This is a genomic window from Paraburkholderia sp. BL17N1 (assembly GCF_003634175.1).
In the GTDB taxonomy this organism is placed as follows: Bacteria; Pseudomonadota; Gammaproteobacteria; order Burkholderiales; family Burkholderiaceae; genus Paraburkholderia.
In genome coordinates this window covers 3,782,295-3,839,251 of the sequence record NZ_RBIW01000001.1, presented here as the reverse complement: position 1 = coordinate 3,839,251, position 56,957 = coordinate 3,782,295, and the positions used below count along the sequence as shown (strand labels likewise).

Below are 56,957 nucleotides of genomic sequence, written 5' to 3'. Positions count from 1 at the left end.
TCCGTTCGACGGCGTGATTCTGGCTCACTCGAACGAGTCCGAATGGAAGGCGTTCCGCAACAACCGCAACAACGAAGCACTGCTCGACCGGATCTTCGTGGTGAAGGTGCCGTACTGCCTGCGCTATGGTGAAGAGATCAAGATCTACGAGAAGCTGCTGCGCAATTCGTCGCTGGCCAATGCGGTGTGCGCGCCGGGCACCTTGAAGATGATGGCGCAGATGTCCGTGCTCACGCGCTTGCAGGAGCCTGAGAATTCGAGCCTCTTCTCGAAGATGCAGGTGTACGACGGCGAGAACCTGAAGGACACCGATCCGAAGGCCAAGTCTTATCAGGAGTACCGTGATTTCGCGGGCGTGGATGAAGGGATGACCGGCGTGTCGACCCGCTTCGCGTTCAAGATTCTTTCGCGCGTGTTCAACTTCGACTCGACCGAGGTCGCGGCCAATCCGGTGCATCTGATGTACGTGCTCGAACAGCAGATCGAACGCGAGCAGTTCCCGCCGGAAACGGAACAGAAGTACCTGTCGTTCATCAAAGACGTGCTCGCCTCGCGCTACGCGGAGTTCATCGGCAAGGAAATTCAGACCGCTTATCTGGAGTCGTATTCCGAGTACGGCCAGAACATCTTCGATCGCTATGTGACGTACGCGGACTTCTGGATTCAGGATCAGGAGTTCCGCGACCACGACACCGGCGAGAGTTTCGACCGCGCGGCGCTGAACGCCGAACTGGAGAAGATCGAAAAACCGGCGGGCATCAGCAACCCGAAGGACTTCCGCAACGAGATCGTGAACTTCGTGCTGCGTGCGCGTGCTGCCAATGGCGGGAAGAATCCGGCATGGGTCAGCTACGAGAAGCTGCGCGTGGTGATCGAAAAGAAAATGTTCTCGAACACCGAGGAACTGCTGCCGGTGATTTCGTTCAACGCCAAGGGCTCGGCGGAAGAACAACGCAAGCACGAAGACTTCGTCAATCGCATGGTGACGAAGGGCTATACGCCGAAGCAGGTGCGCTTGCTGTGTGACTGGTATCTGCGCGTGCGCAAGTCGTCATGATGCGCATTGCGTGCCGCCCGCGCGGTCCGACCGCGTGGGCACCCTGCGAGGCGCAAGCTGCATGGACATAACGTTGCCTTGGGCAGCTACGTCTCGCAAACGCGATATTACAGCGGGAGACCGGGCGTGCTTCATCAAATCATCGACCGCAGGTTAGCAGGCAAGAACAAAAGCATTGCGAATCGCGAACGTTTTTTGCGTCGCGTTAAGAACTATATTCGTCGCGCCGTTTCGGAAGCCGTGCGCGACCGCAGCATCAAGGACATTCAGAACACCCAGAGCATCACCATCCCGCGCAAGGACATTGCGGAGCCGTCGTTCCGGCATGGCCCAGGCGGCAAGCGGGAAATGGTGCATCCGGGCAATTCCGACTACATCCGCGGCGACAAGATCCAGCGCCCGCAAGGGGGTGGCGGCGGAGGCGGGGGCAATCAGGCCAGCAATGAAGGCGAGGGTCAGGACGACTTCGTGTTCGAGTTGAGCCGTGAAGAGTTCATGCAGTATTTCTTCGACGATCTCGAACTGCCGCGTCTCGTCAAAACCCATCTGCTTGCCGTGCCGACGTGGAAAAGCATCCGCGCGGGCTGGGCTGCCGAAGGCACGCCGAACAACATCGACGTGGTCCGTTCGCTGCGCAGCGCGCTCGGCCGCCGCATCGCGCTCGGGGCGCCGCTCGTCAACCAGTTGCACGAGATGGAGCGGCAACTGGAGGTCATGAAAGCCGATCCCGACGACCGGCGCGAGGACATCAAACTGCTCGAAGAAGAGATTCACCATTTGCGCGGTCGTATCTGGCGGATTCCGTTCATCGATCCGTTCGATCTGCGCTACGTGAACCGCGTGAAGCAGCCCACGCCGTCCAGCCAGGCCGTGATGTTCTGTCTGATGGATGTGTCCGGTTCCATGGACGAGCAGCGCAAGGACCTCGCCAAGCGCTTCTTCATCCTGCTGTATCTGTTCCTCAAGCGTAACTACGAAAAGATCGAAGTGGTGTTCATTCGCCACCACACGCGCGCCGAAGAGGTCGACGAAGACACGTTCTTCCATTCGACCGAAAGCGGCGGCACGGTGGTGTCGAGCGCGCTGGAACTGATGCAGAAGGTAATGGACGAGCGTTATTCGCCGACTGAATGGAATATTTACGGCGCTCAGGCGTCGGACGGCGACAACTGGACCGACGACTCGCCGAAGTGCCGCAAGATACTCTCGGATGACATCCTGGAGAAGGTGCGCTATTTTGCGTATATTCAGGTGACGCCGGAAGAGCAGAATCTGTGGCTGGAATATGCGCAGCTGGCATTGAGCCAGCCGCACATGGCGATGAAGAAAGTCGAGACCGCGGCTGACATTTATCCGGTGTTTCGCGAGTTGTTCGAAAAGCAGGCGGCTAATTCATGACGAACAGGCCCCTGCACAACGAAGTGCGCGGCGAGCCGGCGAACGGCGCGCCGGAGCACGGAAAAGGCGTGCCGCAGCAGCAACAGTCGGGGCATGCCGAGGCGAGGGCGGACGATACCGGAACCGCCGCAGCCGGAGCAGTCGACACCGCTGCAGCACGGGGACACACCGGAACGCCCACTCAGGGGCAAAGGGAAGTCCGTATGAACGTAGCCGATAGACGGCCTCTGCCGTGCCCGTCCGACTGGACCTTCGAATTGATCGAAGAGTACGACTCGCATATTGCCCGTGTTGCAGAGCAATATGAACTCGACGTGTATCCGATCCAGCTCGAACTCATCAGCGCCGAACAGATGATGGATGCGTACGCGTCCGTCGGTATGCCGGTGAACTACCGCCACTGGTCGTTCGGCAAACACTTTCTCTCCACCGAAAAAAGCTACCGTCGCGGGCAGATGGGGCTGGCGTACGAGATCGTCATCAATTCGAACCCCTGCATCGCGTATCTGATGGAAGAGAACACGATGACGATGCAGGCGCTCGTCATCGCCCATGCGGCCTATGGGCACAACTCGTTCTTCAAGGGCAACTATCTGTTCAGGCTGTGGACGGATGCGCACGCGATCATCGACTACCTTGTGTACGCGAAGAATTACATCGCGGAGTGCGAGGAGCGTTTCGGGCTCGACCGGGTCGAGGAGCTGCTCGATTCCTGCCACGCGTTGATGAACTATGGCGTGGACCGTTACAAACGTCCGCAGAAGCTGTCGCTGCAAAAGGAGTTTGCGGCGCGCCGCGAACGCGAAGCCTATCTGCAGTCGCAGGTGAATGAACTGTGGCGCACCTTGCCGACCCGGCATACGCCGCTGCCGGAGGAAGTCGAGGAACGCTATCCACCGGAGCCGCAGGAAAACCTGCTGTATTTCGCGGAGAAAAACGCGCCGCTGCTGGAGCCGTGGGAGCGGGAAGTGATCCGCATCGTGCGCAAGGTCGGCCAGTATTTCTATCCGCAACGGCAGACCCAGGTGATGAACGAGGGCTGGGCGACTTTCTGGCACTACACCTTGCTCAACACCATGTACAACCAGGGCAAGCTGGAAGACGGCTTCATGATGGAGTTTCTCCATTCGCACAGCAACGTGGTCTACCAGCCGCCGGTCACGAAACCGTACTACAGCGGTATCAATCCGTACGCGCTCGGTTTTTCGATGATGAGCGACATTCGCCGCATCTGCGAATCGCCCACGGAAGAAGACCGCAAGTGGTTCCCGGAACTGGCGGGCAGTCCGTGGCTCCCGGCCATGCACTACGCGATGCGCAACTTCAAGGACGAGAGTTTCGTCGCGCAGTATCTGTCGCCGCATCTGATCCGCGAAATGCGCCTCTTCTCCGTGCTCGACGACGACATGCGCGATGCGCTCGAAGTCTCGGCCATTCACGACGACAGCGGCTATCAGTACGTGCGTCAGGCGCTGTCGCGGCAGTACGACATGCATCACCGCGAGCCGAATATTCAGGTGTGGGCGGTGAACACGCGCGGCGACCGGAGTTTGACGCTGCGGCACTTCATGAGCGACAACCGGCATCTTTCCGGCGATAGCGACGAAGTGCTCAAGCACATGGCGCGGCTGTGGCAATTCGACGTGTATCTGGAAAGCGTCGATGAGAATGGCACGGTTCGCAAGCGTTACGAGTGTCGTTATGTGCCGCCGGCGGTGAGAGTGTGACCGGCTGCCGCAGTGCAACGCAGCGTGATTGATGTGTTGTGACCCAGAGAAGCCAGCTTTCGAGCTGGCTTTTTTCTTGGCTGCCCGACCGCGATCAGGCCGATTCTCAACACTGCCGCGCCGCAACAAGACGGATGGCGCGCATTCGCGGGGCCCTAACAAACTCCCATCTTTGCCTTGCGGTTCTGTAAAATTCGCGCACGCGTGCGACGACGTGCCGGCAGGGCACTTCGCCGCGCGTGATGAAGGCGGCGCCAAGACCGCTACCTCCGTTCAAAGATAAGGAAAGAGACCAGCATGACCGACCTAACCGACCAAACCGTGGCCTCGGCTCACGACACCCGGCGCCGCATCTTCGCGATCGTTGGCGCTTCATCAGGCAATCTCGTCGAGTGGTTCGACTTTTACGTGTATTCGTTCTGCGCGCTGTACTTCGCACCGGCGTTCTTCCCGAGCGGCAACACCACCACGCAGTTGCTCAACACGGCGGGCGTGTTCGCCGCCGGCTTCCTGATGCGTCCGATCGGCGGCTGGTTCTTCGGTCGCCTTGCCGACAAGCACGGCCGCCGCACCGCGATGATGGTGTCGGTATTCATGATGTGCGGCGGCTCGCTCGTGATCGCTGTGCTGCCCACCTACGCGCAGATCGGTGCGCTGGCGCCGGCGCTGCTGCTGGTCGCGCGGCTGTTCCAGGGCTTGTCGGTGGGCGGTGAGTACGGCACCAGCGCGACCTACATGAGTGAAGTCGCGCTCAAGGGCCGGCGCGGTTTCTTCGCGTCGTTCCAGTACGTCACGCTGATCGGCGGGCAATTGTGCGCGCTGCTGGTGCTGGTGGTGCTGCAACAGACCCTTTCCACCGAAGAGCTGAAGGCGTGGGGCTGGCGCGTGCCATTCGCAATCGGCGCGGTCGCGGCACTGGTCGCGCTGTATCTGCGTAAATCGCTCGACGAAACCACCACCGCCGAAACGCGCCAACGCAAGGAAGCCGGCACGCTGCGCGGCCTGTGGCTGCACAAGGGCGCGTTCATGACGGTGCTCGGTTTCACGGCCGGCGGCTCGCTGATTTTCTACACGTTTACCACCTACATGCAGAAGTACCTGGTCAACACGGCGGGCATGCATGCGAAGACGGCCAGCAACGTGATGACCGCGGCGCTCTTTGTCTACATGGTGATGCAGCCGGCGTTCGGCGCGTTGTCGGACCGCATCGGCCGCCGTCGTTCCATGCTGTTCTTCGGCTTCTTCGCGACCATCGGCACCGTGCCGCTGTTGCACGCGCTGAAAGACGTGACGAGCCCGTATGCGGCCTTCGGTCTGGTCGTGGTGGCACTCGCGATCGTCAGTTTCTACACGTCGATCAGCGGTCTGATCAAGGCGGAAATGTTCCCGCCGGAAGTGCGGGCGCTCGGCGTGGGGCTTTCGTATGCAGTGGCGAACGCGATCTTCGGCGGCTCGGCGGAGTATGTGGCACTGTGGCTGAAGTCGGTCGGCAACGAGTCGATGTTCTACTGGTACGTGACCGCGTTGTGCGCGGTCGCCGGTCTCGTTTCGCTGCGCATGCGCGATCCGTCGAAAGAAGGGTATCTGCGTCTCGAGCCCTGAATCTTTGAAACGCGGTCCGCTCGCGCGAAAAGTATGTTCGGGCGATGCGTGAGAACGGCGGTCAGCGGTTAACCCTGGCCGCCGTTTTTTATGCGCGTGAGCAGTCGGAGCAATCCGACTGCTCATCGAAAGCAGATCGCAGGCTCACGCCACGACGATCTCCGTGCCCAACGCATGCAGCAGATCGCGCAGCGTCTCGGCCTGCGCCATTTTTGCGTCGCTGCGTAGATGAATCTGCAGCGCCCGCCCCGCAATTCCGTCGACGGGTTGCGCGAGCCATAACTCCACTGCGAGGCCCAATCCTTCAGGCTGGTTGACGACGACAGGTTCGATCACACGCGGCTTGAAACAGGCACTGTCGGACATGCGAGTTACCTCGAGACTGGTGTAGGTTCGCTCTCATCGTAATCAGTGCGCCACACCGGACCAAGCAACAAATCCGCGATTGCTTAGCATTGGATGCTTAGCACAAAACACGCTTATTGCGCGGGGCATGCAGGCGTTCCGCGCCGGTGGCGTGCCGTCAGACCGGTTCCGAACGATCGCTGACCAGTTCGGAGACGAGTTCCTTCACCACGGCGGCCGGATCCGCGGCCACAATGGGTGCGGCCGCCACCGCGGCGCTCGCGGCCGTCGCGACGGCCTGCTGAGGCGCGCTGAGCGCGCCACGCGCAAGCATCAGAAGATGATAGTAAAACCGTGCGCTCAAGCCGTAGTTGTACGCGAACAGATGCGTGAAGGCGACATTGAACCCTGCGAGCACCTGACGATTCCTGGCGTGGATAGACACCACGATCGGCGCGAGCCGGCGCAATGCCAGCTTGCGCGACGGCTCCAGTTGCGCCGGCAGCCGCAACGCCTTGACGTACGCATACGCGCTGACCGTCGCCGCGACCGCTGTGCCGCGCGTGCTATGCGAGATCGAGCTTGCCGTCTTTCGATACACCGAAACATAGTCGTGCAGATAGAACACCTCGCGCGCGGCGAGACAGAGTTCGGTGCCGAACACGAAGTCGCAGCACACGCCGTACTTTTCCGGGTAGCCGATCCGCTTCACCAGTTCGGCGTTGGCCATCCAGCCGTTATTCGGAAACATCTGGACCAGACCGGTTCGGCCCGGCAGGGACTGCAGGCCCTCGGCGTCCTTCGTACGCCGAAATGCGGCGTTCAGGTCCGCGCTCGCCTGGAAGTCGATGGCGCCGCCGTGATCGGCTTCATACTGATCGCCGAATGCCACCTCGAGCAGCGGGTGAAGCGTCCATAGCGACACGAGCTTGTCGACGCCGTCCGTGGTGAGCAGGTCGTCGTCGTGGATCAGCAGGATTTTGTCGCCGCGTGCGCGCTCGAACAGGCTCGCGACATTGCCCGCCTGGCCGAGCGGCGGCTGATTTTTCACGTAGCGCAGGCGCGGTTCGCGCGCATAGCGCGCTGCGATCAACCGCTCAGTGCGCGCGTCTTTCGAGTCATCGCCGATCACGATCTCCAGATTGTCGTAACTCTGCACAAGGCACGAATCGATGCACGTCGCGATCAGCTCAGGACGATTGCAGGTCGGCAGACAGATCGAGACTTTAGGGCGGTGGGAGAGAGTCGGGGAGATGGACATTAGCGTCGCCTTTGTTATCTGATGAGGGGCGGCAGCGGGTCCGCCTGGCGCACACGTCGCTGCAAGCAGAAAAATAGTCCATCACGCGGGAAAAATAATCGGTAAAAAACAGGAAGAAATGTTTGGCTTATGAAAGCCGTCAGAAGGGAAAAATTTATGCGGCATCGCTGTTTAAATATAGCAAAGCCGCTCCTGGATTGATGCTAACCATTTCAGCCAACCGGCGGCTCGCCCTCGCCCGGCTTTTTGCCGGGCCGGTCCGACGGCGCTTGATCGCGGCTTGCGTCGTCGCGTTCGGGCAGCTTGCTCTTTTCGTTGTCGCTGTGCGCGGCGGGTTGCGGATGCTCGACGTCGGCCGGTTTGTCTTTGGCGCTTTGTTTGGTTTCGCTCATGATCCTCTCCTGGGTGGATGACATGAGCATTGCAGCAAGCGGCAGACCTGGGCGCGTGCCTGGCGTTGCGGTCGGGTCTGGCCATCGCTGCGCGGAATTACAAACAAGCCCTTGACCCGTGCCCCCATTCAGCGCAACGTGGAACGAGAATCCTATAGTGCGGGAGTACGACATGTCCCTCAACTTCCCGAATCCCAGCCGCAGCTACGACGCCTCGCATCACTGCGTGAATTTCTGGGGCTACGACAACGCGCGCGAAATCGCCTTCGCCGTCAACCGTTCGGTGATTTCCAATCTGAGCCCGAGCGTGGGCTCAGACGAACCGGCGGTGCTCGCCGCGTTCGACCAGCATCGCGAGCAGATCCTCACGCTCGCGCGCGGCCTGTACCTCGGCGGCCCGCAGAACCGTTACACGATCTCCTGACGCGGCGCAGCACGTCGTGCCGACGCGCGGGGCGCGACCGAACGCGGGCTCAAGCCGCTGTTTCGCGTGGGGCGCCGCCGGTCAGCGAGACGACGAAATCGTAAAACGCCCGGACCTTGGCCGGCGGATGATGCCGCGAAGGATAGAGCGCATACAGCGGATAAACCTCGTCGCCCCAATCGGGAAATAGCTCGACGAGTTTTCCGCTCGCCATCAACGACTCGGCGCCGAGCGAGAGAATTTGCGCGACGCCCTGGCCGGTCGTGCAAGCGCTATGCAGGGTGCCCACGTCGTTCACGGTCAAACGGCCCTGCGGCGTGATCACGATTTTCTTGCGGCCGCGATGAAATTCCCAACTGAACGGGTAGCCCGTGAGCGGATCGCGGAACTTGATGCAGACATGCTTGCCGCTTTCGAGTTCGGCCGGATTCGCCGGGTGCCCGTGCTTCTTCAGATACGCCGGCGCGGCCACGGTGAGGATCCGCGTCTCCAGCAGTTTGCGCGCGATCAGCGTCGACACCGGCGGATCGCCGAAACGGATCGCGAGATCGAATCCGTCGCCGACCAGATCGCCCATCTGGTCGCGGGTGATCAGTTCGAGCTGCAGATCGGGATGCCTGTCGATGAAGCCGCCCAACCGTGGCCCGAGCACGAGGCGCGAAAAGAACGGGTCCATGTTCACACGCAAACGTCCGCGCACGGCGGTCGCGCCCTGCGCGGCGGAAGCCGCCGCTTCTTCGAGGCCGCCCAGCAACGGCACGATCTGCTCGTAGAAGCGCCGCCCTTCGTCGGTCAGCGTGACCGAACGCGTGGTGCGGTCGAAAAGCCGGATGCCCAGACGCGCTTCGAGCCGCGCGACCGAACGGCTCACCCCGGATTGCGACATGTCGAGCGCAACGCCAGCCGCCGCAAAACTCCCGGAATCGACAATCGCCGTCAAGACGCCCATGCCGTTCAGCATGCGCTCGTCAAATGGCATGTGATAGTCCTTTGTTATTTACTAATGCGTGACATGCTAACGCGAAAGTCCGTTTGAATTCACATGCCGGCTCGGGCAAACGCCGCCTGGTAAGGCGGACGAATGATGTCATGTCATGAGTGGAATGACAGTCAGGCTATCGCGTCAATTGAGCGGCGGGAGTTAGTCTGTTGATGTTCGCCCGAAGCACCGAGTCATGCGATTCTCGTCATGCATCAGGCATATTCGGATTCAGTTGGACTGAACAACGGAGAACACGCCATGTCGCGCATTTTTATTACCGGTTCCGCCGATGGTCTCGGTCAAATGGCCGCGCGTCTGCTCGTCGAGGCCGGCCACCAGGTGGTGTTGCATGCGCGCACTGCCGCGCGCGCGGACCAGGCACTGCAAGCCGTACCGCAAGCGGAAGCAGCGCTGATCGGCGACCTGTCGGGCATCGCGGCCACGATCGCGCTCGCCGGGCAAGTCAACCGGCTAGGCCGTTTCGATGCGGTGATCCATAACGCGGCGGTCGGCTATCAGGAACCGCGCCGGATTGCCACTGTCGACGGCTTGCCGCATGTCTTCGCGGTGAATACGCTGGCGCCTTACATTCTCACCGCCTTGATCCAGAAGCCGCGGCGGCTCGTTTATCTGAGCTCCGGGCTGCATCGCAGCGGCGACGCGAGCCTCGACGATCTAGCCTGGGAGCGGCGTCCCTGGCGGGGCACAGCGGCGTACTCGGACTCGAAACTGCACGACGCGTTGCTGGCGTTCGCGATGGCGCGGCGCTGGCCGCAGGTGATGTCGAATGCGCTGGAGCCGGGTTGGGTGGCGACGAAAATGGGCGGTCCGGGCGCGCCGGACGATTTGCAGGCCGCGCCGAAAACCCAGGTATGGCTTGCCGTCAGCGACGAGCCGGAGGCCACCGTCAGCGGCGCGTACTTCTATCACATGAAGCGCTGCGAGACACATCCGGCGGTTCACGACGTTGCCGTTCAGGAGCGTTTGATCGAGGCGTGTGCGGGGTTTTCCGGCATCCGCTTGCCGGACTGACGCAAGCGCCGAATCAGCGGCCCGCGCCCTGCGTCGCTTGCCGGCCCACCGGGCGCGAGGCAGGCGCTTCGTCGAGGTGACGAAACACCCACGCCGACACCAGCGTGATCACACCGACGCACAGGAAGGCGAGCCGAAAACCGAGCGCGGCCGATCCGACTTGCGCCGAGAAGAGATTCACCAACCCGCCGCCGATCGACACGCCCAGCCCGATAGCCAGCATCTGCACCATCGAAAAGAGGCTGTTGCCGCTGCCGGCGTCTTCATGCGAGAGGCCTTTGAGCGTGACGCTGTTCATCGCTGCGAATTGCATGGAGTTGGCCGCGCCGAACACCGCCAGGATCGCGATCTCGACCACGAGCGGCGTGCCGCGCGTAATCAGTGCGAACGCAACGATCGACGAACCGACGATGATCGTGTTGACCAGCAGGAAGGCATCGTAGCCATAGCGGTGCACGAGCGGCGCGATCCAGCGTTTGGCGACGGTGCCGGCGAGCGCCGCGGGCAGCATCATCAGACCGGAATGCAGCGGCGAGTAGCCCAGTTGCAATTGCAACAGCAAGGGCACGAGAAAGGGCACGGCACTCGAACCGATGCGGCACACCAGGTTGCCGATCAGGCCCACGCTGAAATTCGGCTCGCGAAAGAGCGACAGTTTGAAGAGCGGATTGACGCGGCGTCTCGCATGCGGAATGTAGGCGAGCGCGCTGGCGACGGCAAGGGCGAATAGCGCCACCGACCATGCCGCGCGATGCGTTGGCATCGGCGAGTCCACGGCGAGCGAGAACGCGATCATGCACAACGAGAGCAACCCGCAGCCGACGAAGTCGAACGGCGGCGCCTTTGCTTCGCCGTGCAACGGCAAGAAGCGCTGCACCGCATATAGACCCACGGCGCCGATCGGCACGTTGATGAGGAAAATCCAGTGCCACGTGATCGCCTGAACGAACCAGCCGCCGAGCGTCGGCCCGGCGATCGGCCCCAGTTGCCCGGCCACCGAAATGAACGCGAGCGCCGCGACATACTGGTCGCCCGTGACGCTGCGCAGGACGGCGAGCCGCCCGATCGGCAGCAGCATCGAGCCGCCCACGCCTTGCAGCACGCGCGCCATCACCAGTTGACCGAGCGTGTGCGCGCTCGCGCAGCAGATCGAGCCGAGCACGAAAACGAGAATAGCGGCGAAGTAGACCCGCCGCGTGCCGAAGCGGTCGGCGAGCCAGCCCGAGGCGGGCGTGAGCATCGCCATGGTCAGGGTGTAGGCGACCACGATCGGCTGCATCGCGAGCGGCGCGACGTGCAGGCTGTTGGCAATCGACGGCAATGCGGTGTTGACGATCGTCGTGTCGAGCGACTGCATGAAAAAGCCGGCGGCGACGATCCAGAGCAAAGCGGTCCGGGAAGAATCCTTGGTCATCTTTCAACGGCGCAGCGAGGCGGCAGCATGAGCGGCCGTCTCGACGCCGGGCATTCAGTGGGGGCGACCCAGTCATCATATTGACATCCTCGTCAATCGGGAACCCCGCTAAGAGTATTGACTGTTATCGACTTTACCAATGAGCGGCGCGACAATGCCCCATGCTCAATCCCATCTGGCTCAAAACTTTTTCGACCGTCGCGGCCTGCCACAGCTTCACCGAGGCGGGGCGGCGACTCGACTTGACGCAATCGAGCGTCAGCGAACACATCCGGCGGCTCGAGCAGAGCGTGGGCCGGCGCCTGTTCGTGCGCGACACCCATTCGCTCGCGATGACGCCCGACGGTGAAGCCATGCTCGCGCACGCCAGCGTGATTCTGCAGGCGCTCGCGCGGGCCGAATCGCAGTTTCGCGCGCCGCGTCTGAAAGGCCGCGTGCGGCTCGGTTCCTCGGACGACGTCGCGCTCGGTCCGCTGCCCACCGTACTCGCCGCGTTTCGCGACGCGCATCCGGATGTCGAACTGGAAATCACCATCGGCATGACCGGCAAGCTGTATGAACTGCTCGATGCGGGGGCGATCGATCTGCTGGTCGGCAAGCGCCGTCTCGGCGACAGGCGCGGCGTGCCGCTCTTCACCGGGCGGCTGGAGTGGCTGGCGCGCGCCGGTACGCTGGTCGACTTGAGTCAGCCCTTGCCGCTGATTCTGGTCGCCGAACCGAGCGTGACACGCGCCGTCGTGCTCGACGCGCTCGCCGAGGCGGGATTCAGTTGGCAGTTGGTGTGCACGAGCAGCAGCCACGCCGGTTGCATCGCGGCCGCGCGCGGCGGCCTCGGCATTACGGTTCGTCCGCAGTATCTGGCGGCACGCGGCCTTGCGGCGCCCCTGAACACGGCGAGTCTGCCGACGCTGCCATCGGTGGAATTCATCGCGCTGGCGGCGAAGCGGCTTAGCCGGCCGGCGGGCACGCTGCTGCAATTGCTGCACGACAGCGATTTGCGCGGATCGTGGATCGGGGAATAGCGGCGAGGCGTGCGACGCAAGGATCGACGCCATGCATTGACATGACGGCGAAGGATCGCGCACCGGCATAGCGAATCCGCGTGGTGCGTGCCGCCGCTTTCCAACCGAAGCGGACTGAACTGAATTGTTTGTGAGCGCGTGCCGCTTAGGCGGGCAGCTTGCGGAACGAAATCGCGAAGCGGTTCCATGCGTTGATCGCGGAAACCAGCAGCGTCAAATCGACCAGTTCTTCGTCGCTGAAGTGCGGGCGCACCGCTTCCCAAACGGCGTCGGGCACGTGCTCTTGCGATACCAGCGTCAGCGCTTCCGTCCATTCGAGCGCGGCGCGTTCCCGGTCCGTGAAGAACGGCGTTTCGCGCCAGACCACCACGGTCGCCAGACGGCGGTCGGTTTCGCCGCCCTTGCGGGCGTCGGCAGTGTGCATGTCGACGCAGTATGCGCAGCCGTTGATCTGCGAGGCGCGCAGACGAACCAGTTCCGTCAGCGATTTTTCGAGCGCCGATTTGCCGATGCGTTCTTCAACGCCGATCATGGCCTTGATCGCGGCGGGGTTGGCTTTGTAGAAGTCGAGACGTTGTTCCATGATTCACTCCTGAGTTGGGTTGGACGCATTCCGTGATGCGATGGGGGAAGATTAGGCGCATGACTGGCTTCGGGAAATGACCGATTATGGTTATTTTCAGGTAACCACTTTGACGCGGTGAGCGGGCGCGCACGCGGCCCGCCGAGCGTCCTTACCGACCGTAATGGCATCGTTGCCGCGCATCGGCCGATTCGGTATGGTGGGTCATTCACCCATCTACCCATCCGAAGAGATCGCGCATGACTTCCGCCGCAGACCAGCAACCGCCGCCGATCCGTACCGACGTCCTGATCGTCGGCGCCGGCCCGGTGGGGCTTTTCGCCGCTTTCGAGGCGGGCGTGATCGGCCTGTCCTGCCAGATCGTCGACGGGCTCGACAAGATCGGCGGCCAATGCATCGAGCTCTATCCGGACAAGCCGATCTACGACATTCCCGCCATTGCGTCGTGCACCGCGCGCGAACTGGTCGAGCGACTGCTGGCGCAATGCAAGCCGTTCGATCCGCCTATCCACCTCGAACAACGGGTCGAGTCGGTCGAGCAGGGCAGCGACGGACGCTGGACGGTACGTACCGGGCGCGGCCTCGTGTTCGATGTCGCGGCGATCCTGCTGGCCGCCGGCAACGGCGCGTTCGTGCCGCAAAAGCTGGCCTTGGCCGAAGCCGTACCGCTGGAGTCGCGTCATGTTCACTACAGCGTGCCGCGTCTCGCGGACTTCGCCGACAAGGTCGTGGTCGTGGCGGGCGGCGGCGATTCCGCGCTCGACTGGGCGCTGGCGCTGCGCAAGGTCGCGCGCCGGGTGACGCTCGTGCATCGGCGCAGCGGTTTCAGCGCGGCTGATTCGAGCGTCGCGTCGATGCGGCGCGCGGTCGAGGCGGGCGAGATGGACTTTATCGTCGGCGCGATTGCGGGACTCGACGTCGAAGGCGATGCATTGAAGTCGATCACGTTGCGACATATCGACGGAGAGACGCAACTCGCGGCCGAGCATCTCGTCGCGCTCTATGGACTCGTTGCCGATCTCGGGCCGATCGCGCAGTGGGGGCTATCGATTCACGCGGGGCGCGTCGATGTCGATACGTCGAACTATGAGAGTTCGCGGCCCGGCATCTTCGCGGTGGGCGACATCGCCAATTATCCGAACAAGCAGAAGCTGATTCTGTCGGGCTTTCATGAGGCATCGCTGGCGCTGCGCCGAGCGTACTCGTACGCTTACCCGGACAAAAAGCGTGTGCACGTGCATTCGAGCTACGACGCGAAGCTGGCGGAAAAGGTCAGTGCCGCCGGGTGACCATTTCGCCGAGATAGCGGTTTTCTGATTGATCCAGCCGGCAGTAACCGCAGGCCACTACCGGCTCTTTTCCACACGCCGCTTATTTCCCGGCGGGTTGACTCGCGGCCGCGGCCGCGCTGGCTTCCTTGTCCTTCTTCTTGGCCTCGTGATGGCCGATCGCGCAGCCGGCCGCCGCGCCCGCTACGCCATGGTCACCCGCGACGTGGCCGGCCACGCCGCCCACTACCGCGCCTTTCGTACAGCCTTCGGCTTGCACGGCAGTGCAGGTGAGTGCCAGCGCGGCACTGAGAGCGAGGGTAATGAATGCCTGTTTCAATTGCGACTCCTGTTGTTTGATGATGGTGCGATCACGGAGTAGCAATTGCGGGGCCCGGCGATCCCGCCAGCGCTTTTCTCGACGCGGACTCTGGCGCCGGGCCGTTCGCGCGGACCTCAGGTGAAACCATAGGCCAAGCGGGCGATGATTGGCGGTGTATGCTTTTGGCCGTAGCCCTTATTTCCGACCACAATGAAACCGCTTGATGTCCCTTCCGCCAGCGAAAACGGCCAGCCCGTCACAGTCCCGGCCGCGGTCCGCCCGGGCGCGGCTGTCGAGGTCGACTACTGGGCGCTGCTGCAGGCAATCGAAGACTATGCGATCTTCCTGCTCGACCCGACCGGGCTGATCATGAGTTGCAATGCGGGGGGCCACAAACTGACGGGTTACTCAGAGCAGGAGATCATCGGCGAGCACTTTTCGCGCTTCTATACCGAGGAAGCCGTGGCGCGCGGCTGGCCCGCCTACGAACTGCAACAGGCGTCGCTGACCGGCCGTTTCGAAGACGAAGGCTGGCGCAAGCGCAAGGACGGCACGACCTTCTGGTCGAATGTCGTGATCACGTCGATGCGCAACGACGCGGGCATACTCACCGGCTTTGCCAAGATCACGCGCGATTTGAGCGCGCAACGCGAGTACGTGGAGGCGCTGCGGCAAAGCGAGGAGCGTTTCCGTTTGCTGGTCGACTGCGTGAAGGATTACGCGATCTTCATGCTCGACCCGCAAGGCTACGTGGTGAGCTGGAATTCGGGCGCCGCGCGCATCAAAGGCTATACGCGCGAGGAAATCGTCGGCCGGCATTTCTCCACCTTCTACCTACCTGAGGAAGCGGCGGCCGGCAAGCCCGCGCGCGAACTGGCGATTGCCCGGCAGCTCGGCCACGTCGAGGACGAAGGCTGGCGCGTGCGCAAGGACGGCACGACGTTCTGGGCCAACGTCGTCATCACGGCGGTGCATGACGAATCGAACCGGCTGCGCGGCTTCGCCAAGGTCACGCGCGATCTGACCGAGCGGCGTCAGCGCGAAGAACTGGAACGTTCGGGCGAGCGCATGCGCCAGTTTCTCGCGACCCTCGCCCATGAGTTGCGCAATCCGCTCGCGCCGGTACGCAACGCGATCGGCGTGATGCAACTCGAAACCGGTGTGAGCCCCACAGTGGCACGTTCGCGCGACCTGATCGACCGGCAGGTCACGCACCTCACGCGGCTCGTCGACGATCTGCTCGACGTTGGCCGGATCATGTCGAACAAGGTCGAGTTGCGCTTCGGCCGTGTCGATCTGGCCGAGGTCATGGCGCGCGCGATCGAGGCGGCCCGGCCGTTCACGGATGCGCACGAGCAGCGGGTCGTCCAGCATAGGCCCGACGAGCCGGTGTTCGTGCGCGGCGACATGACGCGCCTCGTGCAGGTGTTGCAGAACCTCTTGCACAACTCGGCAAAATTCTCGCCGGTCGGCAGTGCCATTGATGTCGCGGCGCGAGTCGACTACCAGATGGCCGTGCTCGAAGTGCGCGATGCGGGTTGCGGCATTCCTGTGCGCTCACTCGACAAGATCTTCGAACTGTTTGCTCAGGAAAAGGACGGGCAGAATACGGGCGAGGGCGGTCTCGGCATCGGCCTCACGTTGTGCAAGTCGCTCGTCGAGATGCACGGTGGCAGCATTATCGCGAGCAGCGAAGGGCCGGGCTGCGGCAGCACCTTCACGCTGAGTCTGCCGCTGGCTGCCGCGCTACCCGAAGCAACGGGCGATGAAGCGAACGCGGCGAACACCGAAGTCGCGCCGCTGCGCATTCTGCTGGTCGATGACAATCGCGATTCGGCCGACAGTCTCGCCATGCTGCTCGAACTCAAAGGCCACGAGGTGCGCATCGCCTACGAGGGCGAGCAGGCGGTGCTGATCGCGCCGCGTTTCGCGCCTCATCTCGCGGTGATCGACATCGCGATGCCGAAGATGGACGGCTACGAGACGATTGCGGCGCTGCGCGTCATGCCCGCGCTTGCCAACACGCGGTACGCCGCCATGACTGGCTTTGGCCACGCGAGCGATCGCGAGCGTACCCGCGAAGCCGGTTTCCATGCGCATCTCGTGAAGCCGGTCGGACTCGAACTGTTCGATGCCCTGCTGGCCGACGTGGAAGCGCGGCGCAGCGAACGCGGTCCCGACTAGCCGTTCAGGCAGGGCGCGCTTCCCTCATACCAGAGCGGTGTGACGACTTGCGCGCCTGGGCATTCCCGATTCCTGAAGAAAGGTGTTGCGCGTTCGGGCGTCCGGCGTTCGACTTCCGATGTTCGAGGCACGCCACTTGCTGTGGGTCTTCTGTGCGCGGCGGCCCTTGAGAGTCCGCCGGCAGTCGATGAACAGCTTCAGGGAGGCACGATGCTCGATACGCGTGGCCGTACGGCCGGCGCCAACGCGCGGCCGCCGCAAAACGCCGGCATGATCGCATCTCGCGATTGCCATGTCGGGGCGGGCGGAACGCCCAAGGACGCGAAACCTGCCGCGTCGCCCGACAATTTTCTGCGTGATACGCGTTTCGATTCCGGCGACCCCGTCGCGCTCGGCGATGTGTTGCGCGCGCTGGTCGAGCGCGGCTACGACCGTGCGCCTGACATGCCCTTGCCTGGGCACGGCGAAACGCTGGTGCGCTGGCGTACCCTGGCTGCAGTGGCCGCGTGCGATCTCGGGCTCGTCAAGCTGTTTGAAGGACACACCGATGCGCTCGCGATTCTCGCCGAGCTGCGAGGCGCCACGCCGCCCGCGGGAAGCCGCTGGGGCGTCTGGGCCGCCGAGCCGCCCGATGCGCGCGTGCAAGCGCTCAAGGTAGGAATCCGAAGCGATGGCGAAAACCTTCGCCTCACCGGCACGAAAGCGTGGTGCTCGGGCGCGGGTGTGGTCACGTATGCGCTCGTTACCGCATGGTTGGACGATGAGCCGGTGCTGGCGGCCGTCGCAATGAATCAGCCGTCCATCTCGATCGACACGTCGAAGTGGCAGGCGGTCGGCATGCAGGCCACCGCAAGCGCGGACGTGAGCTTCGACCAGGCATCGGCGACACTCGTGGGCGGCGCGCATGCCTATGTACGGCGCCCCGGCTTCTGGCACGGCGGCGCCGGCATCGCCGCGTGCTGGTATGGGGCCGCCGCGCAGATCGCGCGCATGCTGCGCGCCGCGTGCACACGGCGCGCGGATCCGCATTGGCTTGCCCACCTCGGCGCGGTCGAGGTGGCATTGGCCGGCGCGGCCGCGGTATTGCGCGAGACCGCCGCGCACATCGACGCGAATCCGCTAGCCGACTCGCAGCGCGAGACCCTGCGCGCGCGCCTGGTGGTGGAAGAGGCCTCGACGGCCGTGATGAATCACGCTACGCGTGCGCTTGGCGCCGGCCCGTTGTGCCGCGACGCGCGCTTCGCACGTGCGCTGGCGGATCTGCCGGTGTTCCTGCGGCAGAGCCACGCGGAGCGCGATCTCGCTGCGCTCGGTGAGCTGATCGCCGCAGCGGAACCCGCCGACGGTCGTGACGGTCCTGATGCCGGAGGTGCCCCGTGGATGCTCTGACGTCATACACGGAGGGCCGCTGACATGAGCTCACCGGCTACCTACTTCGACGAACTCTATCGACACAGCGACGATCCGTGGAAGTTGCGCGAAGGCTGGTACGAGAGCCGCAAGCGGTCGTTGACGCTCGCGTTGCTGCCGCGCCCGCGCTACCGGAGTGCGTTCGAACCCGGCTGCGCCAACGGCGAACTGACCGTCGAGCTGGCGAAGCGTTGCGACATGCTGCTCGCGGCGGATCTGCATGAGCGCGCGGTGCAGCTTGCACGCGAGCGCGTTGCCGACGCGCCGCACGTCCGCATCGAACAGCGCACGGTGCCGCGCGAGTGGCCGACCGAGGCCGGGCCGTTCGATCTGATCGTGATCAGCGAATTCGCCTATTACCTCGATTCCGCGGAGCTGGAAACGCTGGCTGCTCGCATCGCCGCCTCGCTGACCACGGACGGCACGCTGCTCGCCTGTCACTGGCGCCGGCCCTTCGCCGAAGCGCTGGAATCCGCCGATGCCGCGCATGCGCTGTTCGACACACGCTGCGGACTCACGCGTCTCGCACATCACGATGAAGCCGATCTGCTGATCGACGTCTGGTCGCGCGACGCACGCTCGGTCGCGCAACGCGAGGGGCTCTTATGATCGGCGTGATCGTCCCGGCGCATAACGAAGAGGCGTTGCTGGCGCCGTGCCTCGCTGCCTTGATCGCGGCCTCCCGCCATGAAGATCTGGCGGGCGAAACGGTGCGCATCGTGGTCGTGCTCGACGCATGCGACGACTTCAGCGGGGCGATCGCACGGGCCTACGGCGTCGAGACGCTGACGCTGAAAGCGCGCAATGTCGGCATTGCGCGCGCGGCGGGCGCGGACTTCCTGCTGGCGGACGGCGCGCGCTGGCTCGCGTTCACCGACGCCGACAGCCGCGTCTCGTCAGGCTGGCTGGTGGCGCAGCTGTCGCTGGAGGCTGACGCGGTGTGCGGCTCGATTGCCGTCGACGACTGGACCGCGCATCCGCACAGCGTGCGCGAATACTTCCGCAAGACTTACGTGGATGCCGACGGTCATCGTCACATTCACGGTGCGAACCTCGGCGTGTCGGCCGACGCCTATCGGCGCGCGGGTGGCTTTCCGCCGCTCAAGTGCAGCGAAGATGTCGCGCTGGTCGACCGGCTGATCGCGATTGGCGCGCGCATTGCGTGGAGCGCGGCGCCGCGCGTGATTACGAGCGCGCGCGCAGCGGCTCGCGCTCGCGGCGGCTTCGGCGATACGCTTGCGGCGTGGGCGGCCGCCGGATAAAGGCGCCGCCTGCTACAACAGGAGGGCGACAGGATGGAGGCGTTTTTGCTGCTGTTCGGTCAAGGCAGGATGATCGACCCGCTGCAGATGGCCATGCGCTCGATTGTCGTGTTTCTGATCGCGCTGGTGCTGATCCGCATCTCGGGCCGGCGCTCGTTCGGACAACGCTCGCCATTCGACTCGGTGGTGGTGATCCTGCTTGGCGCGACGTTGAGCCGGGCCATCGTCGGTGCGTCGCCGTTTATTGCCACGGTCGTGGCGTCGTTCGCGATCGTCGTCTGCCACCGGGCGCTGGCGTGGGTATGCATGCGCTCGCGCGCGCTGGAGCGGCTGGTGGGCGGCGTCGAACGCGAGGTGTTCAGCAACGGCGAATTCAACGCGCGCGAGATGGACGCGGCATTGATCAGCCGAACCGACATTCAGGAAAGCGTGCGGCAGAAAACCGGTTCACGTTCGATGGAAAACGTGGCCGCGGCGATTCTCGAACGCAATGGCGAAGTGAGCGTGATCCGCAAGAAGGCGTGACTCGAACCGGTCAGCCCCGGCCACCGCGCGCGATTTCTTCGCCGGCTCCACGCGGCATGCGCAGCGTGACCGGAATCGACGCGAACGAGCATAGTCCAACCACCAGAAATGCCGGCCAGAAATCCGACCATGTGATGCCAGGATGCCCATGCAGCACGCGTGAGATCTGCAGCACGATGCCGCCGATCGTCACGCCGAGGCCAAGCGACATCTGCTGCACGACGCTGCCGAGACTCGTGGCGCGGCCCACGTCGCGGCTCGCGATTTCCGCGTAAGTGAGCGAGTTCAGACTCGTGAATTGCAGCGCCGGAAAGAAGCCGCCGAGCAGCACGATCACCCAGATGATCCAGGTCGGCGTACCAGGGAAAAACAGTCCGCACGCAGCGATCGAGAGTCCCGACAACGCGGCGTTCACCACCAGCACCGAACGGAAACCGAAACGATGCAGCACGCTCGAGGCGACGGTGCGCATGAACATGCCGCCGAACGCGGACGCGCAGGTGATCAGGCCGGATTCGAACGCGCTCATGCCGTGGCCTTCCTGCAGCATCAGCGGCAACAGGAACGGCAGCGCGCCGAGGCCGATCCGGAACAACGAACCGCCCAGCACACTCGCCTGGAACGTGGGCACCTTGAAAAAGCGCAGGTCCAGCAGCGGCAACGGGACGCGCTGCGCGTAGGCGACATAGGCCGCGAGCAGAACCGCGCCGCACGCGCACATGCCGAACGCGTCGCCGTTGGAAATCAGTTCGCCGCCGACCAGCGACAGCCCGAGCAGAAGCAGCACCGCACCCGCCGCCGACAGAAAAAAACCGATCCAGTCGAGCGGGCCCGGGTCCGGTTCGCGCGTGTTGGCGATGTGCTTGTTGGTCAGATAGATGCCGAGGATGCCGATCGGCACGTTGATGAAGAAAATCAGGCGCCAGTGCAGATAGGTGGTGATGAAGCCGCCGAGCAGCGGTCCCGCGGCCGGGCCGAGCATCGCGGGAACGCTCAGATAGTTCATCGCGCGGATGAAGTCGGCCTTGTGCACCACGCGAAAGATAATGATCCGCCCGACCGGCACCATCATCGCGCCGCCCACGCCTTGCACGAAGCGCGCGAGCGTGAAGGTGGCGAGAGAATTCGACGCGGCGCACAGCAGCGAACCCGTCACGAAGATACCGATCGCCGTGCGGAAGATCGTGCGTGCGCCGAACCGGTCGGCGAGCCAGCCGCACACGGGGATAAACACGCCCAGTCCCAGCACGTAGCTCGTCACCGCGATTTTCAGCGTGACCGGATCGCGCCCGAAGTCGCGCGCCATGGCGGGTAGCGCGGTCACGATCACGTTCGCATCGACGCTTTCCATGAACATCGCGCACGCGACGATAAGGGGCGCAATCAGGGCTTTCTGGACGGCGGTCATGAAGGCGGGCTGCGGCGAACGGTCGCGGGCAAAGGGGTCATTATTGCACCTGTACGGTGCGGTTTGTTAATAGCGCGGCGGCCGATGCCACCCTTTTTAAGTCGGGCGACCGGCCATGTGACCGTCATGCAACAGTCGGTCGTTTTATTGATATTTGTTGCAGTGCGGCAGGAGGCGGTTATAATCGGGTTATTGCCTAGGTATAAACCCTATACAGGAGTCCGCCATGAACACCGCTTCCAACGCTTCCGCCGTCCGCGCTACCGTCGCCGCCAACAGCACTTTCTTCGGCAAGCTGCGCGCCTTGGCCCTGCATGCCCTGAACCTGCATCTGCAAAACTGCGCCGTAATCGCCGAGGCGCATCGCCGTCCGGAGTAAGACAAAGGCCGCGCGCCGCATGCGCTGAGTGATAGAGCAGGGCGCTGACATGCGCCCCGTCTGTCATGCGCACGTCGCCACGGCTTTGCATTATTTCTGCGTCATTTATGCCCGCGAGCGCTGCGATGTCACCGCTGCCCGGCGGCATGCACAGCGAGCGCTGAGCGAACCGATTCCCCATTATTCGAAAATCGTTGCAGCGGCGGCACGCGCATATCGCGCGCTGTGTGCGGGGCTTTCGTCACGCCGGTCGTGTTTGATCTCGTACGGTATCTGGGCCTTACATCGTGGCCTGAGTCAGTCGCGGGCGCGGCGCGACACCTTCGCTACGGTCTTGCGTTCCATGGTCGCTCGCGTCGCGAGCGCGCTCATCAACAGCGCCATGGACACCAATCCGACCAGATACACGCCTGCCATCATCCAATCCTGTTCCGCCATCTTCTTTCTCCTTCAAGTACCGAATTTCACCCGGCAAATGCGCCGCGTTTCACTGAGCTATTGCTCTCGATTACGGCACGCGAAGAGAAAATCTTGATGCTGCGCTTCCATGGTTCGAGCGATACAGCGTGCGCGCACGCTCGGCGCCATGTCGAATCTTCATTCGCGGCGCGTAAATAGCGTTTAAACTTCAGCCCCCTGTCAGCTACCGGGCGCGTCCCGTCACAGCCCAATCGGCAATATCGACCGTTTTATTCGCGCATATCGCCGCAGCGCGCCGCGCGGCGCTTTCAGCTCCGAAGGCCGGCTAAGGTTAAACCCCGCAATCCGGCTGACGCTGTCAACCTTTTTACCCCAATGCCGTTATCCATTTGTAATCGCCAATAACCGGCGATGCCGCGGCAGACGATCCGTCGTCGCAACAGTTCCACGCAAGGCCCAGCATTGACCATGTTCCATCGATATAACTATAAATTCGACCGGCTAGGCGCGATGTTCGACCGTGCATCGAAAACGCTTGGCAACCGGGGACTTCTCTCGCCCCTGCTCGCACTCGTGATTGGCGCGTTGCTGCTGGTCGTCTTGCAACATCTCTCGCAAGCAGTCGACTATCGCTCGGTGATGCATGAGTTGCGTCGGCTGACGGCCGGCGAATGGAGCGCCGCGCTCGGCGCCACCGCGCTCAGCTATGTGGCGCTGGTCGGCCGCGATGCCGTCGGTTTGCGCTATCTGGGTGCGCTCGTGCCGCGTGTGGCGCTGTGGATCGGCGCAACGGCGGGCTCGGCGCTCGGCAACGCCACCGGTTTCGGCGCGCTGACGGGCGGCGCCGTGCGCGCGCGCGTCTACGGCGTGGCGAGCGTCACGCCCGCGCAGATCGGCCGCATGACCGTGTTCACGAGCGTGTCGCTCGCGCTCGCACTGGTGTTGATGACGGCGCTCGGCATGGTCGGCGTGGCCGGCACGCTCGCACCGATGCTGCATCTCGAACCCGTCACGCTGCGTTGGATCGGCATGGCGCTGCTCGCCGTGCTCGCATCGGCCGCCGCCGCGTGTCGCCGCGACACGCGCCCGGTTCGCACGCGGTGGCAGTGGCTCTCGTTCGATATCCCCGCGCGCCGCGACCTGCTCGCGCAAGTGGCGCTCGCAGTGCTCGACGTGGTGGCCGCCGGCCTCGCCTTGTGGGCGCTGCTGCCGCATGCGGATGTGAGCTTCGTGACCTTCATCACGGTCTACGCCGCGGCCATGCTGCTCGGCATGATCGGCCACACGCCCGGCGGCGTCGGCGTGTTCGAAGCGGCGATGGTGTTCACGCTGAACGGCAGCGTGCAAACGCATCAGATGGTTGCCGCCTTGCTCGCGTATCGCGCGATTTACTTCGGTGTCCCTTTGATCGTTTCGGCCGCGCTGCTCGCCGGTTTCGAAGGGCGCGCGCTGAAAAGCCGTTTGCCGCTGCAATATGCCGCTGCGGCGTCCAGGCTCGCGCCGCTGTTTCTGAGTCTCGTCACCTTCGTGGTCGGCGGCATGCTGGTCATTTCCAGCGCGACGCCCGCGTTCTGGCAACGCATTTACATACTGCGCGACGTGCTGCCGCTGTGGGTGCTCGAAAGTTCGCAGATGCTTTGCAGCGTGCTCGGTGTGCTGCTGCTGTTCGTCGCGCGTGGTTTGATGCGCCGGCTGGACGCCGCATGGTGGATGACGCTGCTGCTCGCGGTGCTGAGTCTCGCGTTGTCGCTGACCAAGGGTCTGGCGTTCGTGGAAGCCGGGGTGCTCGGCATGCTCGTCGTGTTGCTGCTGTCCACGCGCCGGCGTTTCAACCGTCATTCGTCGCTGTTCGCCGAGCGCTTTACGGCGGGCTGGCTGGTGTCCGTCGCGATGGTGCTGATGCTGGCCACGTGGGTCATGCTGTTTGCTTTCCGCGACGTGCCGTATACCCGCGACCTGTGGTGGCAATTCGCTTTCGACGAACGCGCGCCGCGTGCGCTGCGCGCGACGCTCGCCGCAAGTGTGTTCGCCGCGACATTCTCGTTCTGGCAGCTGCTGCGTCCCGCGCCGGGGCGCTTCGTCAAACCGGCGCCGGCAGATCTGCACGACGCGGCGCGCATCGTGCGCGCGCAGGAACGCAGCGACGCCGGTCTCGCGCTGATGGGCGACAAGAGCTTCCTGTTCTCCGAGTCGCGCGAGGCTTTCCTGATGTACGCGAAATACGGCCGCACGTGGGCCGCTTTGCACGATCCGGTGGGTCCGCGCGAAGAGTGGGCCGGCCTGATCAGCAAGTTCGTCGCGCTCGCCCACGCGCACGGCGGGCGCGCGGCGTTCTATCAGGTGCGCGCCAACGCCTTGCCGCTTTACCTCGACGCCGGTCTCACGCTGATGAAGCTCGGCGAGGAAGCGCACGTCGTGCTGGACGATTTCGACCTGAAGGGCTCGCATCGCGCGCACCTTCGCTATGCGTTGAAGCGTGGCGAGCGCGATGGCTTCACCGTCGAAGTGATCGATCAGGCGAACGTGCCCGCATCGCTCGAGACGCTGCGCGAGATTTCCGACGGCTGGCTCGACAGTCGCGACGCGCGCGAAAAGAGTTTTTCAGTGGCGGCCTTTACGGACGAATATCTCGCCGCGCAATCGGTGATGCTGGTGCGCCAGAACGGCGAGCCGGCTGCGTTCGTCACCTTCATGACGACCGACCTGAACACCGAAGCGACCGTCGGCGTGATGCGTCATGTGGAAAGCGCGTCGCCGTATGCCATGGAATATCTGTTCACGCAGCTGGCGCTGCATCTGAAACAGGCGGGTTTCCGCTCGCTCAGTCTCGGCATCGCGCCGCTCTCCGGCATGCAACCCACGCCGCTCGCGTCGCGCTGGCATCGGTTCGCCGGCATCGTATGGCGCTTCGGCGGCCGTTTCTATAACTTCCGCGGACTGCGTGCTTTCAAGAGCAAGTTCCAGCCGCATTGGGAGCCGCGCTATCTCGCGGCGTCGGGTTCGGTCGGCGTGTTCTTCACGCTCGCGGACCTGTCATTGCTGGCAGGAGGCCGGCGTTCATGACATTGCATTCGTTGTTCAAGCTCGTTCTCGCAACGAGCCTCGTGACCGGCGGCGCACTCGCGCACGCGGCAACCACCACGACTACCACGACCACCACGGTGCCCGGCGGCCGCTATGGCGACGTCACGGTCACTCAGCCAACTGGTCCGTTGCGCGGCTTCGTGGTGCTGTACTCGCAGGCGAGCGGCTGGAGCGCGGCGGACCAGCAGAGCGCCGACGCGCTCGCCAGGGCCGGTGCGTTGACCGTCGGTGTCGACACGGCTCGCTACGCCGCCAATCTGGTCGCGAAGAAAGAGGCCTGCCATCAACTGGTGGGCGATGCGGAAGCGTTGAGCCATCAGCTCGAACGTCAATCGCGATCGAGCCATTATTTCGCGCCGATCGTCGCGGGTACGGGCCAGGGCGCGACGCTCGCCATGCACGTGCTCGAACAGGCGCCGTCGAATACGATTGCCGGCGCGGTCGCGGTGGACGCCGAACACACGCTCGATGCACGCTTTCAGCCATGCCCGCCGGACCCGACGATTATCCGCGACAAGGTGCCGGGTTTCGTCGAAAAGGCGGCCACGGGTAACGCCGATCGCGCGCGCCTCGTCGCGTTGCTCACGCCGCATTTGCAGGCCGTGTCGACGAGCGACGACGACGTCTCCGATCTGCCGCTCATCGAACTGCCGGCGGCGCATCCGAACGGCCTGATGGCCATCGTGATTTCCGGTGACGGCGGCTGGCGCGATCTCGACAAGACGATCGCGCAGGCGTTGCAGAAAGACGGCGTCTCCGTGATCGGTTGGGACAGCCTTCGCTATTTCTGGAGCGAGAAGCCGCCCGCGCAAACCAGCCGCGACCTCGCGCGCGTGATGCAAACCTACGGCGCGCGCTGGAACGCGCAGCATATCGCGCTCGTCGGCTATTCGTTCGGCGCGGATGTGATGCCGTTCGCCTATAACCGTCTGCCGGAAGCGTTGCGCGCGAAGGTAGCGCTGATCGCGCTGCTCGGCTTCGCGCCCGATGCCGATTTTCAGATTCGCGTGGGCGGCTGGCTCGGCATGCCGGCCAGCGACAAGGCGTTGAAGGTCCAGCCGGAATTGACGCGCGTGCCGCCCGCCATCGTGCAGTGCTTCTACGGCGAGAACGAGAAGGACACCTTGTGTCCGACGCTGACCAAAAGCGGCATCGAGGTGATCCGCACTTCGGGCGATCACCACTTTGGCGGCGATTACAACTCGCTTGAAAAGCGCATTCTCGGCGCCTTCAGGAAGCAGAGCGGCGTGCATTGATCGTCGCATCGCGCATGGCAATCAGCAGGATTGACAAAGCGCCTCAAGTCAACGAAGATGCAACGCATGAACTGCCTCGACATCCGTATTGCGCTGATTATTAGCATCATTCATCGAATGGTGGGTTAGCGCGCGTCTGATAGCAGTGACACATAACCCGCCCCACGAGGCGGGTTTTTTTATGTCCGCTTGCAGCCTGCCTCCTGGTGAACTCTCCGATGATTCGTCCTTGCCGCACAGGAGCTTGCCTTGTCGTTACACCAATTCAAACAGGTGGCCGTTACCGCTGATAGCGTCGCGCTTCGTCACGACTACCTGAAAAAAACCCTGACCGCGCGCGTGTACGACGTGGCCCGCGAGACCGAACTCGAACGCGCGCCGAATCTGTCGGCGCGTCTGCGCAATCCGGTCTATCTGAAGCGCGAGGACAACCAGCCGGTGTTCTCGTTCAAGGTGCGCGGCGCGTACAACAAGATGGCGCATATTCCTGCTGAAGCGTTGGAACGTGGGGTGATTACGGCGTCGGCGGGTAATCATGCGCAGGGCGTGGCGCTGTCGGCGGCGCGCATGGGCGTGAAGGCGATCATTGTGGTGCCGGTGACCACGCCGCAGGTCAAGGTCGATGCGGTACGCGCGCACGGCGGCCCCACCGTCGAAGTGGTGCAGTTCGGCGAGTCGTATAGCGACGCGTATGAGCACGCAGTCAAGCTGCAGGAAGAGCGCGGCCTGACCTTTGTGCATCCGTTCGACGACCCGTATGTGATCGCCGGGCAAGGCACCGTCGCAATGGAGATTCTCAGCCAGCACCAGGGGCCGATTCACGCGATCTTCGTGCCGATCGGCGGCGGTGGACTGGCGGCGGGCGTCGCGGCGTACGTGAAATCCGTGCGCCCGGAGATCAAGGTGATCGGTGTGCAGACCGATGATTCGTGCGCGATGGCCGCGTCTCTGAAGGCCGGTGAGCGTGTCACGCTGAACGAAGTCGGTCTGTTCTCGGACGGCACGGCGGTCAAACTGGTCGGCGAAGAAACCTTCCGCCTGTGCAGCGAATATCTCGACGACGTGCTGCTCGTGAATACCGACGCGCTATGCGCCGCGATCAAGGACGTCTTCCAGGACACCCGCAGCGTGCTCGAACCCGCGGGCTCGTTGGCCGTGGCCGGCGCGAAGCAGTATGCGGAGCGCGAAGGCATCGAGAACCAGACGCTGATCGCAATCACGTCGGGGGCGAACATGAACTTCGACCGCATGCGCTTCGTGGCCGAACGCGCCGAAGTCGGCGAAGCGCGTGAAGCAGTGTTCGCCGTGACAATCCCCGAAGAGCGCGGCAGTTTCCGCCGCTTCTGCGAACTGGTCGGCACGCGCAGCGTCACCGAATTCAATTACCGGATTGCGGATGCGAACTCCGCCCATATCTTCGTGGGCGTGCAGATCAGGAATCGCAGCGAGTCGGCGCAGATCGCGGGCGCGTTTGAGGCGCACGGCTTCGCCACCGTCGATCTGACGTTCGACGAACTCTCCAAGCAGCACATCCGCTACATGGTCGGCGGCCGATCGCCTCTGGCGCACGACGAACGTCTGTTCCGTTTCGAGTTTCCCGAGCGGCCGGGTGCGCTGATGAAATTCCTTTCGTCGATGGCGCCGAACTGGAATATCAGCCTGTTCCACTACCGTAACCAGGGCGCGGACTACAGCTCGATTCTGGTCGGCATTCAGGTGCCCGAAAGCGAGAACGCGGTGTTCAACCAGTTCCTCGCCACGCTTGGTTATCCGAACTGGGAAGAGACGCGCAATCCGGTCTACCGACTGTTTCTGGCATCGTAATTTGGCTCGGGGTTTACCTTGATCTGGCGAAACGCTGCGCGAAAGGTGAGCCGTCGAGCGAATGGGCCACAAGCCTCGTCTGGACGGCGTTAAGGCTCAATTCCGCCTACCGGCGGCATGCGGCTGATCAAAGCTTCTATCTCTAAATTAAATACAGTCTATCCGCCATATCGCGTTGCGCGATACCGTGCGTGATCGTCAAACTGGGTGCAAATCTAATGTCGCATTCAGGAGACGACTCATGCGTACCCAAGTTGGCATCATCGGTGCCGGGCCTGCGGGCCTGCTGCTTTCCCATCTTCTCCATCTGCGCGGCATCGACTCCGTCGTGCTGGAGTCGCGCAGTCGCGATCAGATCGAATCCACCATCCGCGCCGGCGTGCTCGAACAAGGCACGATGGATCTGCTGACCGAAGCCGGTGTCGGCGCACGGATGAAAGCGGAAGGCGCACTGCATCACGGCTTTGAACTCGCTTTCGAAGGCAAGCGGCGCCGCATCGATCTGACCGGACTCACGGGGCATTCGATTACGGTCTACGCACAGCACGAAGTAATCAAGGATCTCGTCGCGGCGCGTGTGTCCGACGACGGCAAGCTGCGCTTCGGCGTCTCGGAGACGTCGATTAACGGCATCGATACCGATAAGCCATCGATCCGTTATCGTCAGGACGGCGAAGCTTATGAACTGCAGTGCGATTTCGTGATCGGCTGCGACGGTTCGCAAGGCGTGTCGCGCGCAGCGGTTCCGCAGGCGTTGCGCAAGGATTTCGAACGTGTGTACCCGTTCGGTTGGTTCGGTATCCTGTGCGAAGGGCCGCCGTCGTCGGACGAATTGATCTACGCGCGCCACGAGCGCGGTTTCGCGCTGATCAGCACGCGCTCGCCGAACGTGCAGCGCATGTATTTCCAGTGCGATCCGAAGGATTCCGTCGAGAACTGGTCCGACGACCGCATCTGGGCGGAACTCCATGCACGAGTCGACTCGCACGACGGCCAGAAGATTATCGACGGCAAGATCTTTCAGAAGAACATTGTCGGCATGCGCAGTTTCGTATCGAACACGATGCAACATGGCCGGCTGTTTCTCGCGGGCGACGCGGCGCATATCGTGCCGCCCACCGGCGCGAAGGGAATGAATCTGGCGGTGGCCGATGTGCGCGTGCTGACCGAGGCGCTGAACGCGTTTTACGTGGAGAATCGCACGGATCTGCTCGACGGTTACAGCGCGACTGCGCTCAAACGCATCTGGCGCGCCGAGCATTTCTCGTACTGGATGACCAGCATGATGCACCGTATCGAAGGCGCGTCGCCTTTCGAGCAGCAGCTTCAGGTGGCCGAACTCGAATACGTGACGACGTCGCGCGCGGCGGCCACGGCGATGGCTGAAAACTACGTCGGCATCGCGGGCGCGCAGGCGTGAGCGGGCAGGGCGCGCATTGAGTCATGTGCGGAGTGGCGCGCCCGTCATTTGCGCGGGCTGAACATCGCGCCGGCTTCTCGCTGTAAGACCAGCCGGCCGACGGGCGCGCTAATCTCGCGATACGTCACGCTTGGGGGAATTGACCTGGCCGGATTCGACGCAGGTGAAGATCTTCGAAAACTATTCATAGGGACGCACCTCGCGCTGTCATTTTGCCAGGGTAAGCTGTGCCTTCGGTGCGTTCTCAAAATAGGGGCAGAGGTCGATGCGGCGTGTGATATTCAACCAGAAGGGCGGTGTGGGCAAATCGACCATCGTATGCAACCTGGCGGCTATCAACGCCAGCGAGAACTTGCGCACGCTGGTCATCGATCTGGACCCGCAAGGCAACTCGAGTCAGTATCTTCTTGGCAAGCAGGCCAGCGATCTCAAGCCCAACGTCGCGGACTTCTTCGAAACGGCCTTGAGTTTCAGTTTCAGGCCGACGCCTGTCTCGACGTTCATTCACCCCACGCCTTTCGAGAATCTCGATGTGATGCCTTCGCATCCCGACCTCGACACGCTGCACGGCAAGCTCGAGTCGCGCTACAAGATCTACAAGCTGCGTGACGCGCTGAACGAACTGGACGAGTACGACGCGATCTACATCGACACGCCGCCGGCGCTGAATTTCTATACGCGCTCCGCACTGATCGCAGTGGAACGCTGCCTGATTCCGTTCGATTGCGACGACTTCTCCCGTCGCGCGCTTTACACGCTGCTCGACAACGTCAAGGAGATTCAGCAGGATCACAACGCAGGGCTCGAAGTCGAGGGAATCGTGATCAACCAGTTTCAGCCGCGCGCGACTCTGCCGCTTCAACTGGTCGAGGAACTGATCAGCGAAGGCTTGCCTGTGTTGGAGTCGCGGCTGTCGACGTCCGTGAAGATTCGCGAGTCGCACCAGTACGCGAAGCCGATGATTCACTTCGATCCCCGTCACAAGCTCGCTCAGGAATTTGTGGCGTTGCATCGGGAATTGATTGGATAGCGAACGCCGCGGGTTGTGAATGTGATAATCCGCCACGTTCTCTAGCTAACGAGGTATGGCAATGCAGGTCTACGGCAGACGCAATTCGATCAACGTGCAGAAAGTGCTGTGGTGTCTCGCTGAACTGGGTTTCGAAGAAGGCCGGGAGTTTTCGCGGATCGACGCGGGACTGGAGTACGGTGTGATCGACACGCCGCAATATCGTGCGCTCAATCCGAATGGCCTGGTGCCGACGCTCGTCGACGGAGAGAGCGTGTTGTGGGAGTCGAATACGATTGTCCGTTATCTGGCCGCGAAATATGACGCGCAGACGCTCTTGCCTTCCGAACCGGCTGCCCGTGCCGACGTCGAGCGCTGGATGGACTGGCAGCTCGGCACGCTGTGGGCGACGTTGCGCATCACGTTCCTGGGACTGACGCGCGTGCCGGAGGCGCAACGCGACTACGACGCCATCAAGCGTTCGTATCGCGAAGCAACGCGGCTTCTGGGCATCGTCGACGCGATCCTCGGAAGGCACGACTATCTCGCGCAGGATCGCTTTACCGTGGCCGATATCGGCGTCGGTCTCGCGGCGCATCGCTGGGTGCAACTGACTGAACGGTTTCCGGACACCCTGGGGGCGCAGCAGCCGTTGCCTTCGCTGGATCGATGGCTTCGAGCGATCAAGGCGAGGCCGGCGTTTTCCGCGGCGGTCGCTTCTTAAGCGGCTATCTGGGCGGCTAATGGTGACGCGTGGTTCGGCGCCAGTCATCGGCATTAAATTCCGTTTAAGGCGGGCGCACGTGCAGGCTTCTGTGGCCACACTCATCCCACCTCCACGTTGATCGCCAAAAAATCTAATCATTGCCGCCGGAATCCCAACCCGGCCGCCTCCCTGATTCATCTCCTTCCATTCCCCGCTGACTCCGGGTCAACCCGCATTGCCAGGCCATGCTCTCGCGCCTATCTTTCTACATCATACGTATGACTTAGAGAGTATATCGTGGCAACCTTGCACAGGCAGGTCCTGAACCAGATGGGCGAGCAGATCTGTTCAGGCAAGTTCATGCCCGGCGACATTCTTCCCGCCGAGCCCGTGCTTGCCGAGCAGATGCAGGTAAGCCGCATCACTATCCGCGAGACGATGAAGTCGCTGTCCGCCAAGGGCATGCTTCAGGTGCGCCGCCGCTATGGGACGGTCGTGCTGCCGCGTTCGCAATGGCAGTTGTTCGACCCGGACGTGATCACGTGGCGGGCTCGGGCGGGCGCAGTCGAGCCGGGCCTCGTCGAAGATCTGATGGAGTTGCGCCTGATCATCGAGCCGAACGCGGCGCGGCTCGCCGCGAAACGCGCGAGCGCGGAAGACCGCGTCGCGGTTCGGCGCGCGTTCAAGTTGATGGAGCGCGCGGTCGCCGGGCATGGCGAATACGTTCCCGCCGACCTGGCGTTTCACGGCGCCATTCTCACGGCCTGCCACAACCAGTTTGTCCAGCAGATGCAGAACGCGCTGTCGGCGATCCTGCGCACCAGCTTCGAACTCAGCTCGGAGATCGAGGGTGGGCCCGCCCGTTCGCTGCCCATGCACGAGGCGCTGTGCGTCGCGATCGAGCAGGGCGACCCCGTGGCGGCGGAGCAAGCCGTGCTGACGCTGATCCATCGCGCCGAGCAGGACTTCGAGGACCGCGCCGCGCTCGATCGCAGCGCTAACGAGAAGCCGGTTTGACGAGTCGCCTTAGCCACGCAACACGGCCATGCGAGGCGGCCTCTTAGGCGGGCCGTCCAGCAGCGGCGCCGCTGCATCCCCAACCCATTTATCGCGACTGTCATGACGGCACGCGAGGGGCGCACTCGCGCCTTGTTATCGAACATCGAGAGGACACGTGCATGACACAGCTATTCGATTTGAGCGGGCGCACGGCGCTCATTACCGGCTCGGCGCGCGGCATCGGCTTCGCGTTGGCAGAAGGCCTCGCTGACGCCGGCGCCGGCGTGGTCCTGAACGGCACGCGCGCCGATACCGTGGCTGAAGCCGTCGAGCGGCTCCGCGCGAAAGGCTTGAACGCTCAAGGCCGCGCGTTCGACGTGACCGACGAAGCCGCCGTCGCCGATGCCTTCGCGCAATGGGACAAGGAAGGCGTGCAGGTCGACATCGTGATCAACAACGCCGGCATCCAGTTTCGCAAACCGCTCGTCGATCTGGAACTGCGCGACTGGCAGCGTGTGATCGACACCAACCTCACGAGCGCATTCATTGTCGCGAAGCAGGCCGCGCGCCGCATGATCGCGCGCGGCACGGGCGGCAAGATCATCAACATCGGTTCGCTGACGAGCGAGGCCGGGCGCGCGACGGTCGGCGCCTATACGGCGGCGAAAGGCGGCATCAAGATGCTGACCCGCGCCATGAGCGCCGAGTGGGGGGGCGCGAACATTCAGGCCAATGCGATCGGTCCGGGCTACATCCTGACCGACATGAATAAGCCGCTGATCGAAAACGCCGCGTTCGATGCGTGGGTCAAGAACAGCAATCCTTCGCAACGCTGGGGCAAGCCTGAAGAACTGGTCGGCACGGCGGTGTACCTGGCGTCGCCGGCATCAAGCTATGTGAACGGCCAGATCATATACGTGGACGGCGGCTGGCTGGCCGTGCTGTAACGACAGATTCGCGCGGGCAGAGCACAACAAAAACACCGCGTTCGCCAGATAGTAAATATGCCGTACCGATCCGGAGACATCATGGAAAGCGTCAAAGCCGTAGCGCCCCAAAGATGGTGGTATCTGATGCCCATCATCTTCATCACCTATAGCCTTGCCTATCTCGATCGCGCGAACTACGGCTTCGCCGCCGCGGCGGGCATCGATCGCGATCTCGGCATCACGCACGGCACGTCGTCGCTGATCGGTTCGTTGTTCTTTCTCGGTTACTGCCTGTTTCAGGTGCCCGGCGCGATCTACGCGCAGCGCAATAGCGTGAAGAAGCTGATCTTTTTCAGCCTGATTCTCTGGGGGCTGTGCGCGGCGGCCACCGGCATGGTCAGCAACATCCCGATGCTGATGGTGCTGCGCTTCGTGCTCGGCGTGGTGGAGGCGGCCGTCATGCCGTCGATGCTGATGTACATCAGCCGCTGGTTCACCAGGAGTGAACGCTCGCGTGCCAATACTTTCCTGATTCTCGGCAATCCGGTGACGGTGTTGTGGATGTCGGTGGTGTCGGGCTATCTGGTGCGCAGCTTCGGCTGGCGTGAAATGTTTGTTATCGAAGGTGTGCCGGCGCTCATCTGGGCGGTCGTGTGGTGGTTCACGGTAAAGGACCGCCCGGCCGACGCGATCGGTCTGATCAACGCGTGCGGCGCGCTCGGTGCGTTCGCCGGTTCGTGGGTGGTGGGGTATCTGAACGTCGCGACCGGCAGCCCGGCGGCTTCCTTTATTTTCATGGCGGGCGGCCTGCTGTCGTCTGTGATCCTGATGATGACCGTGCCGGCGAATTCCGACGAACATGCGAAGCGCGAAGCCGCGCTGCCGCTGCAGCGCACGCAACACTAGTCGATCGAACTGATTGGCTGAAACCTGGCAGATAGAGCATGGCAACCCTGGTTACCGACGTAAAAGTCATCCTGACCGCGCCGGAAGGCATCAACCTGATCGTCGTCAAGGTGGAGACGAACCAGCCCGGTCTGTATGGCCTTGGATGCGCGACTTTCGCTTACCGGCATGTGGCGGTGCAGTGTCTGATCGAGGAATATCTGCGACCGCTGCTGATCGGGCGCGATGCGGACGCGATCGAGGAACTCTGGCAACTGATGCATCAGAACGCGTACTGGCGCAACGGACCGATCGAGAACAATGCGATCTCCGGTGTCGACATGGCGCTGTGGGACATCAAGGGCAAACTGGCGAACATGCCGCTCTACCAGTTGTTCGGCGGCAAGTGCCGTGAAGGCGTGCCGATCTATCGCCATGCGGACGGCCGCGATCTGAACGAATTGTGCGAGAACGTTCAGAAGTATCGCGAGCAGGGCATCACGCACATTCGCTGTCAGAGCGGCGGCTATGGCGGAGCCGGTTTCGGCAGGGCGCCGGCGAGCGCGCCGCAAGGCGCGGCGGACGGCGTCTATCTCGACAGCCGTAAATACATGCGCGACACGCTCAAACTGTTTGACGGCATTCGCAGCAAGATCGGTTTCGACGTCGCGCTGTGTCACGACGTGCATGAACGTTTGAAGCCGGTCGAAGCGATCCGCTTTGCGTGCGAACTGGAGCGGTACGAACTGTTCTTTCTCGAAGACGCGATCGCGCTGGAGGAGGGTGAATGGATGCGTCAGTTGCGCGCCAAAACGACCACGCCGCTGGCGCAGGGCGAGCTATTCAACAACCCGTACGAATGGCGCTTCCTGATTACCGAGCGTCTGATCGACTTTATCCGCGTGCATCTCAGCCAGATCGGCGGGATTACCGCGGGACGCAAGCTGCAGATCTTTGCCGAGCAATTCGGCGTTCGAACGGCATGGCACGGCCCCGGCGACATGTCGCCGTTGGCGCATGCGGCGAATATTCATATCGATCTGGCCGCGCGCAATTTCGGCGTCCAGGAATGGTCGGGCATCGAGCCGCCGAATTTCGTGATCCAGGACCTGAAGGGTCCGAGAGCAGCGCTGCTCGATGTGTTCCCCGGCCTGGCCCAGTTCAGGCAGGGTCACGTCTACGCCAACGACAAGCCGGGTCTCGGTGTCGATATCGATGAAGCGGAGGCCGCGAAATATCCCTGCGAAAATAGCGTAACGACGTGGACGCAAACGCGCCTGAAAGACGGCACGCTACAAACGCCGTGAAATCCCCACTCTGACGTAATGGTGTGCGTGGACACTGGTTTGGCAACAGGATCCGTGCATGGACGCTCCAACGTCGCGCCGCAAAACGCAACTATGCGGGCGATGCAGAACAGTCTCTCCGCTGCTGCACGACAAACGGCGAATTCCGAGCAAATGAATTTGAAAACCACTCGCTGGACAGCCGTTTTTCATTGTAGTGGCAGCAGCAACAGTGAATTCAGGATTGGCGGATTTATCCCGCCGCGCTGGCCGCCTACACTCAATCTACCGCTGCAACGACAGCCCTTGCCGCAGCGCGTAGAAAGACAATCTCTGGAGGTGGTTTCATGAAGTCGCTCATTCAAGCCGTTGCGATCGCCGTTGTTCTTGCCGCGCCGATAGCTTCGTTCGCTCAGTCGTCCAATGAACCTGTATCGCAAGGCGCGCAGACGCAAGCCTCGGGTCATCAAGACCCGGCTCAGGCCGGCAACAGCGGATATGGTTCAGCCAGCGCAGGCACGTGGCAGGCAGGTCAAGGCAGCGATACGACGGTTAGCTCCTACTCGCCGCCGATTCACAACGCGCGTTAAGCATTTCACGAAGCGCGCGGCGAGCCCATCACCGCGCGCGAAACTGAATCTCTTCTTTTATGGCGCGCGCAACAGAGTCATCTCGTTGTGCAGCAGCGCCAGCAAATCATCATCGCTAGGCCGCGTGCCCCAATGCCGCGCGCCCGCCACTGACGCAATTGCGATCCACGAGTGAGGTGGAAACCATTCGCGCAAGAGTGTGCCGTTCTGACGCAAACACAATTGGCCGGTCTGTTCGCTGTATTCGGCGCAGATCAGCGTGTCGTCGATGCGCGCGGTGACTCGTCGTGGATCGCTGCGTAGCAAGTCGTCGCTCCTGCAGAACGTGTGGCGCGAATGCGTGCGCGGCACGGCCGCGTCGTCGACGCGGCCGCGGCTTTTGCATCAATGATCGCCGTGGCCATGGCCGTGATCGTGATCATCGCCATGGCCGTGATCGTCGCCATGACCATGCCAGCCGTTGTCGTGACCGCGCCAGTCGCCGTGCGGACCACGCGCTTCATACCAATCGCGTCCGCCGTGATGACGCTCTTCCCATTCGCGCCGTTCCCAGTAGCGGTGACCGTCGTAATACCGTTCGCCGTACCAGCCCGGACTCACCACGACCACCGGCGGAGCCGGAGCGTAGACCGGCGGTGGCGGGGCATACACGGGTTCGGGCGCATAAACGACGCCTGGAACGCCGATGTTCACGCCCACATCGACGTGGGCCAGCGCGACCGACGAAGCGCCGATTCCGAGACCCGCGACGATCGCCATGGACAGCCAGCGGTTTTGTGATTGCTTCATATTTTAGTTCCGGCTTCTACGATGATGAGTGGAAAGTCTTGCGCGTGTCGTGCTCAATAACGATCGTGATAGTGGTTGTGGTAGCCGCCTTCCGGGACCACGATGCAGCCGCCCAATGCACTGCCGAGTGTGACGGCCAGAATGACCAGCGCGAAAATTCTTTTCATGACATTGCTCCCGTTTCCTTGTGACCCGAACTCTACTGAGCCGCGGCATTACCGGTGTGTTTGTGTGTAACAGGACGTGTCGATTGCGATGTATGCGGGCAATCCATGCGTCGCGTGAATAGCGTGCGTCGAGACGCATTGAGCAGAGGCGGCTCAGCGCGCAGTCTGACGCGCAAGCCATTGAACGCATTGTGGAAAGGTCGGCGTGGCCGGGCGTCTCGCGTTTGCGGTGCGTCGAATCGCGCGTGTATCGACGGCCATTGGGTATGCCGCGGCGCATGTCGTAGCGGCTATGCCATGCGGATACATTCGGTTGCAGACTCACTGTGCAGATCCGCGTTCCCGGCCGATTTATCGAGCCGGCAGTGCGCGCCTGTGCGTTGGCGCGATACCCGAGCCTCGATAGCAAACATGAGCGACAGCATCGTGACGATATCGGCGCCATCGCGTCTACGCGCGATCCTCATTCCGTCGCCTGTGATAAGGACATGAAAAACAAGTGTTTTACGCGCGTCGCCGGGACTGGTTAGATCGCTGGATCGGCTGACCGTCAGCCACTTCAGTTCGATCGCAATCTTGCGGTCAGCGCTGAGCTTTCTCGTCCTCAATCGTCCTCAATCCGTCCTCACACCGGGAGTGGCATAGCATGTCGAATCTGAGTCTCGCGACGTCCAACGCACTGGACATTCATCCCGTCACTGGCCGCATCGGCGCGGAAATCCGCGGCGTACGGCTGTCGAGCCAACTCGAAGCGGCCACCGTCGAAGCGATTCGCGCGGCGCTGGTACGTCACAAGGTGATATTTTTCCGCGGCCAGACGCATTTGCAGGACGCCGATCAGGAAGCCTTCGCCAGGCTGCTCGGCGAGCCGGTTTCGCATCCCACGGTGCCGGTGGTGGACGGCACGGACTATCTGCTCGAACTCGACTCGCATCGCGGCGGCCGCGCCAATTCATGGCACACGGACGTGACGTTCGTCGACGCTTATCCGCAGGCGTCGATCCTGCGTGGCGTGACGATTCCGGAGGTGGGTGGCGACACGGTGTGGGCCAACACGGCCACGGCTTACGACGATCTGCCGCCGCCGCTCAAAGCGCTCGCCGATCAGCTCTGGGCCGTGCACAGCAACGATTACGACTACGCGAATCACACCAGCGTCGGCGAGCGTGGCCGCGATGCCGAGGCGATCAGACGTCACCGCGAGGCGTTCGTCTCGACGCGTTACGAGACCGAGCATCCGGTCGTGCGCGTGCATCCGGAATCCGGCGAAAAGACGCTGATTCTCGGGCACTTCGTGAAGAGTTTCGTGGGTCTCGCGCCGAGCGCGTCGGCGCATCTGCTGGAACTGCTGCAAGGTTACGTGACGCGTCTCGAGAACATCGTGCGCTGGCGCTGGCAGGCCGGCGACGTCGCGATCTGGGACAACCGCGCGACCCAGCACTACGCGGTCAACGACTACGGCGACGCGCACCGCGTGGTGCGCCGCGTGACGCTGAAGGGCGATGTGCCTGTGAGTGTGGACGGCCGCCGCAGTTTCACGCGCAGCGTGCAGCCGAATCCGACGGCCAAGGCGGCCTGACGGCCCGTCGATCTAACGTTCAGCCCGGCTCGGCGGCGATCTGTTGCGGCGCGGCCGCTTGCCGATAACCGAGCCGCGCCGAGATCGCGAGGCCCGCCTTCCTGAGCAGCGCGACATAGTGCGACTTCGTGTCGGCGCCGCAGCGCATGGTCGGAAACGAAATCGACAGGCCGGCGATCACGCGGCCGAAGCGGTCGAACACCGGCACCGCGAGGCACCGCAGACCTTCTTCCTGTTCCTCGTTGTCCTCGCCGTAGCCTTGCTCGCGCACGTGCGGCAGAATGTTCAGCACGGCCTCGGCGGAAGAGAGCGTCTTCTGCGTCGACTTGCGGAATTCGACGTGCGAGAGCACTTCGCGCGCATCGGCCGGATCCATCCACGCCAGCAGCACCTTGCCGATCGCCGTGCTGTGCAACGGATTGCGCCGGCCGATGCGCGACTGCATGCGTAGCCCGTAGTCGGCGTCGATCTTGTGAATGTAGATGATGGCGTCTTCGTCGAACGCGCCGAGATGCACCGCCTCGCGCGTCGCTTCACCGATGCGGCGCATTTCCACGTCCGCCTCGCGCACCAGATCGACACTTTCCAGCGCCTTCGCGCCGAGTTCGAACAGGCGGATGGTCAGCCGGTAGCGCTCCGTTTCCACTTCCTGCGTGACGTAGCCGAGCGCTTTTAGCGTCTGGATTACGCGATGCACGGTGGTCTTCGACATGCCGAGCCGCTGCGACAGTTCGCTGATGCCGATCTGTCCGCTGTCGCCAATCGCGCCGAGAATCGCGAAGACGCGGCCGATGGACGAGGCCGATTCGCCCTTGTCGCCGCAGTCGGCATTCTCCGCGTCTTGCGCTTGTGGGGCGCCGTCGTCCTTGCGCTGTTTGCCTGCTGATGCCATTTCCGTCTTCCCTGTCTATCCGTTCCAGTGCCGTTCCCGCAAGTCGCTGGTATTTCCCGGCGCGTGCGCCCGTGAGGCGTCGGGAGCATACCGCGTCCTGCGCCCGCTGCCGGGTCAGCGAGCGAGCCAGCCGCCGTCTACTGCCAGTGTATGCCCATGCACGTAGTCCGAAGCCGCCGACGCGAGGAATACCACCGGCCCCGCGAGATCGTCCGGCGTGCCCCAGCGGGCGGCCGGGATGCGGCTCAGAATCTCGTCGTTGCGCTGTGCGTCGTTGCGCAGCGCGGCCGTGTTCGCGGTCGCCATGTAGCCCGGCGCGATCGCATTGACGTTGATGCCTTGCGCCGCCCATTCGTTCGCGAGCAGCCGCGTGAGACCGAGCACGCCGCTTTTCGACGCCGTGTATGACGCGACGCGGATGCCGCCCTGAAACGACAGCATCGACGCGACGTTGATGATCTTGCCGCCGCTTTGCTGCTTCACGAATTGCCGCGCGGCAGCTTGCGAGAGAAAGAACAGGCTCTTCAGATTGACGTCCACCACGGCGTCCCAGTCGGCTTCGGTGAAATCGAGCGCGTCCTCGCGGCGGATGATGCCCGCGTTGTTCACCAGCACGTCGATGCGGCCGAACGCTTCCACAGCGGCGCGCACGATGTCCTCGACCGGCGCGATCGAGCCGAGATCGGCGCGCACGTCCGCGAAGCGTCGTCCGCAGGCTTCCACGCGCGCGGCGGTGTCGCCGGCGTCGGCGCGGCTCACGCCGACGATGTCGCAACCGGCCGCGGCAAGCGCGACCGCCATGCCGGCGCCGAGCCCCGTATTGCTGCCGGTGACAATGGCGACGCGGCCGGTGATATCAAAGGGATTCACGATGTTCGATGCCATGTCGCGCGGTCGTGGTTGCTGTTGTGAAAAGGGCGGTCCATCAACGCAAATCCCGCACCGCGATGTGATCCATATCGCTGAACACCTGGTTTTCGCCGACCATGCCCCAGATGAACGTGTACGCCCGCGTGCCGACGCCGGAGTGAATCGACCAGCTCGGCGAGATCACCGCCTGTTCGTTGTGCACGAGAATATGCCGCGTCTCGTTCGGCTCGCCCATCATGTGAAAAACGGCGGCGTCGTCGGCGACGTTGAAGTAGAAATACACCTCCATGCGGCGTTCGTGCGTATGGCACGGCATGGTATTCCACAGGCTGCCCGGTTCGAGTTTCGTCATGCCCATGGAAAGCTGGCAGGTGGGCAGCACTTCGGGAACGATGAACTTGTAGATGGTGCGGCGGTTGCTCGTGGCGGGGTCGCCGAGCGTTTGCGGCGAGGCTTGCGCGAGCGAGATGGTGCGGGTCGGATACGACGTGTGAGCGGGCGCGCAGTTCAGATAAAACTTCGCGGGGCGCGCGGCGTCGTCGCTGCCGAAGGCGATGGACTGCGTGCCTTGGCCGATGTAGATCGCCTCTTCATTGCGTACCGCGTGGCGCGTGCCGTCCACGTCGACCCAGCCGTCGCCGCCGATATTGATCGCGCCGAGTTCGCGCCGCTCCAGCAGATAGCTCACGCCTATAGCCTTGCCGACGGAACCGGGCACCTCGACCGCGCGCGCCACCGGCATCGCGCCGCCGACGATGATCCGGTCGATATGGCTATAGGTCAGCTTCAGCGCATCGCGCTCAAACACCTGATCGACCAGAAATGCCTTGCGCAGCCCCTCGGTATCCAGCGTCTTCGCGTATTCGCTGTTGATGGCCTGTCTCACTTCCATTGTTCCGTCTCCGCTGGGGTTGTGGGCTCGACTGTAGCGCAGAAATACAGTTTCGGAACAGCGGTCCGAAAATATTGCGATGCCGCATCATGACTGACAAGGCTTTGGGAGAACGCTCGGGTAAACGATGAGCTAGATTTATCAATGAAACGGAACAGCGTTCCTATCACGGTGCTATATTGCGCCGAAAGGGAGCAGCCCGGCGCGAGAGCGGGACATTACCCAGGGTGAATTACCCGATAACTGGACGCGAAGTCCATGGAGGAGGCATGAAGCTCAAGAAGGCCATCGACCGCATTCCTGGCGGCCTGATGTTGGTGCCGTTGCTGCTCGGCGCTTGCGCCCACACATTTGCGCCGGGCGCGGGCAAATACTTCGGCTCGTTCACCAATGGCTTGATCTCCGGCACCGTGCCCATTCTGGCGGTGTGGTTCTTCTGCATGGGCGCGACCATCGACCTGCGGGCGACCGGCACGGTGCTGCGCAAGTCGGGCACGCTGCTGGTGACGAAAATGCTCGTGGCGTGGATCGCGACCATCATCGCCTCGCACTTCATTCCAATCGACGGCGTCAAAGCCGGACTCTTCGCCGGCCTCTCGGTGCTGGCGATCACGACGTCGATGGACATGACCAACGGCGGTCTCTACGCGGCCGTGATGCAGCAGTACGGCACCAAGGAAGAGGCGGGCGCGTTCGTGCTGATGTCGATCGAATCCGGCCCGCTCGTCAGCATGATCATTCTCGGCGCGACCGGTGTGGCGTTCTTCGAGCCGCGCCTGTTCGTCGGCGCGGTATTGCCGTTTCTGGTCGGCTTCACGCTGGGTAACCTGGATGGCGAGCTGCGCGAGTTCTTCGGCCGTTGCGTGCATCCGCTGATTCCGTTCTTCGGCTTTGCGCTCGGTAACGGCATCGACCTCAGCGTGATCGTGAAGAGCGGCTTGCCGGGCATCGTGCTGGGTCTCGGCGTGATCGTCGTGACGGGCATACCGCTGATTCTCGCGGACCGCTGGATCGCGGGCGGCAATGGCGCGGCGGGACTGGCGGCTTCGTCGACGGCAGGGGCCGCAGTGGCGAATCCGGCGATCATCGGCGAGATGATTCCGAGCTTCAAGCCGCTGGTGCCGGCCGCGACGGCGATGGTCGCGACGGCCTGTCTGGTGACTGCGATTCTGGTGCCGATCCTCACGGCGATGTGGGTACGCCGGCATCATGCGCGCGACGCGTTACACGAGGAGTTCGCAAGGGCAGCGGCAGGCAACGCGCCGCCCCTGAATGAACGGGACGTCCATGTGTAGCGCAGCAAAGGCGGCTCGCTTTCGCTCTAATCGAGAAGCGTAAGCGGGCCGTGCGCCGGTGGCTTTGTTATCGCGCCAGGTTTGCTTCGCGCATGTTCCCGCTGAAGCGGCCGCAGCTCCACGGTCTTGCCAGTCAACGTGGGTTGCATGAGTCCTGAAGTCGTATCGTTCATGACAATAAAAAAGTCCGCGAGCAACGACTCGCGGACCCAGTACGGTGGTGTGAAAACAGGCGGCGATAACGCCGCCCGGTTCCGCCTTAAACCGACATCACCGATACCGCCTTGGTGACCAGATAGCCTTCCATTGCTTCCGGACCGCCTTCCGAACCGTAGCCCGAATCCTTCACGCCGCCGAACGGCATTTCCGGCGACGGCGTGGCCGGCTGGTTGATCCACAGCATGCCGACTTCCAGTTGTTGCGACAGCAGATGCACGTTGGTGAACGACTTCGTGAACGCGTAACCGGCCAGACCGTACGGCAGACGGTTGGCTTCGGCGATTGCTTCCTCGAGCTTGTCGAAGCCGCGGATCGCGGCGATCGGGCCGAACGGCTCGTTATTGAACACGTCCGATTCGAGCGACACGTTGGTCAGCACGGTCGGCGCAAAGAAGTTACCTTCCGAACCCACGCGTTCGCCGCCCGTCTCGACCTTGGCGCCCGTCTTGCGCGCGTCGTCGAGCACCTTGCTCATTGCCGTCAGACGACGGGCGTTGGCGAGCGGGCCGAGTGTGGTGCCTTCGGCGAGGCCGTCGCCCAGCTTGAGGCCTTCAGCATGCTTCACCAGCGCCGCGGCGAACTCTTCGCGAATGCTGTTGTGCACCAGGAAGCGCGTCGGCGAGATGCAGACCTGGCCGGCATTGCGGAACTTCGCGCCGCCCGCGGCCTTCACGGCGAGCGCCACGTCGGCGTCTTCGGCCACGATCACCGGCGCATGACCGCCGAGTTCCATGGTGGCGCGCTTCATATGCGCGCCGGCCAGTGCCGCCAGTTGCTTGCCGACCGGCGTCGAGCCAGTGAACGTCACTTTGCGGATCACCGGATGCGGGATCAGGTAGCCCGAAATTTCAGCGGGATCGCCGAACACCAGACCGACCGTGCCCGCCGGCACGCCGGCTTCGACGAAAGCCTGCAGCAGTGCCGCCGGCGACGCCGGGGTTTCTTCCGGCGCCTTGACGAGGAACGAGCAGCCGCATGCGAGCGCCGCACTCAGCTTGCGCACGACCTGGTTGACCGGAAAATTCCACGGCGTGAAGGCGGCGACCGGGCCGATCGGTTCCTTCAGCACCAGTTGCTGCGCCGCGAGGTTGCGCGACGGCACGATGCGGCCGTAGACACGGCGGCCTTCGTCGGCGAACCATTCGATGATGTCCGCGGCCGCCAGCACTTCGACGCGTGCTTCGGCAAATGGCTTGCCTTGCTCGAGTGTCATCAGGCGGCCGATGTCCGAGGCCCGCTCGCGCACCAGCGCGGCGGCTTTGCGCATGGTCGTGGCGCGCTCGTTGGCCGGCACCTTGCGCCAGGCTTCGAAGCCGCGTTGCGCGGCGGCCAGCGCGCGGTCCAGATCGGCGATGCCGGCATGCGCCACTTTGCCGATCGCTTTGCCGGTAGCAGGATTGATGACGTCGAGGGTTTTGCCGCTGGCGGCATCGCACCACTCGCCGTTGATCAGAAGTCGGGTATCGGTGTAGTTCGAGGTTGCCATGCTGAAGTTCCTATGTAGGGGAAAACGACAAGGCCGCGCGGTCGTGAAATATTGGGCTGGACCTGCGCGGGCCCTGGATGGACTGCCGATAACCAGACAGTTTATCTGATTGCATCGAATCGCACCGGCGGGCCGCCGGCTATGGCGCGCGGCACGCGTCTTGCGACGGCGTTGTCGCGGCGTCGAAAAAACGGGCAAAGCAACGCCGCGCAAAGAAGCGTAGAGTCGAGCGGCGGAGGCAGAATCCGGCGCACCCGCGGCGGCGGGCGAAGCTCGGCGAAAGCAGCCCAATCAACCCAGATGCACAGAGGAATCGACATGCCAACCGGTACAGTGAAATGGTTTAACGACGCGAAAGGTTTTGGTTTTATCACCCCCGACGACGGCGGCGAAGATCTGTTCGCGCACTTCTCGGAGATTCGTTCCGAAGGTTTCAAGTCCTTGCAGGAAAACCAGAAGGTCAGCTTTGAAATCAAGCAGGGGCCGAAAGGCAAGCAGGCGGCGGATATCAAGCCGGTCTGAGGTCATGGCCGGTGCACACGCGCAATGCGTGCGCGCCGGCCATCATGGCGCGTCACCCACACATAAAAAAGCGCCTCGTTCACACGCGTGACATGAAGCGCGGCGAGCGGGATCGCCCGCACGATCCTCTCTAGCACATCTAATCCGACGCCTGTTTCGAAGCACATGAAACAGCGCCGCCGGCATCGTCAGCGGCCATATTTTCCTTAAGGTTTCCTTCAGCTTTGCTCCGTAGTATTTGCGCGACTCCCGCCTCCCGGCGGGCAATAGTTCCGATAGTTTGTCGACAGAGAACTGAAAGCGCCAACTCAAGGCTTGCTGGAGCATCCATGAAAACCCTGTTCTTGCAGGCGCCGTCGTATGACGGCTTCGATGGTGGCGCGGGTTCGCGCTATCAGGCCAAGCGTGAAGTCCGCTCGTTCTGGTATCCGACGTGGCTCGCGCAGCCCGCGGCACTCGTGCCCGATAGCCGCGTGCTCGACGCGCCCGCCGACGGCGTGTCGGTCGAGGCCACGCTCGACATCGCGCAGCACTACGATCTGGTGGTGATCCACACCAGCACGCCGTCCTTTCCCACCGACGCGCTATTCGCCGAAGACCTGAAAAAGCGCAAGCCGTCGCTGCTGATCGGCATGGTCGGCGCCAAGGTGGCGGTCGATCCGCACAATTCGCTGACCGCGAGCGAAGCGATCGATTTCGTATGCCGCGAGGAATTCGACTTCACCTGCCAGGAAGTCGCCGAGGGCAAACCGCTCGCGCAGATCAAAGGCCTGAGCTACCGCAACCGCGACGGCTCGATCGAGCACAACGAAGCGCGCCCGATTCTCGAAGAGATGGACGAGCTGCCGTTCGTGGCGCCCGTGTACAAGCGCGATCTGAAGATCGAAAACTATTTCATCGGCTATCTGAAGCATCCGTACGTATCGATCTACACGGGCCGCGGCTGCCGTTCGAAATGCACCTTCTGTCTATGGCCGCAAACCGTGGGCGGGCATCGCTACCGCACGCGTTCGGTCGAGAACGTGCTGGAAGAAGTGAAGTGGATTCGCGACAACATGCCTGAAGTCAAGGAGATCATGTTCGACGACGACACCTTCACCGACTTCAAGCCGCGCGTCGAGGAAATCGCTCGCGGCCTCGGCAAGCTCGGCGTGACGTGGTCGTGCAATGCCAAGGCGAACGTGCCCTACGCGACGCTCAAGATCATGAAGGAAAATGGCCTGCGCCTGCTGCTGGTCGGCTACGAATCCGGCGACGACCAGATCCTGCTGAACATCAAGAAGGGCTTGCGCACCGATATCGCGCGCCGCTTCAGTGACGATTGCCGCAAGCTCGGCATCAAGATTCACGGCACCTTCATTCTCGGCTTGCCGGGCGAAACGCAGGACACCATCCAGAAGACGATCAAGTACGCCAAGGAAATCAATCCGCACACGATCCAGGTGTCGCTCGCCGCGCCGTATCCGGGCACGACGCTCTACAACCAGGCGGTCGAAAACGGCTGGCTCGAAGAGAACAAGGTGATCAATCTCGTGAGCAAGGAGGGCGTGCAGCTCGCGGCGATCGGCTATCCGCATCTGTCGCGCGAGGAGATCTACCATCAGCTCGAAAACTTCTATAAGCGTTTCTATTTCCGCCCGTCGAAGATCTGGGAAATCCTGCGTGAGATGCTGACGAGCTGGGACATGATGAAACGGCGCCTGCGCGAGGGCGTCGAATTCTTCCGTTTCCTGCGCGCCCACGAGGCGTGAGCGCCGCGCACCTGCTCGCCGTCACGCTGGCCTATGCGTGCGCGGCGTGCGCGGTTTTCGGCGTCGGCTACACCGTGCTCGCCGGCGCGTTGATCGGACGGTTCTTCGCGCGAGCGGTATCCGAGCCGACTGCCTTTCCGCCGGTCACGATCGTCAAGCCGCTGCACGGCAACGAGTGGGCGTTGCTCGCCAATCTGTCGAGCTTCTGCCGCCAGGATTATCCCGGACCCGTGCAATTCCTGTTCGGCGTTCACGACTCCGCCGACCCCGCGCTGCAAACCGTCGACGACCTGCGCCGCCTCTATCCCGACGCGGACATCACCGTCGTGGCCGACGCGCGCCTGTACGGCCCGAACCGCAAGATCAGCAACATCCTCAACATGCTGCCGCAAGCGCGGCATGACGTGCTCGTGTTCGCCGACAGCGACGTCAGCGTTGGTCCGGACTATCTGCGCAATGTGATCGGCGAGCTGGAGATGCCGGGCGTAGGTCTCGTCACCTGCGCGTATCGCGGACAGCCCGATCCCGGCTTCTGGCCGCGCCTGTCGGCCAAGGCAACCAACTATCAGTTCCTGCCGGGTGTCGTGACCGGTCTCGCGCTCGGGCTTGCGCGCCCGTGCTTCGGGCAGACCATCGTGATGCGCCGCGATACGCTCGAAAAAATCGGTGGCTTTACGCCGTTCGTGCGGCATCTGGCCGAGGATCATGCGATCGGCGAGGCGGTGCGACTGCTCGGCGAGAAGGTGGTGATTCCGCCGTTTACGATCTCGCATGCGTGCGTCGAATCGAGCGCGGCGCAACTGATCGCGCATGAACTGCGCTGGAGCCGCACCATTCGCCGCATCGATCCGCTCGGCCATCTCGGCTCCGCACTGGTTCATCCGTTCGCGTTCGCGTTGCTCGCGGTGCTATGTTCGGCCGGCGCGTGGTGGGCGTGGCCGCTCGCGCTCGCCGCCATGGGCGCGCGGCTGGCCTTGAAACTGCTGTCGGATCGCGCGTTGAAGCAGGCGTATCGCGACCTGTGGCTGCTGCCGTTCTGGGATATCGTATCGTTTGCGATTTTCGTCGCGAGCTTCTGGTCTTCGCGCGTGATCTGGCGAGGCATCAGCTTCAAGGTGGACGGCGACGGCCTGTTGTCGGCGGCCCAGGACGAATGAACGGCGGTACGGATCGGCAATGATGCAGAAGGTTTTTAAAGCAGTGGCTAAAAGCAGGGCAACGCGCCTGAAGCGCGCGCACGAGGTGCGCGCGTGATGAAACATCTCGGCCGTATCGCCGCGTTAGCCGGCTTGCTGGCGTCACTCTGGCTCGTCTGGCACGACAACCCCGGCGCCGTGCTCGGCGCGCTGCGCGCGGCCGGCGCGGGACTGCTGCTGGCCGCGCTCGCGCACGTGCTGCCCATGCTGGCCAATGCCTGCGACTGGCGTTCGCTGATTCGCGGCGCGAATCGTCCGGGTCTCATCAATATGCTGCACCTCGTGTGGGTGCGCGAATCGGTGAATAGCATGCTGCCGGTGGCGCGCATTGGCGGCGAGGTGGTGTCGTTTCGCATGCTCAGACGTTGGGGCGTGCGGCCGTCCACGGCGGTGGGCAGCATCGTCGTCGATATGCAGCTTACGGTGATCAGCCAGCTGCTGTTCACGATGGTCGGCATCGGCTTTCTGTTCGCCCATGCGCATTCCGACACGCTGCGGCTCGCCGGACAGCTGGCGTGGGGCGTGGTGGTGCTCACGCCGCTGCTGGTGCTGTTCGCGCTGGTGCAGCACGCGAGCCCGTTCGAGCGCATCACGCGCGCGCTCAATCATCTGACGAGCGGCAAGCTCGCCGCGCGGGTCGGGCAGTCGGCGCAGATCGATCAGGCCATCAGGCTGATCTGGCGCCGGCGTGGCGCGGTGCTGCGCTATCTGTTCTTCTGGCAACCGCTGCAGTGCTTCCTCACGTCGCTGGAAATCTGGCTGGCGCTGCACTTTCTCGGCGTGCAGGTTACGCTCGTGGAAGCGGTGGTGATCGAATCGCTGATCCAGGCGATCAGCAGCGCGGCGTTCTTCGTGCCGGGCGGCCTCGGCGTGCAGGAGGGCGGCTTCATCCTGATCGGCGGCGCGCTCGGCCTCGATCCATCCACCTGTCTTGCGCTGGCCGGCGCGCGCCGGATTCGCGATCTGGTGATGTTCGTGCCCGGCCTGATTGCGTGGCAGTTCGCGGAGTCGTCGAACCGGGCACCGGAGCGCGCGTTCGAGCGCGCGCCTTAAAGGCGCACGTCGCAGGCGCACGTCGCAGGCGCACGTCGCGCGGCGTAGCAGCGCCCGCACGAGGGCGCCGCAGTTCGCGGCGCGCGGGGCGCATGACCGCAAGCAAGCACACCCTCGCAAGCCGGGCGCGTGGATGCGAGACCGCGTCTGCATTCTCCTCAACTCGCCTGCGCATAAGCCGGAAACGACACCTCGACGGCGAGCCCGCGCTCGCCGATGCCTTTGCCCAGACGCAGGCTCGCGCCAAAATGCTCCGCGATGCGTGCGACGATCGAAAGACCCAGTCCGCTGCCGGTGGCCTGATTGCCCGTCGCGCGAAAAAAGCGATTCGTCAGACGGTCGAGGTCGCCCGCCTCGACTCCGGGGCCGTCGTCGCGCACGGTCACCTGCACGCGGTCTTGCGCGTGCTGCACCGCCACTTCGATGCTGCCGCCGGCGTGCCCGTACTTGATCGCGTTATCGAGCAGATTGTCGAGCAGGATGCCGATCAGCACAGGCTCCGCATCGATCTCGGCGCGCAGGTCGCCGAGCAGCGTCACGTGAATGTCTTTCTGTTGCGCGTTGCGCTCGTTGGCGAGCAGCGCGTCTTTTGCCACCGTTGCCGGTTTGAGCGGCGCGGTCGAAATTTTTTCATGCACGTCCAGACGCGCGAGCAGCAGCAACTGCTCCGCGAGCCGCGCGCTGCGATCGACGCCTTGCACCACGCGTTCCATGGCCAGCCGCTGCCGCGCCATGTCCGTTTCCGCCAGCGCGACTTGCGCCTGCACCTTGATCGCGGCCAGCGGCGTTTTCAGTTCGTGCGCGGCGTCGGCGGTAAACGCGCGTTCGCGCTCCAGCGAATGCAGCAGACGCGACAACAGCAGATTGATCGCATCGACGAGCGGGCGCACCTCGGTCGGCGCGCGGCCGATGTCGACCGGCTCCAGCCGGTTGACGTCGCGCGAACGGATGGCCCGCGAGAGCAGCCTGAGCGGCGCCAGACTCCAGCCGATGCTGAACCACACCATAACCGCCAGCACCGGCAGCGCGACCAGCGTAGGGCGGGCAATGCGGCTCGCAACGCCGCTCACCAGATCGCTGCGCGTATTGGCCGGTTCGAACACGCGCACCGTATGGCCGAGCGCGGTGTCGCGCAAGGTGAACGAGTGATACATCTGGCCGCCGAGCGTAATGTCCTGCGTGCCGCTCACCGCCGGCACCGGCAGATCCCAGGCATTGAGCTCGCGCAATTGCGGGCTGCCCGCCAGCACCTCGCCGTTCGCGCCGCGCACCTGGAAGAGCGCGTCGCGCGGCAGCGCGTCGTCGTCGTCGCGGTCGTTGGCGCCCGGCTCGCCGCCTTTTTCTTCCTCGCGCACGTCGATGCGCGCATTGGCGAGCGTGGTGAGATTGCGCTGATCGAGCAGGGCGAGAATCTGCGCGAGTTCCGCGAGACGCGCCTCTTCCCATTCGGCGACCTCGCGGGTGGCCTGACGATAACTCGACACCAGCGCCACGCCCCAGACCAGCGCGATGCTGGTGAGAACCAGCAGCACGAGACGCCGGCGTATCGACGCGCCCATCATTCTTTCTCCACGACGTAGCCGATATTGCGCACCGTCTTGATCAGCTTGGCGCCGAGTTTTTTGCGCAGATTGGACACGTGCACCTCGATCGCGTTGCTCTCGATTTCTTCCTGCCAGCCGTACAGGCTTTCTTCGAGACGCGAGCGCGACTGGGGAATCCCCTGGTTGGTCAGCAACTGCATCAGGATCGCCCATTCGCGCGAGGTGAGCGGCACGCGCGTCGTGCCTACTTCGACAGTTTGCGCAGCCGGGTTGACCGTCAAATGCTGATAGCGGATTTGCTCGACGCTGCGACCCTGCGCGCGGCGCAACAAGGCCCGGCAACGGGCGACCAGTTCGGTCAGATCGAAGGGCTTGCCCAGATAGTCGTCGGCGCCCGCTTCGAGGCCGCCGACACGGTCGACCACCGTGCCCCGCGCGGTCAGCACCAGCACCGGCACATCCTTGCCCGAATCGCGCAGCCGTTTCAGCAGTTCCATACCCGACACGCGGGGCAGGCCGAGGTCGAGCAGCACGAGGGCGTAGGCGGTGGTGTCGAGCGCGAGACCGGCCTTGTGGCCGTCGCGTGCCCAGTCGACCGTGAAGCCGGCCTGACGCAGTCCCGCTTCGATGCCGCAGCCGATCAGATCGTCGTCTTCTACGAGGAGTACGCGCATGTGTCCGTTTTTTCCATTCGATGTTTCTTTGCACGGCAACCGCGATATTTCAGCAAGCCTGCAACTGTAATCCGAAGTTTAACCATGTTGTCATTACTCGCTTTATACGCTTACTTGCTTAAGGTTTCCTTCAGCTTGGATCGCTACTATCGCCCCTCAACAGGTCACGAGACCCAGCCATGAAGCCAGCCACCGTCGACATGCTGCGCGCCCACCTGATGGTGGCCTCGCTCACCGCCATGGGCGCCGAAGTGCTCGCCTGCATCGCGCTGCTGGTGCTGCCGGTTTCGCAGAGCGCCTTCAACTCCATGTCGTTCCGCCTGCTCGCCATTGCCGTGATTTTCAGCGGCGTGATCGTGACACGCCAGTTCGCGCATGCCGCCTTCGAACTCGCGTTGCAGGGGCGTTTCGCCACGGGCGTGAGCCGACCTTCGCGGCCGGTCGCGATCGCCGCGAATTGTCCGCGCCGCTGGCTCGTGATTCTTCATCTGCGCCTGACCGGCAGGGCGTTCGTGCTGGCCGAGCACTGACGGAAGCGGACGATGGCGCCGCACGCAGTGACGGCATGTCAATGGGTTCTGCTGGCCGTCTGCTTGAGCGCGTCCCTGTACGCGCTGCTGGCGGCGGTCGCGATGCCGTTCTTCAGTTCGCGCCGCGGTGCGGCGGGTCGCACCGCTCATTCTTCCTCGCACGTTTCGCAACCGCAGCAGCGCTTCGCGCAGGTCGGCGTCAGCGTGCTCAAGCCACTGTGCGGCGCGGAGCCGCGTCTGTACGACAATCTGCGGACCTTTTGCGAGCAGCGTCATGCGCGTTTCCAGCTCGTGCTCGGCGTGTCCTCGCCGGACGATTCCGCGATTGCCGTCGTGCGCCGTCTGCAGGCCGCCTATCCGTCGCACGATATCGAACTCGCGATCGACGCGCGCGTGCACGGCAGCAACCTCAAGGTCAGCAATCTGATCAACATGGCCGCGCGGGCACGCCATGAGGTCATCGTGATCGCCGACAGCGACATCGCCGTCGAAGCCGATTATCTCGACAGCGTGGCCGCGCCGCTCGCGGATCCGCGCGTGGGCGTGGTCACGTGCCTCTACGTGGCGCGCGGCATCGGCGGCTTCTGGCCGCGCGTGGGCGCGCTCTTCATCAACGAATGGTTCGCGCCGTCGGTGCGGGTCGCGCACGCGGCCGGCTCGCGTCGCTTCGGCTTCGGTGCGACGCTTGCGTTGCGGCGCGCGACGCTTGAACGCATCGGCGGTTTCGAGGCGCTGAAAAACTGTCTCGCGGACGACTACTGGCTGGCCGAACACGTGCGCGCGCTTGGCCTGCAAACCTTGCTCTCGCGCGTGATGGTGGCCACCGACGTGATCGAGCCGACGTTTTCCGCCCTGTGGCAGCGCGAAACGCGCTGGCTGCGCACGATTCGCTCGGTGAATGCGCCGGGTTTCGCGTTCCTCTTCATCACCTTTCCCACGCCCTGGCTATTGGTCGGCGCCTGGCTGAGTGCCGGCCTTGCGGCCGCTTCGCCGGATCCGGTGCACGCGTGCGCCGCGTTCACCAGCGGGGCCGGGGCGGCTGCGGGTCTCGCCGCGCGTCTGTTGATGCATCTGCGCTCGGCGCGTCGTGAGCGCACCTTCTGGCGCGATTTGCCGCTCGTGCCGCTGCGTGATACGTTGCTGGCGTTGCAGTGGTGCGCCGCCGTGTTCGGCTCGCATGTGATGTGGCGCGGTGCGCGCGTGCCCATCGAGGCTGCGACGTCGAAGGCCGCGCGCAACGGCGCGTTGAACGTGATGGACGTGATGGAGGCGTCGGATGGCGGCTAAGCCACGCGCATTGATCGTGACCGCCGACGATTTCGGCCTGCACGCGCGAGTGAATCTGGCAGTGGAGCGAGCGCATCGCGACGGCGTGCTGAGCGCCGCCAGCCTGATGATCGGCGCGCCGGCCGCGAGCGACGCGGTGGCGCGCGCCCGCGCGTTGCCGCGCTTGCGTGTCGGCCTGCATCTGGTGCTGGCCGACGGCGACGCGCTCGCGCCGCGCGCGGCGATTGCGGCCTTGCTCGACGAGCATGGCCGCTTCGGCGACAACATGGTGCGCGACGGCGTGCGGTTCTTCTTTTTACCGCACGTGCGCAAGCAGCTTGCGCGGGAAATTCGCGCGCAGTTCGATGCCTTCGCGCAGACCGGGCTGACGCTCGATCATGTCAACACGCACAAGCATTTTCATTTGCATCCGACGGTGCTCGGACTGATTCTGGAGATCGGCCGGGAGTATGGGATGAAGGCGATGCGCTTGCCGTTCGAAGCGAACGCGCCGCTATGGTTGCGGCCGTGGATCGCGCAAGTCAAGGCGCGTCTGGATCGCGCCGGCATTGCGCATAACGATTATGTGGTGGGGATCGCGGACAGCGGCCGGATGGATGAGGCAGCGTGGCTGGCGGCGCTCGCCGATCTGCCGCATGGGGTAGGGGAGATTTACTGCCATCCCGCGGTGGCGGGGGAGCGGGCATTGAGCGACGGAATGAAGATGTACCGGCACGAGGATGAACTGCGCGCGTTGTTGTCGCCGAAAGTTGCGATGGCGATCCGGGCGGCGGGGGTGCGGGTTGGCGGGTTTGGGGATGTGCTGAAGGTGTAGGTTCGGTCCAGTTCGCCGACTGATCTGGCTGTGCGCCCGCCGCGAGCCGCGGGCGCACAGAAGCGAAATGCGGCGTAGGCCGCCGATCGCCGGCTTAAATCGCCTCCTTCTTCATCAACAACTTCAACAGCACCGGCAGCAACAGCAACACCAGCGGCAACTGCACAATCAACCCGGAAATAATCGCAATCGCCAGCGGCTGCTGCATCGCCGAACCTTGCCCAAGTGCAAAAGCCAGCGGCAGCAGCGCCAGAATCGCGGCGATCGTCGTCATAGCGATGGGACGCAGACGATTGCGCCCGGCGCTCAGCAACGCGTCCTCGAATGGCATCTCGTCGTCGCGCACGAGTCCCTGCAACTCCGACACATAAAAAATCGCCACCTCGGTCACGATGCCGATGATCATTGTCATCCCCATCATCGCGGAGATGTTCAATTCGATCCCGGTCACCCATAAGCCGATAAACACCGCGCCCGCCGCCAGCAACGGCATTGCCATGACCGCCAGCGCGACGCGAAAGCGCTCGTAGAGAAACAGCAGCAAGCCGAACACGAGCGCGATCGCCGCGCCGAATACGCTCAACAGTCCTTTGAACGCAATCTGCTGCTGCTGATACAGGCCGCCCAACTCGTAGTACACGCCGGTGGGCAACAGGCTTTTATCGCTGAGCGTCTTCTGCACGTCGGCGATCGTCGAGCCCAGATCGCGGCCGTCGATGCGCGCGGTCACCGCCACCATCCGTTTCAGATTGTCGCGGCTGATCTCGGGCTGGCCGGTCACCATCACCTGATCGGCGACGCGATCGAGCGCGAACAGATGGCCGTCGGGCGCGCGAATCTGCAACTGTCCCAGTTGCGTATCCGTGAGCTTCATCGCGCCGGCCACGCGTACGCGCACGCCGACCGTTTTCGGGCCGCTCTGGAATTGCGTGGCCACATTGCCTTCCACCATATCGGACACGGCCTGCGCGATCGATTGCGGGTCCATGCCCTCGGCCGCCGCTGCTTCCGGGCGGATGTGCAGTTCGAGCGCGTCGCCGGCCGGATTGATGCCGTCGTTCACGTCCACCACGCCCTGAATTTTGCCGATCTGCGCCGCCACCTTGCGCGCGGTCGTCTCGAGCGTGTTCGGGTCGTCGGAATAGATCTTGATCTGGACCGGTTGCGGCACCGCCGTCAGGTCGCCGATCAGATCCTCCATCAACTGCGCGAGTTCGACACTCACGCCGGGCACCTGAGTCTCGACCTTCGAGCGGATTTCCTCCATGACGGTGGCGATCGGCTCGCGATTGCCGGACTTCAGCCGCACGAAGAAGTCACCCTTGTTCGGCTCGTTCAGATCGCCGCCGAGACCGGCGCCGGTACGGCGCGAATAGGTCGCGACATTCGGGTTCGCGCGAATAATGCCTTCGATCTGCTTCATCAAGCGATCAGTCTCGCTTACCGACGTGCCCGGTTCGGTGTGGTAATCGAGCACGAACCCGCCTTCGTCCATGCTCGGCATGAAACCGCTGCCCACGCGCGTGAACGCGAATGCGGCCACCGCGATCAGCGGCAGCAGGCCGAGCAGCACGAGCAGTGGCCGCGCGGTGACGCGCTCCACCAGAAACGCGTAGCGCCGGTTCATCCACGAGGCGAAGCGGGTTTCCTGGTGTTCCTCGGCGTCTTTCGGTTTCAGCCAGCGGTCGCACAGAATCGGCACCGCGAGCCACGTGACGAGAAAGGAAATGAACAGCGCGCTCGCCATGGTGACGGAGAGCGCCTTGAAGAACGCACCCGTCACGCCGGATAGAAACGCCAACGGCACGAAAATGATCAGCGTCGCCGCCGAAGAGCCCGCCAGCGGCCGCGTGAATTCGAGCGCCGCCGCCATCACGCGGCCATGAAAAGCGCGTGCGCCACCTTCGCGCATGCGCCGCACGATGTGCTCGATCATCACGATCGCGTCGTCGATGACGAGGCCGACGGCGGCGGCCATGCCGCCGAGCGTCATGATGTTGAAGCCCGTGCCGAACACGTCGAGCAACAGGATGGTCGCGGCCATCACGACCGGCACCAGCGCGACGGCGATCGCGGTGATCTTCCAGTTGCGTAGGAACGCGAACAACGTCAGCGCCGCCAGCACCACGCCGATCATGATCGCGTCGCGCACGCTGGTGGCCGAGGCGATCACCAGTTCGCTCTGGTCGTACCAGTTCGACAGATGCACGCCGGCCGGCATCTGATGCTGGAAGTCGGCGAGTTTCGCGCGGATCGCCCTGGCCATCGCCACGCTGTTCGCGCCCGGCTGCTGGTACACGTTGACGAGCACCGCGTCCTGGCCGTCGGCGGTGACGCGCATCCATTGCGGCACCACGCCCTGGCGTACGATCGCGACGTCGCCGAGGCGGATCTGCGTCGCGCCGCTGGCCGACACCACGACGTTGCGCAATTCGTCGAGCCGCGTAATGGTGGTGTTGGCAATCACGAGGTAGAGCTTGTAGTGATCCTCGATGCGGCCGTTCGCCATCAGCACATTGCTCGCGCCGATCGCCTTCGACACATCGGAGAGCGAGAGCTTGTACGCGGCGAGCCGCGCGGGATCGATCGCGACTTCGAACTCGTCCTGCGCGCCGCCTGTCACGTCGACCCGCGCCACGCCTTCCACCGAAGACAGCAACGGCCGCATCTGGAACTGCGCGAGGTCGTGCAGCGCGGAGAGCGACTGCTGCTGCGAAGTGAGGCTATACGCCAGCACCGGAAACACGGTCGGGTCCATGCGCCGCACCTGCATCGAGGTCCCTTGCGGCAGCGTTGCGAGAATCTCGCTGATGGCCGACTGTGCCTGCAAGGTGGCTTGCGCCATGTCGGTGCCCCAGTCGAAATTGATCGAGATTTCGGCCGCGCCGCGGCTTGTTTTCGATTCGACGTCGCGCACGTTCGGCACGCGCCGCAGCGCTTCTTCGACCGGCATCGTGACGAGCGTGGCCATCTGTTCGGCGGGGCGGTCGCC

The 56,957-nt window shown here is 63.5% G+C and carries 52 protein-coding genes (2 of these 52 cut by a window edge); 34 read left to right on the top strand and 18 right to left on the bottom strand.

Annotated features, from left to right (window positions below):
* The 4 genes from B0G82_RS17335 to B0G82_RS17320 form a co-directional block, all read left to right on the top strand.
* On the top strand, window positions 1–1,057 hold the 3' portion of the coding sequence (locus B0G82_RS17335; protein ID WP_012433254.1) for a PrkA family serine protein kinase. 866 nt of this gene lie to the left of the window's left edge; 1,057 of the gene's 1,923 nt are visible here — the last part of the coding sequence; its start codon lies off the left edge, out of view; it ends in the stop codon at window positions 1,055–1,057.
* 126 nt (window positions 1,058–1,183) lie between these two features.
* The gene (locus B0G82_RS17330; protein ID WP_116117146.1) at window positions 1,184–2,455 is read left to right on the top strand and encodes a YeaH/YhbH family protein; all 1,272 of its coding nucleotides are present in this window, start codon (window positions 1,184–1,186) and stop codon (window positions 2,453–2,455) included.
* Complete coding sequence (locus B0G82_RS17325; protein ID WP_121308110.1) at window positions 2,452–4,182, top strand: SpoVR family protein; 1,731 nt, start codon at window positions 2,452–2,454, stop codon at window positions 4,180–4,182. Before B0G82_RS17330 ends, B0G82_RS17325 begins: the two co-directional genes overlap by 4 nt.
* A 297-nt stretch (window positions 4,183–4,479) precedes the next feature.
* The gene (locus B0G82_RS17320) at window positions 4,480–5,784 is read left to right on the top strand and encodes an MFS family transporter (protein ID WP_106284298.1); all 1,305 of its coding nucleotides are present in this window, start codon (window positions 4,480–4,482) and stop codon (window positions 5,782–5,784) included.
* Window positions 5,785–5,928: 144 nt separating this feature from the next.
* Here the strand turns inward: B0G82_RS17320 and B0G82_RS17315 are convergent, their stop codons facing one another.
* The 3 genes from B0G82_RS17315 to B0G82_RS17305 form a co-directional block, all read right to left on the bottom strand.
* The gene (locus tag B0G82_RS17315; protein WP_012433250.1) at window positions 5,929–6,150 is read right to left on the bottom strand and encodes a hypothetical protein; all 222 of its coding nucleotides are present in this window, start codon (window positions 6,148–6,150) and stop codon (window positions 5,929–5,931) included.
* A 157-nt stretch (window positions 6,151–6,307) separates the two neighbouring features.
* Window positions 6,308–7,390, bottom strand: coding sequence for a glycosyltransferase family 2 protein (locus tag B0G82_RS17310; RefSeq protein WP_121308109.1), 1,083 nt, complete (start codon window positions 7,388–7,390; stop codon window positions 6,308–6,310).
* A gap of 212 nt (window positions 7,391–7,602) precedes the next feature.
* Entirely contained in the window at window positions 7,603–7,782 is a 180-nt protein-coding gene (locus B0G82_RS17305) for a hypothetical protein (protein WP_106284300.1), read from the bottom strand.
* 172 nt (window positions 7,783–7,954) lie between these two features.
* On the opposite strand from B0G82_RS17305, the gene B0G82_RS17300 reads away from it, so the two are divergent.
* Complete coding sequence (locus B0G82_RS17300) at window positions 7,955–8,206, top strand: DUF1488 domain-containing protein (protein WP_106284301.1); 252 nt, start codon at window positions 7,955–7,957, stop codon at window positions 8,204–8,206.
* 49 nt (window positions 8,207–8,255) lie between these two features.
* On the opposite strand, the gene B0G82_RS17295 is transcribed toward B0G82_RS17300, so the two are convergent.
* Window positions 8,256–9,185: a LysR family transcriptional regulator gene (locus B0G82_RS17295; RefSeq protein WP_116141746.1), complete on the bottom strand. Its 930-nt coding sequence runs from the start codon at window positions 9,183–9,185 to the stop codon at window positions 8,256–8,258.
* 261 nt (window positions 9,186–9,446) lie between these two features.
* On the opposite strand from B0G82_RS17295, the gene B0G82_RS17290 reads away from it, so the two are divergent.
* Window positions 9,447–10,220 (top strand): SDR family NAD(P)-dependent oxidoreductase, encoded by a 774-nt coding sequence (locus B0G82_RS17290; protein ID WP_116141744.1) that lies wholly within the window; start codon window positions 9,447–9,449, stop codon window positions 10,218–10,220.
* A 13-nt stretch (window positions 10,221–10,233) separates the two neighbouring features.
* Here B0G82_RS17290 and B0G82_RS17285 read toward each other — a convergent pair whose 3' ends face one another.
* Window positions 10,234–11,634, bottom strand: coding sequence for a DHA2 family efflux MFS transporter permease subunit (locus B0G82_RS17285; RefSeq protein WP_121308107.1), 1,401 nt, complete (start codon window positions 11,632–11,634; stop codon window positions 10,234–10,236).
* A 161-nt stretch (window positions 11,635–11,795) separates the two neighbouring features.
* Between B0G82_RS17285 and B0G82_RS17280 the strand changes: the two genes are divergently transcribed.
* Window positions 11,796–12,656, top strand: coding sequence for a LysR substrate-binding domain-containing protein (locus B0G82_RS17280; protein WP_116117140.1), 861 nt, complete (start codon window positions 11,796–11,798; stop codon window positions 12,654–12,656).
* Between the two features lie 145 nt (window positions 12,657–12,801).
* On the opposite strand, the gene B0G82_RS17275 is transcribed toward B0G82_RS17280, so the two are convergent.
* The gene (locus B0G82_RS17275; protein WP_116141740.1) at window positions 12,802–13,239 is read right to left on the bottom strand and encodes a carboxymuconolactone decarboxylase family protein; all 438 of its coding nucleotides are present in this window, start codon (window positions 13,237–13,239) and stop codon (window positions 12,802–12,804) included.
* A 239-nt stretch (window positions 13,240–13,478) separates the two neighbouring features.
* Here B0G82_RS17275 and B0G82_RS17270 point away from each other — a divergent pair, with 239 nt between their 5' ends.
* Window positions 13,479–14,528 carry an NAD(P)/FAD-dependent oxidoreductase gene (locus B0G82_RS17270; protein WP_121308105.1) on the top strand — a complete coding sequence of 350 codons (1,050 nt, stop codon included), beginning with the start codon at window positions 13,479–13,481 and terminating at the stop codon, window positions 14,526–14,528.
* Window positions 14,529–14,610: 82 nt separating this feature from the next.
* On the opposite strand, the gene B0G82_RS17265 is transcribed toward B0G82_RS17270, so the two are convergent.
* Window positions 14,611–14,832: a hypothetical protein gene (locus B0G82_RS17265; RefSeq protein WP_241974706.1), complete on the bottom strand. Its 222-nt coding sequence runs from the start codon at window positions 14,830–14,832 to the stop codon at window positions 14,611–14,613.
* Window positions 14,833–15,039: 207 nt separating this feature from the next.
* Here B0G82_RS17265 and B0G82_RS17260 point away from each other — a divergent pair, with 207 nt between their 5' ends.
* The 5 genes from B0G82_RS17260 to B0G82_RS17240 all read left to right on the top strand — a co-directional run bounded on the left by B0G82_RS17260 (window position 15,040) and on the right by B0G82_RS17240 (window position 20,210).
* A complete protein-coding gene (locus B0G82_RS17260; RefSeq protein WP_121308103.1) occupies window positions 15,040–17,013 on the top strand; it encodes a PAS domain S-box protein in 1,974 nt (657 codons plus the stop codon).
* A 210-nt stretch (window positions 17,014–17,223) separates the two neighbouring features.
* On the top strand, window positions 17,224–18,402 hold the full coding sequence (locus tag B0G82_RS17255; protein WP_121308101.1) for an acyl-CoA dehydrogenase family protein: 1,179 nt from the start codon (window positions 17,224–17,226) through the stop codon (window positions 18,400–18,402).
* A gap of 24 nt (window positions 18,403–18,426) precedes the next feature.
* Window positions 18,427–19,032, top strand: a complete 606-nt coding sequence (locus B0G82_RS17250) for an SAM-dependent methyltransferase (protein ID WP_121308100.1) — start codon at window positions 18,427–18,429, stop codon at window positions 19,030–19,032.
* The gene (locus B0G82_RS17245; RefSeq protein WP_116117133.1) at window positions 19,029–19,685 is read left to right on the top strand and encodes a glycosyltransferase; all 657 of its coding nucleotides are present in this window, start codon (window positions 19,029–19,031) and stop codon (window positions 19,683–19,685) included. The genes B0G82_RS17250 and B0G82_RS17245 overlap by 4 nt, the downstream gene beginning before the upstream one ends.
* Window positions 19,686–19,718: 33 nt before the next feature.
* On the top strand, window positions 19,719–20,210 hold the full coding sequence (locus B0G82_RS17240) for a YetF domain-containing protein (protein WP_121308098.1): 492 nt from the start codon (window positions 19,719–19,721) through the stop codon (window positions 20,208–20,210).
* 10 nt (window positions 20,211–20,220) lie between these two features.
* Here the strand turns inward: B0G82_RS17240 and B0G82_RS17235 are convergent, their stop codons facing one another.
* Entirely contained in the window at window positions 20,221–21,618 is a 1,398-nt protein-coding gene (locus tag B0G82_RS17235; protein ID WP_121308096.1) for an MFS transporter, read from the bottom strand.
* Between the two features lie 226 nt (window positions 21,619–21,844).
* Between B0G82_RS17235 and B0G82_RS40095 the strand changes: the two genes are divergently transcribed.
* Complete coding sequence (locus tag B0G82_RS40095; protein WP_166679109.1) at window positions 21,845–21,997, top strand: hypothetical protein; 153 nt, start codon at window positions 21,845–21,847, stop codon at window positions 21,995–21,997.
* 297 nt (window positions 21,998–22,294) lie between these two features.
* Here B0G82_RS40095 and B0G82_RS40090 read toward each other — a convergent pair whose 3' ends face one another.
* Window positions 22,295–22,435: a hypothetical protein gene (locus B0G82_RS40090; RefSeq protein ID WP_181916754.1), complete on the bottom strand. Its 141-nt coding sequence runs from the start codon at window positions 22,433–22,435 to the stop codon at window positions 22,295–22,297.
* 492 nt (window positions 22,436–22,927) lie between these two features.
* Between B0G82_RS40090 and mprF the strand changes: the two genes are divergently transcribed.
* From mprF to B0G82_RS17180, 11 genes are all read left to right on the top strand, one after another.
* Complete coding sequence (gene mprF / locus B0G82_RS17230; protein WP_241974697.1) at window positions 22,928–25,480, top strand: bifunctional lysylphosphatidylglycerol flippase/synthetase MprF; 2,553 nt, start codon at window positions 22,928–22,930, stop codon at window positions 25,478–25,480.
* Window positions 25,477–26,757: an AcvB/VirJ family lysyl-phosphatidylglycerol hydrolase gene (locus B0G82_RS17225; protein ID WP_121308092.1), complete on the top strand. Its 1,281-nt coding sequence runs from the start codon at window positions 25,477–25,479 to the stop codon at window positions 26,755–26,757. The genes mprF and B0G82_RS17225 overlap by 4 nt, the downstream gene beginning before the upstream one ends.
* 249 nt (window positions 26,758–27,006) lie before the next feature.
* On the top strand, window positions 27,007–28,581 hold the full coding sequence (gene ilvA, locus B0G82_RS17220) for a threonine ammonia-lyase, biosynthetic (protein WP_199730100.1): 1,575 nt from the start codon (window positions 27,007–27,009) through the stop codon (window positions 28,579–28,581).
* Between the two features lie 241 nt (window positions 28,582–28,822).
* Entirely contained in the window at window positions 28,823–30,001 is a 1,179-nt protein-coding gene (locus tag B0G82_RS17215) for a 4-hydroxybenzoate 3-monooxygenase (RefSeq protein WP_121308090.1), read from the top strand.
* Window positions 30,002–30,266: 265 nt separating this feature from the next.
* Window positions 30,267–31,031, top strand: a complete 765-nt coding sequence (locus B0G82_RS17210; protein WP_116141724.1) for a ParA family protein — start codon at window positions 30,267–30,269, stop codon at window positions 31,029–31,031.
* Window positions 31,032–31,086: 55 nt separating this feature from the next.
* The gene (locus B0G82_RS17205) at window positions 31,087–31,734 is read left to right on the top strand and encodes a glutathione S-transferase N-terminal domain-containing protein (protein WP_241974607.1); all 648 of its coding nucleotides are present in this window, start codon (window positions 31,087–31,089) and stop codon (window positions 31,732–31,734) included.
* 279 nt (window positions 31,735–32,013) lie between these two features.
* Window positions 32,014–32,733: a FadR/GntR family transcriptional regulator gene (locus B0G82_RS17200; protein ID WP_121308086.1), complete on the top strand. Its 720-nt coding sequence runs from the start codon at window positions 32,014–32,016 to the stop codon at window positions 32,731–32,733.
* 161 nt (window positions 32,734–32,894) lie between these two features.
* Window positions 32,895–33,662 (top strand): SDR family oxidoreductase, encoded by a 768-nt coding sequence (locus B0G82_RS17195; protein ID WP_121308084.1) that lies wholly within the window; start codon window positions 32,895–32,897, stop codon window positions 33,660–33,662.
* 81 nt (window positions 33,663–33,743) lie between these two features.
* Entirely contained in the window at window positions 33,744–34,550 is an 807-nt protein-coding gene (locus B0G82_RS17190; RefSeq protein ID WP_121308082.1) for an MFS transporter, read from the top strand.
* Window positions 34,551–34,588: 38 nt separating this feature from the next.
* The gene (locus B0G82_RS17185) at window positions 34,589–35,836 is read left to right on the top strand and encodes an enolase C-terminal domain-like protein (protein WP_121308080.1); all 1,248 of its coding nucleotides are present in this window, start codon (window positions 34,589–34,591) and stop codon (window positions 35,834–35,836) included.
* A gap of 326 nt (window positions 35,837–36,162) precedes the next feature.
* Window positions 36,163–36,405, top strand: coding sequence for a hypothetical protein (locus B0G82_RS17180; protein WP_121308078.1), 243 nt, complete (start codon window positions 36,163–36,165; stop codon window positions 36,403–36,405).
* 57 nt (window positions 36,406–36,462) lie between these two features.
* On the opposite strand, the gene B0G82_RS17175 is transcribed toward B0G82_RS17180, so the two are convergent.
* Complete coding sequence (locus B0G82_RS17175) at window positions 36,463–36,711, bottom strand: hypothetical protein (protein ID WP_106284393.1); 249 nt, start codon at window positions 36,709–36,711, stop codon at window positions 36,463–36,465.
* Window positions 36,712–36,789: 78 nt separating this feature from the next.
* The gene (locus B0G82_RS17170; protein ID WP_106284323.1) at window positions 36,790–37,194 is read right to left on the bottom strand and encodes a hypothetical protein; all 405 of its coding nucleotides are present in this window, start codon (window positions 37,192–37,194) and stop codon (window positions 36,790–36,792) included.
* Between the two features lie 813 nt (window positions 37,195–38,007).
* Here B0G82_RS17170 and B0G82_RS17160 point away from each other — a divergent pair.
* A complete protein-coding gene (locus tag B0G82_RS17160; RefSeq protein WP_121308074.1) occupies window positions 38,008–38,940 on the top strand; it encodes a TauD/TfdA family dioxygenase in 933 nt (310 codons plus the stop codon).
* A 19-nt stretch (window positions 38,941–38,959) separates the two neighbouring features.
* On the opposite strand, the gene kdgR is transcribed toward B0G82_RS17160, so the two are convergent.
* The 3 genes from kdgR to kduI form a co-directional block, all read right to left on the bottom strand.
* Window positions 38,960–39,832, bottom strand: a complete 873-nt coding sequence (gene kdgR, locus B0G82_RS17155; protein ID WP_121308073.1) for a DNA-binding transcriptional regulator KdgR — start codon at window positions 39,830–39,832, stop codon at window positions 38,960–38,962.
* Window positions 39,833–39,946: 114 nt separating this feature from the next.
* A complete protein-coding gene (kduD, locus tag B0G82_RS17150; protein WP_121308071.1) occupies window positions 39,947–40,717 on the bottom strand; it encodes a 2-dehydro-3-deoxy-D-gluconate 5-dehydrogenase KduD in 771 nt (256 codons plus the stop codon).
* 40 nt (window positions 40,718–40,757) lie between these two features.
* Window positions 40,758–41,594, bottom strand: coding sequence for a 5-dehydro-4-deoxy-D-glucuronate isomerase (kduI, locus tag B0G82_RS17145; RefSeq protein ID WP_121308069.1), 837 nt, complete (start codon window positions 41,592–41,594; stop codon window positions 40,758–40,760).
* Window positions 41,595–41,863: 269 nt separating this feature from the next.
* Between kduI and kdgT the strand changes: the two genes are divergently transcribed.
* Window positions 41,864–42,889, top strand: a complete 1,026-nt coding sequence (gene kdgT / locus B0G82_RS17140) for a 2-keto-3-deoxygluconate transporter (protein WP_121308067.1) — start codon at window positions 41,864–41,866, stop codon at window positions 42,887–42,889.
* 259 nt (window positions 42,890–43,148) lie between these two features.
* Here kdgT and B0G82_RS17130 read toward each other — a convergent pair whose 3' ends face one another.
* A complete protein-coding gene (locus B0G82_RS17130; protein WP_116117117.1) occupies window positions 43,149–44,594 on the bottom strand; it encodes an NAD-dependent succinate-semialdehyde dehydrogenase in 1,446 nt (481 codons plus the stop codon).
* A 318-nt stretch (window positions 44,595–44,912) separates the two neighbouring features.
* Here B0G82_RS17130 and B0G82_RS17125 point away from each other — a divergent pair, with 318 nt between their 5' ends.
* From B0G82_RS17125 to B0G82_RS17110, 4 genes are all read left to right on the top strand, one after another.
* A complete protein-coding gene (locus tag B0G82_RS17125; RefSeq protein WP_007181784.1) occupies window positions 44,913–45,116 on the top strand; it encodes a cold-shock protein in 204 nt (67 codons plus the stop codon).
* 329 nt (window positions 45,117–45,445) lie between these two features.
* Window positions 45,446–46,867, top strand: a complete 1,422-nt coding sequence (gene hpnJ, locus B0G82_RS17120; RefSeq protein ID WP_121308065.1) for a hopanoid biosynthesis associated radical SAM protein HpnJ — start codon at window positions 45,446–45,448, stop codon at window positions 46,865–46,867.
* Window positions 46,864–48,024 carry a bacteriohopanetetrol glucosamine biosynthesis glycosyltransferase HpnI gene (gene hpnI / locus B0G82_RS17115; protein ID WP_121308063.1) on the top strand — a complete coding sequence of 387 codons (1,161 nt, stop codon included), beginning with the start codon at window positions 46,864–46,866 and terminating at the stop codon, window positions 48,022–48,024. Before hpnJ ends, hpnI (B0G82_RS17115) begins: the two co-directional genes overlap by 4 nt.
* 96 nt (window positions 48,025–48,120) lie before the next feature.
* Complete coding sequence (locus B0G82_RS17110; protein ID WP_121308061.1) at window positions 48,121–49,116, top strand: flippase-like domain-containing protein; 996 nt, start codon at window positions 48,121–48,123, stop codon at window positions 49,114–49,116.
* 158 nt (window positions 49,117–49,274) lie between these two features.
* Here the strand turns inward: B0G82_RS17110 and B0G82_RS17105 are convergent, their stop codons facing one another.
* Window positions 49,275–50,678 (bottom strand): ATP-binding protein, encoded by a 1,404-nt coding sequence (locus B0G82_RS17105; protein WP_121308059.1) that lies wholly within the window; start codon window positions 50,676–50,678, stop codon window positions 49,275–49,277.
* Entirely contained in the window at window positions 50,675–51,334 is a 660-nt protein-coding gene (locus B0G82_RS17100) for a response regulator transcription factor (protein WP_106284334.1), read from the bottom strand. Before B0G82_RS17100 ends, B0G82_RS17105 begins: the two co-directional genes overlap by 4 nt.
* Before the next feature lie 179 nt (window positions 51,335–51,513).
* On the opposite strand from B0G82_RS17100, the gene B0G82_RS17095 reads away from it, so the two are divergent.
* Genes B0G82_RS17095 through hpnK form a run of 3 tightly spaced genes read left to right on the top strand, consistent with a single transcriptional unit; the run spans window position 51,514 to window position 53,965 of the window.
* Window positions 51,514–51,864, top strand: a complete 351-nt coding sequence (locus B0G82_RS17095; RefSeq protein WP_121308058.1) for a hypothetical protein — start codon at window positions 51,514–51,516, stop codon at window positions 51,862–51,864.
* Between the two features lie 12 nt (window positions 51,865–51,876).
* A complete protein-coding gene (gene hpnI / locus B0G82_RS17090; RefSeq protein WP_121308056.1) occupies window positions 51,877–53,151 on the top strand; it encodes a bacteriohopanetetrol glucosamine biosynthesis glycosyltransferase HpnI in 1,275 nt (424 codons plus the stop codon).
* Window positions 53,141–53,965: a hopanoid biosynthesis-associated protein HpnK gene (gene hpnK, locus B0G82_RS17085; RefSeq protein ID WP_121308054.1), complete on the top strand. Its 825-nt coding sequence runs from the start codon at window positions 53,141–53,143 to the stop codon at window positions 53,963–53,965. The genes hpnI (B0G82_RS17090) and hpnK overlap by 11 nt, the downstream gene beginning before the upstream one ends.
* A 94-nt stretch (window positions 53,966–54,059) precedes the next feature.
* Here hpnK and B0G82_RS17080 read toward each other — a convergent pair whose 3' ends face one another.
* Window positions 54,060–56,957: the 3' portion of an efflux RND transporter permease subunit gene (locus B0G82_RS17080; protein WP_121308053.1), read on the bottom strand. It continues 153 nt past the right edge of the window; the window shows 2,898 of its 3,051 coding nt (coding positions 154–3,051); the start codon falls outside the window, past its right edge — the gene reads right to left on this strand; it ends in the stop codon at window positions 54,060–54,062.

Bases quoted from the DNA above. Each gene is read 5' to 3' on its own strand.
- B0G82_RS17325 (WP_121308110.1), top strand. From the start codon at position 2,452: ATGACGAACAGGCCCCTGCACAACGAAGTGCGCGGCGAGCCGGCGAAC.
- B0G82_RS17320 (WP_106284298.1), top strand. From the start codon at position 4,480: ATGACCGACCTAACCGACCAAACCGTGGCCTCGGCTCACGACACCCGG.
- B0G82_RS17315 (WP_012433250.1), bottom strand. From the start codon at position 6,150: ATGTCCGACAGTGCCTGTTTCAAGCCGCGTGTGATCGAACCTGTCGTC.
- B0G82_RS17310 (WP_121308109.1), bottom strand. From the start codon at position 7,390: ATGTCCATCTCCCCGACTCTCTCCCACCGCCCTAAAGTCTCGATCTGT.
- B0G82_RS17305 (WP_106284300.1), bottom strand. From the start codon at position 7,782: ATGAGCGAAACCAAACAAAGCGCCAAAGACAAACCGGCCGACGTCGAG.
- B0G82_RS17300 (WP_106284301.1), top strand. From the start codon at position 7,955: ATGTCCCTCAACTTCCCGAATCCCAGCCGCAGCTACGACGCCTCGCAT.
- B0G82_RS17295 (WP_116141746.1), bottom strand. From the start codon at position 9,185: ATGCCATTTGACGAGCGCATGCTGAACGGCATGGGCGTCTTGACGGCG.
- B0G82_RS17290 (WP_116141744.1), top strand. From the start codon at position 9,447: ATGTCGCGCATTTTTATTACCGGTTCCGCCGATGGTCTCGGTCAAATG.
- B0G82_RS17285 (WP_121308107.1), bottom strand. From the start codon at position 11,634: ATGACCAAGGATTCTTCCCGGACCGCTTTGCTCTGGATCGTCGCCGCC.
- B0G82_RS17280 (WP_116117140.1), top strand. From the start codon at position 11,796: ATGCTCAATCCCATCTGGCTCAAAACTTTTTCGACCGTCGCGGCCTGC.
- B0G82_RS17275 (WP_116141740.1), bottom strand. From the start codon at position 13,239: ATGGAACAACGTCTCGACTTCTACAAAGCCAACCCCGCCGCGATCAAG.
- B0G82_RS17270 (WP_121308105.1), top strand. From the start codon at position 13,479: ATGACTTCCGCCGCAGACCAGCAACCGCCGCCGATCCGTACCGACGTC.
- B0G82_RS17260 (WP_121308103.1), top strand. From the start codon at position 15,040: ATGAAACCGCTTGATGTCCCTTCCGCCAGCGAAAACGGCCAGCCCGTC.
- B0G82_RS17255 (WP_121308101.1), top strand. From the start codon at position 17,224: ATGCTCGATACGCGTGGCCGTACGGCCGGCGCCAACGCGCGGCCGCCG.
- B0G82_RS17250 (WP_121308100.1), top strand. From the start codon at position 18,427: ATGAGCTCACCGGCTACCTACTTCGACGAACTCTATCGACACAGCGAC.
- B0G82_RS17245 (WP_116117133.1), top strand. From the start codon at position 19,029: ATGATCGGCGTGATCGTCCCGGCGCATAACGAAGAGGCGTTGCTGGCG.
- B0G82_RS17240 (WP_121308098.1), top strand. From the start codon at position 19,719: ATGGAGGCGTTTTTGCTGCTGTTCGGTCAAGGCAGGATGATCGACCCG.
- B0G82_RS17235 (WP_121308096.1), bottom strand. From the start codon at position 21,618: ATGACCGCCGTCCAGAAAGCCCTGATTGCGCCCCTTATCGTCGCGTGC.
- B0G82_RS40095 (WP_166679109.1), top strand. From the start codon at position 21,845: ATGAACACCGCTTCCAACGCTTCCGCCGTCCGCGCTACCGTCGCCGCC.
- B0G82_RS40090 (WP_181916754.1), bottom strand. From the start codon at position 22,435: ATGGCGGAACAGGATTGGATGATGGCAGGCGTGTATCTGGTCGGATTG.
- mprF (WP_241974697.1), top strand. From the start codon at position 22,928: ATGTTCGACCGTGCATCGAAAACGCTTGGCAACCGGGGACTTCTCTCG.
- B0G82_RS17225 (WP_121308092.1), top strand. From the start codon at position 25,477: ATGACATTGCATTCGTTGTTCAAGCTCGTTCTCGCAACGAGCCTCGTG.
- B0G82_RS17215 (WP_121308090.1), top strand. From the start codon at position 28,823: ATGCGTACCCAAGTTGGCATCATCGGTGCCGGGCCTGCGGGCCTGCTG.
- B0G82_RS17210 (WP_116141724.1), top strand. From the start codon at position 30,267: ATGCGGCGTGTGATATTCAACCAGAAGGGCGGTGTGGGCAAATCGACC.
- B0G82_RS17205 (WP_241974607.1), top strand. From the start codon at position 31,087: ATGGCAATGCAGGTCTACGGCAGACGCAATTCGATCAACGTGCAGAAA.
- B0G82_RS17195 (WP_121308084.1), top strand. From the start codon at position 32,895: ATGACACAGCTATTCGATTTGAGCGGGCGCACGGCGCTCATTACCGGC.
- B0G82_RS17190 (WP_121308082.1), top strand. From the start codon at position 33,744: ATGGAAAGCGTCAAAGCCGTAGCGCCCCAAAGATGGTGGTATCTGATG.
- B0G82_RS17185 (WP_121308080.1), top strand. From the start codon at position 34,589: ATGGCAACCCTGGTTACCGACGTAAAAGTCATCCTGACCGCGCCGGAA.
- B0G82_RS17180 (WP_121308078.1), top strand. From the start codon at position 36,163: ATGAAGTCGCTCATTCAAGCCGTTGCGATCGCCGTTGTTCTTGCCGCG.
- B0G82_RS17170 (WP_106284323.1), bottom strand. From the start codon at position 37,194: ATGAAGCAATCACAAAACCGCTGGCTGTCCATGGCGATCGTCGCGGGT.
- B0G82_RS17160 (WP_121308074.1), top strand. From the start codon at position 38,008: ATGTCGAATCTGAGTCTCGCGACGTCCAACGCACTGGACATTCATCCC.
- kdgR (WP_121308073.1), bottom strand. From the start codon at position 39,832: ATGGCATCAGCAGGCAAACAGCGCAAGGACGACGGCGCCCCACAAGCG.
- kduD (WP_121308071.1), bottom strand. From the start codon at position 40,717: ATGGCATCGAACATCGTGAATCCCTTTGATATCACCGGCCGCGTCGCC.
- kduI (WP_121308069.1), bottom strand. From the start codon at position 41,594: ATGGAAGTGAGACAGGCCATCAACAGCGAATACGCGAAGACGCTGGAT.
- kdgT (WP_121308067.1), top strand. From the start codon at position 41,864: ATGAAGCTCAAGAAGGCCATCGACCGCATTCCTGGCGGCCTGATGTTG.
- B0G82_RS17130 (WP_116117117.1), bottom strand. From the start codon at position 44,594: ATGGCAACCTCGAACTACACCGATACCCGACTTCTGATCAACGGCGAG.
- B0G82_RS17125 (WP_007181784.1), top strand. From the start codon at position 44,913: ATGCCAACCGGTACAGTGAAATGGTTTAACGACGCGAAAGGTTTTGGT.
- hpnJ (WP_121308065.1), top strand. From the start codon at position 45,446: ATGAAAACCCTGTTCTTGCAGGCGCCGTCGTATGACGGCTTCGATGGT.
- B0G82_RS17110 (WP_121308061.1), top strand. From the start codon at position 48,121: ATGAAACATCTCGGCCGTATCGCCGCGTTAGCCGGCTTGCTGGCGTCA.
- B0G82_RS17105 (WP_121308059.1), bottom strand. From the start codon at position 50,678: ATGATGGGCGCGTCGATACGCCGGCGTCTCGTGCTGCTGGTTCTCACC.
- B0G82_RS17100 (WP_106284334.1), bottom strand. From the start codon at position 51,334: ATGCGCGTACTCCTCGTAGAAGACGACGATCTGATCGGCTGCGGCATC.
- B0G82_RS17095 (WP_121308058.1), top strand. From the start codon at position 51,514: ATGAAGCCAGCCACCGTCGACATGCTGCGCGCCCACCTGATGGTGGCC.
- hpnI (WP_121308056.1), top strand. From the start codon at position 51,877: ATGGCGCCGCACGCAGTGACGGCATGTCAATGGGTTCTGCTGGCCGTC.
- hpnK (WP_121308054.1), top strand. From the start codon at position 53,141: ATGGCGGCTAAGCCACGCGCATTGATCGTGACCGCCGACGATTTCGGC.